A 55521-nucleotide genomic window follows, 5' to 3' on the forward strand; every position below is an offset into this window, starting at 1 on the left:
TCAACAAATTCAAAAAAATTAAGAAAGCTTATGTTAATATTCATTTTTTTATTATTTTCATTTTTAGTGATTATAATAAAAAATGAAAATTTTTTAAATAAAAAGTTAAAGTAAAATGTGCTAGACTTGCCCTCTTAAGACTTAAAAAGGGAGGATAAATGCAAACTGATTTGACGGATTGCATAGGATTTTTAGCAACAGATTTGCGTGATGAGCTATCAGCAACTTTTGATGAGAAGATAAAGGAGATTTCCTTAACTCATAAGCAAGCTGGGCTTTTGTGGAGATGTTATAAGCAAAAACACTCTCAAACAAGCATTTATAGCTTCATTCATTTGGATAAAAATTATATTCGTTTTTTAATCGATGATTTAGAAGCTAAAGAGCTTGTGTTTAGGCAAAAAAACCCTGAAAACAGAAGGGAAAATATCATCTATCTCACGCAAAAAGGCGAAGAACTTGCCCTAAAAACATTTAAGATTATGCTTGAGGTTCAAGATGAGCTTATGCTTTCTTGTATGTCAAAAGAGGAGCAAAAAACCTTGCACGAGCTTTTACTAAGACTTTTTAAACAAAGGCACCAAACAAAGGAGTAAAAATGCGTGCAAAGTTTCAATTTTTAGTATTTAGTCTCAGTTTAGCATTGCTAAGTCTTTCAAGCCTTGAGGCAAAAGAATACAGCGTAGATAAAAGCTCAAAAATCGCCTTTATCGCAAGCAAATTTCTTGTAGCAAGTGTTGAGGGGCAGTTTTTGGAATTTAGTGGAAATTTAAGCCTTGATGAAAACAATCTTATCACAGCTTTAAATGGAGAGATCATCATCAGTTCAGTTGATAGCAAAGATAAAGATAGAGATAAGCACTTGCTTGAGGCTGATTTTTTAGATGAGCCAAATTTCCCAAAGGGTAATTTTATCATGCAAAGTTACACCCCAAAAGAAGGGCTTAAAGGCGAAGTAAAAGGCGAGCTTAGCTTACATGGAGTAAGTAAGATAGCAACTTTTCAAAGCGAACTTGATCCTAGTCAAGATAAAGTCAAACTCATACTTACAAGCGAGATTAATATAAAAGACTTTAATATACAAGGTTCTTTTATGAATGGCGATAAAATCAAGCTTGATTTGCAAACTTTTTGGAATGAAAAATAAAAAATCCTAAATTAAAGTCAAAATTTTACAAATTTTTAGTAAAATCTTGCAATTTTAAAACAAAAAGGCAAGTCAAATGAAAAACCTCATCATCGTAGAATCCCCAGCAAAAGCCAGAACTATAGGTAATTTCTTAGGTAAAGATTATGAGGTTATCGCTTCAAAAGGGCATATTAGGGACTTGCCAAAAAGTAGTTTTGGTATTAAAATCGATGATGATAGCTTCACTCCAGAATACCGCATCTCAAAGGATCACAGCGAGCTCGTAAAAGAGCTTAAAACAAAGGCAAAAAAAGCTAAGCAAGTCTATCTTGCAACTGATGAGGATAGAGAGGGCGAGGCTATAGCTTATCATATTGCTAAAGCCATTGATAAAGATGAAAACTCCTTGCCTCGCATAGTTTTTCATGAGATCACTCAAAGTGCGATTGAGCATGCCTTAAACAATCCAAGAAAACTTGATATGAACTCGGTTAATGCCCAGCAAGCAAGGCGTTTGCTTGACCGTATAGTAGGCTATAAACTCAGCCCCTTGCTTGGACAAAAAATTCAAAAAGGGCTTTCAGCTGGCAGGGTTCAAAGTGCCGCGCTTAAGATCATCGTTGATAGAGAAAGGGAGATTAGAGCCTTTGTTCCGCTTGAGTATTTTAGTATAGATATGGTTTTTGCTAAAGACTTAGAAGCTGAACTTGTTGAATTTGATAAAAAAAAGATAGAAAGACTCACACTTACGAACAAAGACAGAGCCAAACTCATCTTAGAAGCATGTAAAAAGGCTGAATTTAAGGTTACAAATATAGAAAGCAAAGAAAGAAAACTTCCAGCCCCACCGCCTTTTATGACTTCAACCCTACAACAAAGCGCAAGCAATACGCTTGGTTTTAATCCTAAAAAAACTATGATGATCGCTCAAAAGCTTTATGAGGGCGTAAAAACGCACGAAGGCGTGATGGGCGTGATCACTTATATGAGAACAGATAGCTTAAATTTAGCTAAAGAAGCCGTGCAAAGTGCAAGGGACTTTATAGAAAAAAACTATTCAAAAGCCTATTTACCAGCCAAGCCTTTGGTGTATGCGACAAAGTCAAAAGGCGCTCAAGAAGCCCATGAAGCTATACGTCCTACGAATTTAAACTTTACTCCGCAAATTGCAGCACAATTTCTTGAAAAAGATGAACTTAGGCTTTATACTTTGATCTACAACCGCTTTTTAGCATGTCAAATGAATCCTGCCATATCATCAAATCAAAGCGTTTTTGTAAGTGGTGATAAGGCTGTGTTTAAGATCAGCGGACGCAAAATCCTTTTTGATGGGTATTATAAAGTATATGGGGATATGGATAAGGATAAAATTTTACCAGAATTAAAAATAGACCAAGTGCTAAAAACTCAAAAAATTGATATGAGTTCTCATCTTACTGAGGCTCCACCTCGTTATTCTGAAGCTGGGCTTGTAAAAAAGCTTGAAAGCCTAGGCATAGGACGCCCTTCAACTTATGCACCGACTATTTCTATACTCACAAGTCGTGATTATGTAAAGATAGATAAAAAACAGCTTGTGCCAAGTGAGGTTGCTTTTAGTGTGGTTGAGGTTTTAGAAAAGCATTTTGGCGATATAGTTGATGCTGAGTTTACCTCAAAACTTGAAAATACCCTTGATGAAATAGCTGAAAAAAAGGCAGACTGGCAAGAAACCTTAAAAGAATTTTACTATCCTTTTATGCGAAAAGTAGAAGAGGGCAAGACAAAAATCGCTAGTCAAAAAACCCTTATCAAGCTTGATGAAAGCTGCCCGCAGTGTGGGGGCGAGCTTGCTATCCGCAAGGGTAGATATGGCGAGTTTGTAGCCTGCTTAAATTTCCCTAAATGCAAATACTCAAGAAATTTAGAAAGCAAAGAACAAGCTAAAAGCCCACAAAAAAAGGCTAATGGCACAGGTATTATTTGTCCTGAATGTCAAAAAGGAGAGGTTGTTGAACGTTTTAGCAAGAGGGGTAAATTTTATGGTTGTAGTGAATACCCAAAATGTAAATTTGTCAGCAATTATAAGCCAAGCGATGAAAAATGCGAGGAATGTGGCTCTTATATGATCATCAAAGAGCTTAAAAAAGGCACTTTTTTAGAATGCCCTAAATGTAAAATCAAAAAGCAAATTTAAGCCTTTTAATTTGCTTTTTTAGCTCTACCTTAAAAAACTACAAATTTTTAACTTCATAAAATATAAAAACACTTCATTTTATTTGCTTTTTGTCGATTTTAGTGCAAAATAAGAGTAATTAAGGAGATAAAAATGAGCTTAGTGAATTTAAAAGGTTCTGTTCTTGATTATTCAGGGAAAAACAATACAACTAAGCTCAATTTTACACATACAACTTTTGATGTTTCAAAGGGTTTAGGTTCTACTATTTACAACTCTTTAAAATCAAATTTTAGCTCAGGAAGCTTAAGCGAAGAAGAGGTAAAAAAGCTTGAAAATACTTCACATACCAATTCTCAAGTAAGCAATGCTCAAAGCCATCTTCAAACCATTTATTTTAAGGATCCTCTTACAGGAGCAGCTGTTAAATCAGCTCTAAGCGAAGAAAGTTTAAATACCTTAAGAGAAAATTTTGGAAATGAAAATGTATCTAAAATAGGACAAGCTTATATCTTGAGTGGTGAGGCTGAAAGTTTTGTTTCTGGTTGGTATGGAGATATTGCTTATACAAGAGGATATTTAAGTGCTGATGCGGATAAAAATGGCTTTTTGGAGCAAAGCGAGCTTGATGAAACAAGGAGCGGATTTAGAGAAACAGGATGGTATATATATTCTGGAACAGAAGTTTTATCTTCTTGGACAGAAGGTATTTACACATACCAAAAGCTCGGTGATTTAAAAGAAAGGCGTCCTACTTTTTATGAAAATGGCAAATTTGCTGCTTCTACCATAGCTCTTGAACTTGATAAAACTATAAAAAATGATAAAAATTTAGATGGAAAAATAGTTTATGAAGAAATTTTAAGCAAAGATGAAATGATTTTAGAGCAAAAAGAAGGGACTCAATACGCCTACGATAATAGAGAAAAAGTAGAAGCACAGCTTAACTTTGACTATCTTAATTATGTGCTTGAAAGTGCTAAGGCTGTTATTGATGATAAATTAGAAAATATAAAGGACAAGCTAAGAAACAACGAGGATTTTAACACTCTTAGCAAAGAAGAACAAAAACTTCTAAAAGAATTTCTTCCTCAAGCTTTTGATGAAAAGGCTCAATTTGATAAAACAAGTTTTGATAAACTTATGCAAAAAGAAGAGCAAGAATTTATAGAAAAAAGTCTAAAATATCTTGGTCTAGATGAAAACTCAGATCAAACACAACTTGATTATGCCAAGCTTAAAGCAGTGATGAAAGAGCTAAGAACAACTTTTTTACAAGCTTATTCTGCTGATGAAGCAGGCAAGATCAATGGTATTTTAAATACTTGGGCTTAAATCTTTTTGCTTATATACATTCATTTTTTATGAATGAAGCAAGGTTGATATAAATTTGTAGCGAGTTTTTAAGCATATTCTATCTTATCTTTTTGCCCAGCCTCGCTAAAGCCTTTTAAACGCAACAAACAGCTATCACAAGCCCCACAAGCCTTATCTTGCCTTTCATAACAGCTCCAAGTTAGCTCTAAAGGCACTTTTTCTTTTAAGGCAAGCTTGACTATATCAGCTTTTTTAAGATGAATGAGAGGAGTTTTTATCTGCGTTTTTAGCTTTGTAGCCCTGCCTTCATTGATAAAAGCTTCAGCTTTTTTGATAAAAGCTTCAGTGCAATCAGCATAACCGCTACTATCTTCTTCAACCACGCCTATAAAAATCGCCTCGCATTCATGCTTTTCAGCTAAGGCTGCAGCTATGCTTAAAAAAATGCCATTCCTAAAAGGCACATAAGTATTTGGCGTTTCATTTGCACCAAATTCATTTTTAGGTATCTCAAGACTAGTATCAGTAAGCGAATTTGCTCCTATAGCTTTGATAAAATCAGTATTTAAAATATAGCGATTGTTTAAACTTATACCCAAATCCTCGCAAATTGCTTCAAAACAAGCTCTTTCTTTTTCCTGCGTTCTTTGAGCATAGTCAAAATGCAAAGCCACAAGCTCAAAACCTTCTTTTTTTGCCAGATACGCACAAGTTGTGCTATCCATGCCCCCACTGATGATACACAAAGCTTTTTTCATAATTTTCCTTGAGATTTTTTGATATAATAAAGGCTATTTTATCAAAAGGAATTCAATGATACTTTGCCAAGAGGATATGGATTGTGATTTTTTGCAAATTTTAGCTGATGAGCTAAGCACTAAGGACATAGAACTTCTTTTAGTAGATAATGAAACGATGAAAAAGATCAATTTCGAGCAAAGAGGGATTGAAAAAAGCACTGATGTATTATCTTTTCCGCTTTTAGATGAGTTTGGTTTCAATTTACCACTTGGAAGTATAGTTATTAACACAGAGCTAGCCGAGCAAACAGCTAGCAAACTAGGACACAGCAAGCAAGAAGAGCTTTCCTTACTTTTTTTACACGGACTTTTGCACTTGCTTGGCTACGATCATGAAGCAGATCAAGGACAAATGAGAGCAAAAGAAGAAGAGCTTATCTTAAAATTTAAACTCCCAAAAAGCCTTATTGTAAGAACTGAGGGCTAAATTTTATTTTAAGATATTTATACCGCTTCTTGTAAATTCTTATCTTGCTTCAAGCTTCCTTTTTTAAACGCCCAAAAGATCACAGCTAAAGCTACGAAAAAAGAGCAAAGCTCGGCTAAAGGATAGCTTAAAAATATGCCTTTTATACCAAAAAAATTTGGCAGTATAAGAAAGAAAATACACACAAAAACTAAGGTATAAGATATGGTAACGATAAATGAACTTAAAGGCTTTTGCACACTTTGAAAAAAGCTTGCTACGCTCATATTAAAACCGATCAAAATAAAGCCTAGAAAATAAATTCGTATCGCCTCTATACACCCAGCTAAAAAATCCTCATCAATGCCGCCAAATTCATCTTTTTGTAAAAACAAGATGACTAAATGCTCGCTAAAAAGATAAGATAAAACATACATCAAGGTTCCAAGCACAAGGCTAAACACGCAGCCAAAGCGAAGTATCTTAACAAGCCTTGCATAGGCATTTGCGCCGTAATTAAAGCTCGCTATTGGCTGCACGGCTTGTGAAGCTGAAAGCAAGGCTGTAAATAGCACTATACCAGAATACATTACAACGCTATATGTAGCGATTGCTCTATCTCCTCCTAAAAAGCCTAAGATATGGTTAGCTATAAGCATAACAATGCTTGCGCTGAGTTCTGCACTAGCTTGAGCTATGCCATTTTGTGCGGATTTAAAAAGCGTAAAAAATTGAAAGGCTTTGATAAAATAAATTTGTCCCTTTTTTGAGATAAAATGCCAAAATAAGATCAAAAAGCCTATAAAATGCCCTAAAATCGTTGCCAAAGCCGAGCCAAAAAGCCCCCATTCAAAAACAAAAATGAAAAAATAATTCATCACAACATTGCTTAAAGCCCCACTAATCATCGCCACCATAGCCAAAACAGGACGCTTATCATTCATCACAAAAATATCAAGCAAGGGGTGCAAAACGATGACAAAAGAGCCAAGAAAAATGACTTCAAGATATTCAGCAGCCAAAGGAGCTATGGTTTGACTTGCACCAAGTAAAAGCACAATCTCATCGCAAAAAAGAAAGAACACAAAGCCTAAAACTAAGCCACTAAGCAAAGCAAAATAAAACACCGAAGAAAAGATAAGCCTTGCTTTTTCAGGCTCATTTTTACCAAGATAATAAGAGCTTAAACTTGCTGCACCTATGCTAAATAAAAGCTCATAAGCAATTAAAACAGGAAAAACAGGCCAAGCAATGCCAACAGCAGCAAGAGCGTCATTGCCAAGTTTTTGTCCCACAAAAATGCCATCTATGGTAGAATAAGTTGAAAGCGCAAGCATAGCACAAAGTGAGGGGATAAAATACCTAAAGAAAAGCTTAGCTATGCTGTGTTTTTCAAGATCGATTGCTTGCATGGTTATCCCTTTTTTGAAAGCGAAATTATAGCTAAAAAGGGTAAGCAAGACAAATTATCATTGACTTATCGCTTAAAAAAAGAGTAAAGCAAAACGCTTAAACGACTCATTTTATCATCATTAAGGTAGGGTTGGCAAAGTGGCTTAAAAGATAAAAATACAAAAAAAGAAAGAGGGCGATTTTGTTTAATCTTTGAGATTATACACGATAGGGATTTGAATTCGCACGCTTTTTTCGTATTGTGGGAAGTTTTTAGCAGCCCTAGCGATTACTTTAAGCACATTTGAGTCTAAAATTTCATGTCCTGAGCTTTTGACTATCCTTACTTTATCAAGGGTTTGATTATGTAGCCAAACAAACTCAAGCAAAACTTCACCGCTTAAACGCATTTTGCGTGCTTGTCTTGGATAAGTCTTTCTTGCGGCTTCATCAATGGCTTTTTTGATCTCTCTTAAAAAAGGATTGTCATCTTTACCAAAAGCAAGTGTGCCAATTTGGGTTGGCGCATTATTATCAATCTGGGCTCCACCTGCTGGAGCTGAAGCTTTAGTAAGCTCTTCTTGAGGTTTTTCTTTTATACTTTTTCTAGCGTGTTTGTGAATTTCTCTCTTTTTTTGCTCTTTTTTATGTTCTTTCTTGCGTTCTTTTGGTTTGTCTTCTTCTGGTGCGGGTGGGGTATTGGCTTCGCCGACTTGATTGGTTTGTCCTTGTGCGATGAATTGACTCATCACTAAAGTAACACGATCATCGCCTTTGATCTCGCTTTTAAAAGGATCACCTAGCACAGCGAAAAGAAAAAGTGGCGAAAATATAAGACAGGTTAAAACAAAGGCTTGTTTTTGCGTGTTTTTCATCTTGTTTGCCTTTCTGTGATGATTTGGAAATTCTCGTGTTCTTTGCCCTTAAGCAGATCAATGATTTGTATAAAGCTTTCAAATTTGGCGTCTTTATCAGCTTTAAGCTCGACAAGGGTTTTTTTATCAAGCTTGTTAAGCTCTTGTTCTAAGCTTTCTAGGCTGATGAGCTTGTCATCAAGATAAAATGAATTTTCTTCATCGATAGCGATGAGAAATTTTTCCTTATCATCATTTGCAGAAGTGGCAAATTCAGACTTTGGAAGCTCAACTTTGATCTGTCCGTGAGCAATAAAAGTTGAAATACTTAAAACAATAGCAAGCAAAACAAGCATAATGTCTATAAAAGGCACTATGTTTAAACCCTCGTTTTTAGGCACTTTAATCATTTTTTGCGTCTTTGTTTTGATAATGTGAGCTTAAAATTGAAATTTTACGAAGCAGGGCATTATACGCCATCAAAGAAGGGATAGCCACCAAAAGCCCTAAAGCCGTAGCTTTTAAGGCTAAAGAAAGCCCTACGACTATGGATTTTACATCGATATTGCCTGAAAGCCCCATATCATAAAATACCACCATAATCCCAATAACCGTTCCTAAAAGTCCTATATAAGGTGCATTTGAATAAATGATATATAAGGTTGTTAAATTTTCGCTCAAAGCATTATCAAATTCCTGCTGATTTTGATATTCGCTCATATTAATCTTTCTAAAAAAAAGCAGTCGTTCGATCACGCACCAAAGTGCTAAAAAAGCCATTATCCCAAGAATTCCTAAGATAATCCAATCAATATGAGCCTTTAAAAATTCCATAAAATATACCTTTTTAATTTTCAGTATTTTAAAAAATATTATTAAAATTATATAGCAAGAAAACTAAATTTTGATTTAAACAATCAAAAATAAATTTCATCGCTTTTTAACGATACATTTTGTTGTATCTTAGGTTATAATTATGTTTTTATTTTTTAAAAAAAAGGCGATGTTTTGCAGATTGTAGAGTATTTTTTAAGCATACAAGGTGAGGGTAAATTTGCTGGGAGCTTAGCTTTGTTTGTGCGTTTTGCGGGCTGTAATTTTAACTGCTTTGGTTTTGGAGTAAAAAAACAAATGCAAGATAAAATCCTTGTGGGCTGTGATACCTTACGCGCTGTTTGGACAAAAGAATTTAAAAACTCTTATCAAGACTTAAGCGCTAAAGAGCTTTTAGCTGAAGTTTTAAAACTTATTCAAGATAAAAAACCTATCATCGTTATCACAGGAGGCGAGCCTTTGCTTCATCATCAAAGTGCTGAATTTATCAGCTTTATCAAGGCTTTGCTTGAGAGTGGTTTTGAGGTGCATTTTGAGACAAATGCGAGTATTTTTATTGATTTTGATAAATTTCCACTTTATAAAAGCTGCATTTTTGCTATGGGCGTAAAGCTAAGTAATAGCGGTTTAAGCCAAAAAGAACGACTTCATTTTGAGGCTATACAAGCAATCATTTCAAATGCTAAGATGAGTTTTTATAAATTTGTTTTAGATGAAAAGATGATCGTTTCAAATAAGGCTTATGAGGAGATAGAATACATACTTGAAAAAGCCAAAGCTGAGGTTTTTTGTATGCCTATGGGATATAATGAGCTTGAGCTTAAAACTAATGCTTTAAAAATTGCTGAATTTTGCATAAAAAATGGTTATAATTACTCAGATAGAATTCACATCAGGCTTTGGGGAGAAAAAGAAGGCGTATGATTATACGAAAATTATTTGAGTTTGAAAACGCACACATAGTTAGATTTTGCACTTCAAAGCGGTGTAAAACGAGCATTCACGGGCATTCTTATAAGGTAGAAGTTTTGCTTGAAAGTAAGTTTTTAGATAATGCTGGTATGGTGTATGATTTTGGGCTTTTAAAACAAGAAATTCGTCAGATCATCGATAGCTTTGATCATGCTATCACGCTTTTTAAAGATGATGATGAGGCGTATTTAAAAGATATGAAAAAGCATTCTAAACGTTGGGTGAGCTTGGGTGTAAATGCAAGTGCGGAGAATTTTTGTCGTGTATTTTTTGTGCTGATTGATACCTTGCTTTCAAAAACAAAAATGCAAAATGGCGAAAAAGGCGTAAATTTACAAAGCATTATCGTGCATGAAACGCGAAGCGGTTACGCACAAGGTTTTAAAGAAGATGCTTACAGCGAGCATTTACCGCCTATAAAGCTTGATGAGATCGAGTTTTCAAAAGAAATTCAAAGCGATTGGGACGATGAGCTTTTTTTTGAAAAACTCAAAGGCGAGTATGAATTTATCAACAAAAAGGAGCTTTGATGAAAAGTTATAAACAGCTTTGGATTTTATTGTTACTTTGTTTTTTTATCGCTTGTGGCGAAGATAAAAGTGAAAAAATCACGCCAAAGTTCAATGATACAAACATACTTATCGAGCAAGATGATGAAAAAAGCGAAGTCAATGATACTAATGTGCCTTTGCCAGTGCAAGATGATCTAAGCTTTGAGCTTAAATTTAAGGAATTTAAAAGCGGAGCAGTGTATGCAAATCTATGATCTCGTGCTTGCTTTTCATATATATAGCCTTTATGCGAGTGGATTTTTGATGGTTTTTTATTTGTTTTTAACGCAAAGTAGCTTTAGGACAGAGTTTTATTTTATAAGACGCATTCGGCTTTTTTTGCCGGTGTATTATCTTTTTTTAAGTATAGTTTTTTTTACCGGCTCTTTGCTTTTGGCTTTAAAAAGCTTTGAATTTAGTTTTTTTCACGGCTTAATGCTTGCTAGCTGGTGTCTTATCGTCGCTTTGAATATCTTTCAATTTAACCGCTTCAAAAAAGCAAGACAAAAAAGACGTTATCAAGGTTTTAGGGCGTGGAGTTTTTTTATCTTACTTATCACGCTTTTTTTACTCACTGTGCCATATTTATATCAACGATATTATGCAGTTTTTATATCATGAAAAAGCCGGCGAAGCTCGTATTTGCCTAGAAAATGAAGCTTTTTTGCACCTTAGGGCAAGAAGAGCAAAACTAAATGAAAGCCTAAAACTTAGGAATTTAAACGATATTTTTTTGTATGAATATACAATTTGTGAATTTGATAAAAAACACGCTGTGCTTGAGCTGAAAAAAAGCGAAGAAAAGCCGGAATTTTCAAGTGGTATAAGGCTTGCTTTAGCTATGATTGATACAGGCGTGCTTGAAAAAACTCTACCCATTTTAAACGAACTTGGCTTAGAAGAACTTTTACTTGTGTATGCTGACTTTTCTCAACGCAATTTTAAACTTGATTTAGGACGTTTGAGGCGAATTTTGATTGCTTCTTGCGAGCAGTGCGGGCGGGCAAATTTAATGAAAATTTCAGTTTTTAAGAGTAGTGATGAGTTTAAAAAGGCTTATGCTGGGGCTATTTTGCTTGATTTTGAAGGAGAGGAGTTAAAAAGCTTTAGCGATTATAAAAAAGAAATTTTTTTCATTGGTGCAGAAGGGGGATTTTCTCAGCGAGAAAGAGAACTTTTTGCAAAAAAAGTAAAGCTCACACACCCTTATATCCTCAAAAGTCAAAGTGCGGCTATAAGCGTGCTTGCGAATTTAAGTTTGGGCTAAATTTCATAGATTAAAGATATTTTATCTTAAAGCTTTTTAAAAATAAGTTTAAATTTTTATAAAATTAAAGGCTTTTTAAGATTTTAGTTTAAATTTATTTTATTTTGGGTATAATCTGCGTTTATTTTCAAAATAATTTTTCAAAGGCATTAATGATGAAAAAAGACATACACCCAGAATTTGTAGAATGCAAAGTAACTTGTGCGTGCGGAAACAGCTTTACAACAAAGTCAAACAAGGCTGAGATTCGTGTTGATATTTGCTCAAACTGCCATCCTTTTTTTACCGGTAGTGAAAAAATCGTCGATGCGGCAGGTCGTGTAGAGAAATTTAAGAAAAAATACGCTATGCAATAAGCCTTTTTATGCTCTATCTTATCCCCACGCCCATAGGCAACTTAGCTGATATTTCTTATCGGGCGATAGAGCTTTTAAAGACTTGTAAAATCGTGCTTTGTGAAGATACAAGGGTTTGCAAATCCTTGCTTCATTTGCTAAGCCAAAAATTCGAGCTTTGTTTTGAAAACAAAGAATTTATCTCCTTTCATAGCCACAACGAAAAAGAAGTGCTTGCTTCTTTAAATGCTGATTTTTTTAAACAAGATATTATTTTTATGAGCGATGCAGGTATGCCTTGCGTGAGTGATCCGGGGAGCGCTTTGGTTGATTTTGCTTTAAAAAATGATATAGCTTATGAGGTTTTACCCGGAGCAAATGCTGCTATTACTGCATTTGCAGCAAGTGGTTTTGGGGTGAAAGAATTTATCTTTATGGGTTTTTTAAGCAACAAAGGTAAGCAACGACAAAATGAGCTTGAAAATTTGCTTTTAAATCCTTTTGTGAGTATAGTTTATGAAGCTCCAACTCGCATTTTAGCTTTGCTTGAAAGCTTAGCCTTGCTTGATCCACAAAGAATAATCTTTATCATTAAAGAAATCAGCAAAAAATTTGAAAAAAAATTCAAAGCTTCAGCACAAGAGCTTTTAAACATACTTCAAAACGAAAATTTAAATGGCGAATGGGTGCTAGTTATCGATGCCAACAAAGAAACAAATTTTGCCAGAAGCACTTTAAATGAGAGTGATATCTTAGCTCTTGATATTTCCTTAAAAGAAAAAAGCAAACTTTTAGCAAAAATCACTCAAAAAAATGCAAAAGAGCTTTATAACAAACTGCTTTTAAGTCAAAATAAGGTAGAATGAGCGATGATAATTTACGGAAAACAAATCTTTTTTTATGTTCTTGCAAGGCATAAAGAGCAGATTGAAGAGCTTTTTTTAGCCAAAGAATGCGATAAAGCAAGCTTTACAAAAATCGCTCAAAGTGGCGTGAAGATTAAAAAGCTTGATTTTAAAGCCGCTCAAGCTTTGGCAAAAGGTGGCAATCATCAAGGTTTTTTGATGAGAGTAAAAGACTTTACTTTTACGCCTTTTCACGAGCTTAAAAAAGATGACTTTATCGTTATGCTTTATGGTATTAGTGATGTTGGAAATATAGGCTCTATCGCAAGAACAGCTTATGTTTTTGGAGTAAAAAGTTTGCTTATAGTTGGTTCAAGTGTAGGCATTGAAGGCATTATCCGCACAAGTGCAGGTGCAGCGATGGATATGAAAATAACACTAGTGCAAGATGGTTTAAGCGCCTTAAATGAGCTTAAACAGCTTGGTTTTTATCTGTATGCAAGCCATAAAGATGGCAAGGACATTTGTTCGCTTAAAACAAAAGATAAAAAGGTTTTGATTATGGGAAGTGAGGGTTTTGGTTTGACTCAAAAAGTCATAAAAAAATGCGATGAAAGTGTAGGTATAAAAATGAAAAGTGAATTTGACAGCCTCAATGTGAGCGCTGCTTTTGCAATACTTTGTGATAGGATGGTAAATGAATAACTTAGAAAATTTAAACCTCAAAGAGGTCTCTCAAAGAACACAGATAGAAATGGCTTTTTTAGAAGCTTTGCTTGAAAAAGACTTCAAAAAGCTAAGTCGCTTTAATGTCAAAGGCTTTCTAAAAATCCTAAGTCGTGAATATGATCTTGATTTCACCCTTTTTCTTGAAGAATACAATGCCTTTTTAAATGAAAGCGAGACGAATGAAGATAAGGTGCTTTCTCAGCAAAGTGGCGTTCCACCAAAACTTGATGCTTATTCACACAAATCATCAAGCTTTTGGATATGGTTTTTAGCTCTTATCATCATCATCGCACTTGGCTGGTTTATCTATCAATACGGCTGGTTTAAATTTGGCACAAGTAGCGAGCAAATTACGCAAAACTCAAGCTCTTCTGTGGTGCAAATCATCGATGAAGCACAAAATAATGTCAAAAACACAGATAGCAAAGAAGTAAGTTTAAACGAAAGCGAAAGCGAGCAAAACACAAGCGAAAATGACACTGAGGCAAAAAATAAAGAAAACGAGCAAGAAAAAAGCGAACAAAACACAAGCTCAAATAATGAAATTTCAAGTATCAACTTACAAAATACCGCCCAAACTCAGCCCATTGTCAATGAAAATGTAAGTCAAAAAGAAGCGATTTTTAGCACTTCTGGTAAGGTTTGGGTTGGCTTTATCGATCTTGACTCAAATTCAAAAAGTGCTGTAGTCACAGAAAATAATTTCTCAGTTGATCTTAATAAAAATCAACTCCTTTTAATCGGAGCAACCGCACTAACGCTTATTGATGATGAAGGCAAGGAGCAAAAATTTCCAGCCGGCACTTCAAAACGTTTTTTGGTACAAAATGGTAAGATTAAAAGCATTTCTTTGGCTGAATTTATGAGCCATAACAGGGGTAAAGAATGGTAAGGTTGTTTGCAAAAGTTTTGATTTTAGGTATGCTTCTTAGCACAAAGGTATTTGCTATAAGTAGCTTAGAGCTTGCTCAAAATATCATAGCAAATCCAAATTTAGAGGCAAAATTAAAGCTTTTGTTTGAAGGTAGGGATTATACTGATGAAAATGGTTATGCAAATTTAAGCGAAATTTCAAGGATACTCAAAACAAATTCCTTGCTTAGTCTTACTTTAGCCAGCTCACAAAGCCTTGAGTTAAGTTTTAAGAGCAAGGCTTCAAACATCTTGTTTTTAAAGATTGTTAATGATGCTTTAAATCAAGCAGGTTTTGTGTATTTTACTCCTATACAGCTTGATTTAAGCACTGATATTAGCACTTATAAACTTCGCGTTGAGTCAAGATATATCCTTGATCCGGGCAGTTTTTATATGATTTTAAAACAAAATTTCGTTTTTATAGAAAATGTCCGCAAAACAGGAGCATATAGCTATGAATATAGCCTTGATTTTTCAAGAGCAAAACTCAGCACAAATACAAATGTTATGCTTAATCAAAGCACAAAATTAGGACGCCCTTTGAAAGATTATATAATCGATCTTAAGGGAGCAAACACGATAAGTCTTAAAGCAAGTCCTGCTGATACTTGGTTTCCTAAGATCATCTTTGTAGATAAAGATTTAAAGCTCATCGAAAATTTAGAAAGTCAAGAAAAAAATAATAATTTTTCAAGCTCCATACCTTCAAATGCTGTTTATGCGATCGTTGGAGATTCTTATAATTTAGACAATATACGTAGAGGACTTGAAATTTATCTTTCAAAATAAAGGAGAAGACTATGTTTGAAGAAATTCGCTTTAATACCATAGAAAGGCTGCCAAATTATGTTTTTGCAGAAGTCAATGCCATTAAAATGGCAGCGCGTAGAGCCGGAGAGGACATCATAGACTTTTCCATGGGTAATCCAGACGGTAAAACCCCACAGCATATCATCGATAAACTCTGTGAAAGTGCAAATAAAGACAAAACTTCTGGCTACTCAGTTTCAGCTGGAATTTACAAACTTCGCCTTGCCATTTGTAATTGGTATAAAAGAAAATACGGCGTTGAACTTGATCCAGAAACAGAAGCAGTAGCGACTATGGGTAGTAAAGAAGGCTTTGTAAATTTAGCAAGAGCTATCATCAATCCCGGCGATGTAGCCATAGTGCCTGATCCAGCTTATCCTATACACACTCAAGCCTTTATCATAGCAGGGGGTAATGTAGCTAAAATGCCTCTTCATTATAATGAACAATTTGAACTTGATGAAAATAAATTCTTTGCTAGCCTTGAAACAGCTTTAAAAGAAAGCATACCACGTGCAAAATACCTTGTGGTAAATTTCCCACACAATCCTACCACTATAACAGCTGAAAAAAGCTTTTATGAAAGACTTGTGGCTATGGCAAAAAAAGAACGTTTTTATATCATCTCAGATATTGCTTATGCTGAGCTTGCTTTTGGGGATTATAAAACGCCTTCTATTCTTGAGGTTGAGGGTGCTAAAGACGTAGCAGTTGAAGCTTATACACTTTCAAAAACTTACAATATGGCTGGCTGGCGTGTGGGCTTTGTCGTGGGTAACAAACGTCTTATAGCCGCACTTAAAAAGATCAAATCTTGGTTTGATTATGGTATGTATACACCTATTCAAGTAGCAGCAACTATAGCACTTGATGGGGATCAAACTTGTATAGAAGAGATTAAAAACACCTATACAAAAAGACTTGATGTTTTAATAGACGCTTTTGAAAATGCAGGCTGGAGTTTAAAAAAATCTCGTGCAAGTATGTTTGTGTGGGCAAAACTTCCGCAAAGTAAAGCTCATCTTAAAAGCCTAGAGTTTTCAAAGCAACTCTTACAAAATGCTGGCGTGGCGGTAAGTCCGGGCATTGGTTTTGGAGAAGCAGGCGATGAATATGTGCGTATAGCCTTGATAGAAAATGAAAACAGAATTCGCCAAGCTGCAAGAAATATCAAAAAATACCTCAAAAGTGAATAAAATATGAATATAGCGATCTTAGGCTATGGCACGGTTGGCTCAGCAGTTTGTGAAGCTTTGATACAAAATAAAGAGCTTATCAAAGCAAGATGTGGCAAAGAGTTAAAACCTGTCATAGCTCTAGCTAGAAGTGCTAAAGCAAACGCTTTAGTGCCTGTAGTGCAAGATATAGAAGAGATCACAAAACGAGAAGATATAGATATCTTTGTCGAGCTTATGGGTGGGGTTGATGAGCCTTTTGCTATCATCTCAAAGCTTTTAAAGCAAGGAAAAGCTGTTGTGAGCGCAAACAAAGCCATGCTTGCTTATCATCGCTATGAGCTTGAAGAGCTTGCTAAAAATGCCTTTTTTGGTTATGAAGCTAGCGTTGCAGGAGGAATTCCTATCATTAAAATTCTCAAAGAAGGCTTAAGTGCAAACCAAATTTTAGGCATAGAAGGCATTTTAAATGGCACAAGCAATTTCATCTTAAGTTCTATGAATGAAAAAAACTGCAGCTTTGATGAAGCCCTAAAACAAGCCCAAAATTTAGGCTATGCTGAGGCTGATCCTAGCTTTGATATAAAAGGCATTGATGCAGCGCATAAGCTTTTAATCCTAGCCAGCCTTGCTTATGGGCTTAAACATAAGCCAGAAGATATTTTAATACAAGGCATTCATGAAATTTCAAGCGAGGATATGTATTTTGCGAGGGAATTTGACTTTACGATCAAACTTCTTGGCATAGCTAGGGCACAAAATGATAAGGTTGAGCTTAGAGTACATCCTGCTATGCTTGATAAAAATAGGCTCTTAGCTAAGGTAAATGGCGTGATGAATGCTATTAATATCAAAGGCGATATGCTCGAAGATAGCCTTTATTATGGTGCTGGAGCTGGTGGAAAGGCAACGGCTAGTGCGGTGATTTCTGATTTGATTGATTGTGCAAGAACTCGATCAAAAACTTCAATGCTAGGCTTTGAACGTCAAATTCCTTATACTCTCGTGCCTCAAGATGAAATTTATACCAAATACTACCTCCGCCTTAAGGTTGAAGATAAAATCGGCGTTTTATCAAAAATCACTCAACTTATGAGTGAAAATCAAATTTCAATTGACAGCTTTTTGCAAAAGCCAAAGTCAAAAGTAGATCACAGCACACTTTTTTTTACCACACATCATACTTATGAAAAAAGCATTCAAACCCTTTTAAGCACACTTGAAAAACAAGATTTTATCAAAGCTAAGCCTTTTATGATGAGAATTCAAAGCTAAATGGGGCTTAAAGAGTATTTAAGCGGAATTATAGGCGAGGATAAGGCTTGCGCTTATCTTAAAAAACAAGGCTTTGTTATATTACAGCGCAATTTTCACTCCAAATTTGGCGAACTTGACATCATCGCAAAAAAAGATGAAATTTTACACTTTATCGAGGTAAAAAGCACGCAAGGAGATTATGAGGTTGCATACAGACTTCATCAAAAAAAGTATGAAAAGTTACTAAAGGCTATTGATTTTTATTTCTTGCAGCAAGGCTTTATCAGTGATTTTCAAATCGATTTGCTTTGCGTCAAATCAAACGCCATAGATTTTAGAGAAAATATAAGTTTTTAAGGAAAAATTTTACTTTTTTAGCTTACAATAACACAAAAATTTTTAGGAGAAAACAAATGGGAAAATACATTGAACTTAATTCAAGCAATTTTGCGGAAGCTAAAAGCGGTGTAGCTTTAGTTGATTTTTGGGCGCCTTGGTGCGGACCTTGTAAAATGCTTTCACCAGTCATTGATCAGCTTGCTGAAGATTTTGAAGGCAAAGCTAAAATTTGCAAAGTCAATACAGACGAAGAACGCGAGCTTTCAGAACAATTTGATGTCCGCTCTATACCAACACTTATCTTTTTAAAAGACGGACAAGTCGTTGATCAGCTTATCGGCGCTCAATCAAAACAAGCCATCGCTGATAAACTCAACTCTTTACTTTAAGTTAAAAGCCACTTTTTTGTGGCTTTGCTTTCTTAAGCCTTTTTATTTTTTTCTTATCTTTACATTTTTTCCAAATAATAATTTTTATTAACAAATATTAAGAAAAAATTTACTATTATATTGTCAAAAAAACAAGGAGAAAATAATGTTAGATTTAGCGATTATCGGTGGAGGACCAGCTGGACTCAGTGCTGGACTTTATGCGACAAGAGGCGGACTTAAAAATGTGGTTATGTTTGAAAAGGGTATGCCCGGCGGACAAATTACCTCAAGTTCTGAGATAGAAAACTATCCCGGCGTTGCTCAAGTAATGGATGGAATGTCATTTATGGAGCCTTGGAATGAACAATGTATGCGTTTTGGCTTAAAGCATGAAATGATAGCTGTAGAACAAATCAGCAAAAACGCTGATAACACCTTTACGATTAAGCTTGAGGGCGGAAAAAGCGAGCAGGCAAAAGCAGTCATCGTTTGCACTGGTTCAGCTCCTAAAAAAGCTGGTTTTAAGGGCGAGAATGAGTTTTTTGGCAAAGGTGTAAGCACTTGCGCAACTTGTGATGGTTTTTTTTATAAAGGTAAAGAAGTGGCTGTTTTAGGCGGTGGAGATACCGCACTTGAAGAGGCATTATACCTTGCAAATATTTGTTCTAAGGTATATCTAATCCACAGAAGAGCCGAATTTAGAGCCGCTCCAAGCACCACTGAAAAAGTTAAACAAAATGCAAAAATCGAGCTTATCACTGAGGCAAGCATAGATGAAGTATATGGAGATCAAAAAGGCGTTTGTGGCGTAAAAGTCAAGCTTAAAGATGGTTCTATAAGGGATTTGAATGTGCCGGGGATCTTTACCTTTGTAGGCTTAGATGTGAGAAATGAAATTTTAAAACAAGACAATGGAAGCTTTTTATGCGATATGTGCGAGGGCGGACAAGTCAAAGTCAATCTCAAAATGCAAACAAATATAGCCGGGCTTTTTGCAGCTGGAGATTTAAGACAAGACGCACCAAAACAAGTTATTTGTGCTGCAGGCGATGGAGCTATAGCTGCACTTTCAGCTTTAGCTTATATAGAAAGCTTACACTAAATTTTAAGCCCTAAATCAAGGGCTTAAAATACTTTTTTTACACGACAAAATACTTTTTTAAAACCTAAATTCCTTACAAATTTTATCACTTTTTAATCAAAAAAAGACTAGAATTTAAGCTTTAAAAGGATAAATGATGACAAATATAGGCATTTATGGGGCAAAAGGACGCATGGGTAAGCAAATTCTTTTTTGCTTAGAAGATGAAAAGGACTTTAAAGCTAGTGAATTTGACAAAGGCGATGAGCTTAAGACTTTTTTTGATAAAACTCAAGTCATTATTGATTTTTCAACACCACAAGCCTGTTTTACTCTCCTTTCATATGCTAAAAACAATCCCAAACCCCTAGTAATAGGCACAACCGGACTTGATGAAACAAGCTTTACTTTGATGAAAGAGCTTAGCCTTACAATGCCTGTATTTTATGCAAGCAATATGAGCCTTGGCGTAGCCGTGCTTAACCACCTTGCTCAAAAAGCTGCTCGTATGCTAAAAGGCTTTGATATAGAGCTTGTGGAAATGCACCACCGCCACAAAAAAGACGCTCCAAGTGGCACAGCTATGACTTTAGCTCAAGGGCTTGCAAATGCTAGAAATTTAGACTTAAACAAGGTGCGAGTAAGTGGCAGAGATGGACTTATAGGCGAGCGAAAAGCTGATGAGATCGGCGTGATGAGCTTAAGAGGCGGGGATATAGTTGGCAAGCATACCATAGGTTTTTATGAAGAGGGCGAGTTTTTAGAGCTTAGTCATGTGGCTACTTCAAGAGCAACCTTTGCAAAAGGAGCCATTAAAATCGCAAAATGGCTTGTGGTTCAAAAAAATGGCTTTTATTCGATCAATGATTTTTTAGGAATTTAAAATGTGTGCTATAGTCGGTGTGATTAATTCAAAACAAGCAAGTTTATATGCGTATTATGCTCTTTTTGCTATGCAGCATCGCGGACAAGAAGCAAGTGGTATTAGCGTGAGCGATGGTAAAAATTTACAAACCTTAAAAGGAAAAGGCGAAGTTAATACTATCTTTAATGAAGCCAATCTCGCCTCACTTCAAGGTGAGCTAGCAATAGGACACAACCGCTATTCTACAGCTGGAAGTGCATCTTTAGCTGATGCTCAACCCATAGCAGCAAGCTGTATGCTAGGACAAATCGCTCTTGCACATAATGGCAACCTTGTAAATAAAGATGAAGTAAGGACAAGACTTATCAATGAAGGCGCGATTTTTCGCTCAAATATGGATACTGAAAATGTGATCCATCTTATCGCAAGAAGCAAAAAGCCAAATTTAAAAGAGAGGTTTATAGAAAGCTTAAAAGACTGCGTGGGAGCGTATTGCTTTGTGCTAGCAAGTAAAGATAAGCTTTTTGTGGTAAGGGATCGTTTTGGCGTGCGTCCTTTAAGCCTTGCAAAACTTAAAGATGGAGGCTATATAGTAGCTAGTGAAAGCTGTGCTTTTGACTTGATAGAAGCTGAGTTTATAAGAGATGTAAAACCGGGCGAAATGCTTATCTTTACGCTTGGAAAAGATGAGTTTGAAAGCATAGAACTTTTTAAGCCTGAGCCTAGAATTTGTGCTTTTGAGTATATTTATTTTGCGCGTCCTGATAGCATAGTTGAGGGAAAAAGTGTATATGAAATGCGTAAAAAGATGGGTGAAATTCTAGCAGATAAATTTAAGCACAGAGCTGATTTTGTCGTACCTGTGCCAGATAGTGGAGTCAGTGCAGCTTTAGGTTTTGCAAGTCGCTTAAAAATCCCTCTTGAAATGGCTATAGTAAGAAATCACTATGTAGGACGCACCTTTATAGAACCAACTCAAGAGCTAAGAAATCTCAAAGTCAAACTCAAACTCAATCCTATGCATAAAGTCCTTGAAGGCAAAGAAATCGTCGTCGTTGATGATAGTATAGTGCGTGGAACGACTTCTAAAAAGATCATTTCTTTGCTAAGAAATGCTGGGGCAAAAACCATTCATTTTGCAGTAGCTTGTCCTGAGATTAAATTCCCTGATCTTTACGGCATAGATACACCAACCTTTGAAGAGCTTATCAGCGCAAACAAAAATGCCCAAGAAGTGCGTGAATATATAGGTGCTGATACTTTAAGCTTTTTAAGCATAGATGAGCTAAAGCAAAGTTTGGGCGAGGAAAGGCAATACTCTCTTATCAGCTTTGATGGGGATTATTTTATTAAAGATTAATTAAGTTTGTTCTTGCTACAATGGCAGAGCTAGCTTTTATCAAAAAGGAAAAATTATGAAAAATAGTATTATCGCAAAGCTTTCATTGATCGTTGTTTTGATCTTTGCTGTTATTATGATCGCAAATGCGATTTATAGCTATAAAAAGACTTCCGAAGAAGTTACTTCTTTGTATTCAAGTATCCAAAATTTAGCCCTTAGTGCATCTTATACTACGATTAATATTACAATGAATATAGAAGCAATCCAGCACCTAAAAGTTGCAAGTGACGCGATTTTAAAAACTAGTGATATAAATGAACAAAGAAAAGTTTTAAGAATAGCTGCGGATTTGGTTAAATACCCAAGCTTCATTGTGGTGTATGAAGATAGCGGAAATATTTTGCTTGAAGAATACGGAGTTGAAAACCCCGATCCGCATAATTACGATCAGCTCGGCATAGATATAAGACAACGTCCTTGGTATCAAGAAACCAAAGAGAAAAAACAAAGTATAGTAACACCTGTTTATACCTCTGCAGCTGGCACAAATAAAGGCAAACAACTTGCAACAGTAACTTATCCTTTGATAAAAGATGGTGTTTTTATAGGTGTTATCGCAGCTGATGTATATGTAAGTGATTTTCAAGAAAGATTTAAAAATTTTGAAAGACCAGAATTTCCAAGCCTTGATATCTATATCACAGACAATACCGGACGCATTTTTTCACACAAAAACCCTGAAATCGTCGCTCATCAAGAGCTATACCCACAAGAAATCGCTCTTCAAGAACATTTAAAAAGTGCAAAAGAAGGCTTTTTCTCATATATAGATACAGAAGGTAAAGATAGAGTAGGCTTTTATAGGCAGTTTCCTTTTGGTTGGACTATAGTAGCAAGTGCCTTGCATAGTGATTATACCGATGCTGTAAATAAAAACGCTCTTACTAGTCTTGCTATCAATTTAATCATGCTTATACTTGGTATAGTTATTTTGGTGTATATCATCAAGAAATTCATTTCCCCAGTGCAAGAGATACAAAAACTACTCTTACACTTTTTCCAATACCTCAACCATGAAAACAAACAAGCTCCAAAACCTCTTGTGTTTAAGAGTAAAGATGAATTTGGACAAATGGCTACAACCATCAACGAAAACATCAAACGAACAGGCAACAACATAGAAAAAGACGCTAAACTCGTTGAAGAAGCCCTAGTCGTTATCAATCACGCTAAAGATGGACGAGCTACAAAAAGAATCACACTTGAAGGTAGCAATCCTCAGCTTAACACACTGAAAAACTCAGTCAATGAACTTTTAAATTTACTCTCTACAGCTATAGGTAATGATTTAAAAGAACTCAATAGAGTTTTTGATTCATTTACCAAGCTTGATTTTAGCACTAAGGTAGCTAATGCTTCAGGTAGGGTTGAGGTTGTAACAAATACACTAGGCGATGAAATCGTAAAAATGCTTAAAACCTCATCTGACTTTGCCAACTCTTTAAGTGAAGAAAGTGGCAAACTCCAAGAAGCCGTAAATGCTCTTACTCAAAGTTCAAACTCACAAGCTCACTCTTTAGAAGAAACAGCAGCAGCTTTAGAACAAATCACTTCTTCTATGCAAAATGTCTCAACAAAAACAAGTGATGTTATCACTCAAAGTGAAGAGATTAAAAATGTTACAGGTATCATAGGAGATATAGCTGATCAAATCAATCTTTTAGCTTTAAATGCAGCTATAGAAGCAGCAAGGGCTGGAGAACACGGAAGAGGTTTTGCTGTTGTGGCTGATGAAGTAAGAAAGTTAGCTGAGCGAACACAAAAGTCTTTAAGTGAGATAGAAGCAAATACTAACTTACTTGTGCAATCCATCAATGATATGGCTGAATCTATAAAAGAACAAACTGCAGGCATTACTCAAATCAATGAAAGTGTAGCTCATATAGAAAGTGTAACTCAAGATAATGTGAAGATTGCTAATGATAGTTCTGTGATTTCTGATACTGTTAATAGTATTGCAAAAAATATACTTGAAGATGCTCGGAAGAAGAAGTTTTAATGAGTTTAGGTATATTGTGTCTCCTTTAAGACAAGCAGTTTGCGGAGCAAATCCGCAAAATTTGCTTGGTTACCTTTTAAATTTATTTTTAGTTCATTTCAACCTCAAAAAGACTTTTTATCTATAGCTTTACAAAACTACCCACGCACTTTTAAAAATAAACATTAATCCTTAGTTTAATAAGTATTAAATCAAACTTCAGTTACAATGAAAAACGAATAAATCCAAACGACAAAAGGAGAACAAATGAAAAAAAACATCGTGTTTTTTGAAGCAAAAGGCGGAAGCGACAAGGGTCCTGATGGATACAGAAAAGATACCATGCCTATGGTAAATGCTCTTAAAGCCAAGGGTTGGAATGCTGAAGTGGTATTTTTTACTGATGAAATATTACGCAATGAAAATGAGAGAAACAAAATTTTTGAGCATGTTAAAAACACCGCTGATGGTTATGTATCAAGGGTAAATCCGGGCAATTTAAAAGAAGAAAAATTGTATTTTGATGTTTTAAGAAAGCTTTGTGATGCTGGACTTATAGGCATGCCTCATCCTGATGCCATGATAGGATATGGAGCAAAAGATGCACTCACTAAGCTTGCTGATACAAAGTTAGTGCCAAGTGATACTTATGCGTATTATGACCCTGCCGAAGCAAAAAGAATAGGCGTAAACTTTAGCGATAAGCATGATTTTAAAAAAACCTTTCCTACAACTCTAGCAAAAGGAGAACGCGTTTTAAAACAAAACAGAGGCTCAACCGGAGAGGGAATTTGGCGTGTAAGGCTTGAAAACTCAAGCGATTATAACAAAGTAGCAAGCTTGCCACTTGATACAAAAATCATTTGTACAGAAGCCAAAGACAATCACACAGAAGAGCGTAAGCTTGGTGAATTTATGGACTTTTGCGAGCATTATTTGGTAGGGGATAATGGCATGCTTGTGGATATGACTTTTTTACCGCGTATCAAAGAAGGTGAAATTCGCATTTTAATGCTTTATAAAACCCCTGTTTATGTGGTGCATAAAAAGCCAGCTGAGGGAGGAGATGCTTTTTCTGCTACACTTTTTAGTGGGGCAAAATACCGCTATGATGAGCCAAAAGATTGGCAAGCTTTGATAGATTGGTTTTTGGCTCAACTTCCTGAAATTCGTTCTAAACTAGGAAATTATGATCTGCCACTTATCTGGACAGCTGATTTTATCCTTGATACTGATGAAAATGGTAAGGATAAATATGTGCTTGGCGAGATAAATTGTTCTTGTGTTGGCTTTACAAGTCCGGCTGAATTTATGGAAAAAATTGCCGTTATGGTAGGCGATACTATCATCGATATCGTAAGCGAACAAAAAGCGTGATTTTAACCAGCTTTAAAGCTGGTTAAGCTTAATGTCATTGCGTTGTATCCTAAGATCGACAAGGAAAAAAGACTTGTTGATCTTCTTTCAAATTTAAAACAAGATTAAAAAAATATATCGAGTTGCGTTTGTATCATAAAAATTAGCGATTTGATTTTATTCAACAAAAATTTAAGTAAATTTTGCTATGATTTTAATTGCCCTTTTTTAGACCTGTGCAATAGTATTTTAAAGCACCGCTTCAGGGTGGGAACACAGCAGAGCAACTTTGATTTATTATGTGCCGCAGCCATCTGGAGAAGGGTTTTTTTTGAAATTTCTTGATAATTTTTTTCGTATTCTTGACTTATTTTGTTTTCCATCAACTGCTTTTTGAGAATTTGTTTTTTATGTTTAAAAGCACTTTTTATAATCCTAATTTCACTTTCACTTCACTCAAAATCTTTACAATTTAGTGTTTGAAAGGAATTAAGATGATAAAATTTTTTCGTAATATCCATATTTATTTGAGCTTATTTTTTCTGCCTGTGGCTTTTGTGTATGCTTTTTCTGGTGTTTTGTTTGTTTTGGGCTTTGATGATGAAACTTTAGCACAAACTTCAAATTTTACTTTTAAAGCTAAGATCGGTGAGGGCAAAGAACAAGAAGTGCTTTTTTCTTTTTTGAAAGAGCAAAATTTAAGCGTGCCAAAGGTTCAGACTATTTACAGCAAAGATGAAAATCACATACTCTCACTTGGCACTTTGCGTTACAGCGTTGGGCTAAAAAAGCTTGATGAAAATGCGTATGAGGTTGATATCATCAAACGATCAGCATTTGGGCTTTTAATGAGCTTGCATGAGTCAAAAAATAATTCTTTATTTGACATTTTAGCCATCGGTTTTGGCTTAACTTTGTTTGTGTTGTATGTTTCTGGCGTGATGATTACGCTTTTTGTAAGCAAGAAAAACCGCAAAGCACAATACCTTGCTATAGTTTTGGGTTGTGCGATCTGTCTTGTTTTTGCACTTCAAGCAACTTTATTTTAAAACTTTAATAAATTCTTTAGAGTAAAAAATTTAATTTTAAAAGCAAGAATTTAAAAACTAGCCCAAAAATTTGGGCTAGGCTTACTTAGAAGTTAAGTAGTTTGTTGATTTGTTTGCCAGCTTCTTCTTTAGCTGCTTCTTTAGCTTCTTCTTTTTTAGCAGCAGCTACTTCTTTAGCGCTTTTGCCGCTCATTAATTGTCCAGCAACATCAGCACCTTGAGCTTTAGCAGCACCTTTTACAGCTTCATTTGCCAAAGCCACACTTGCACCAAGTAAAGCAGCAAATGCTACAACGAGTAATTTTTTCATTGTGTCTCCTTTAAGATAAATTGTGGTTGTGATTGTATCAAAAAAATAAAAACAAAAATTAAATTTGAGCTTAAAATAAAAAAATGTTATAATCGTGCTTTTAAACTTGGAGCAAAGCCTGATGAGTGCGTCTAAAGAAAAGATTTTCTTTGTTTTTATGCTGATAGCAATGATGTTTTGGGGTGGTTCTTGGGTAAGCTCTAAGGTTTTGACACTCTATGCAAGTGCTTATATTATCGCTTTTTGGCGTTTTTTGATCGTTTTTATCGGCGTTGTAATTTTGCTTTTTGTGTTTAAAATTTCAATCCGCTTTGAAAAACGCATTTTTAAATTCATACTTTTAGCCGGTTTGTGTAATGCTATTTATTCTTTTTTATTATTTGCTGGACTCAATCAAGCAGACGCTGGCAAAAGCGGAGTTTTAACCACTACAATGACGCCCATTTTTGCATATATACTCACGCATATGTATTTGTGCTTCAAAGGAAAAATTCACTTCCTAGAACTTCCTAAAAATGAGCTTTTTGGACTTATTTTAGCCCTTATTTCAGGGGCTTTTTTGCTTGAAATTCAAAGCTTTTCTACACTTTTAAATCCTTTCAATGTCTTTTTCTTGCTTGCAGCATTTGATTGGGCGGTGATGAGCCTTTTTACGCAAAAGATTAATTTGCACCCTTTAGCGATAAATTTCTATGTTACGCTTTTGGCGTTGCTGTGCTTTTCGCCGTGTTTTTTTCTACAAGAAACTTATAGTGTTTTTAATGCTGATTGGATTTTTTGGCTGAATTTGGGCTTTTTGGCGATTTTATCAACTATAGTTGGCACAGGGATTTACTATCTAGGAATTCAGTATCTTGGGGCTTTTAGAGCAAATTCTTTTTTGCTTTTGGTGCCACTTTTTGCTTTGCTGATAAGTTATGTTTTTCTTGATGAAATTCCGAGTTTAAAAACGATTTTTGGTTCTGTTTTGGCTATTTTTGCGATTTATTTGATTAATATTTATGGTAAAAACTTAAGAAAAATTTAACATTTTTAGTTATAATCAGCTCAAAATTTTATTCAATAACAAGGATAATTTATGCTTCAAACTTGTATTTTTCCAGCCGCAGGATATGGCACTCGCTTTTTACCAGCCACTAAGGCTTTGCCTAAGGAAATGCTTCCTATACTGACAAAACCACTTATTCATTATGGGGTTGATGAGGCTTTAGAAGCTGGTATGGATACTATGGGCTTTGTTACAGGACGTGGAAAAAGGGCTTTGGAGGATTATTTTGATACTTCTTATGAGCTAGAGCATCAAATTTCAGGCACAAAAAAAGAATATCTGCTTGCTGAAATTCGCTCACTCATCACTCGTTGCACCTTTACTTTTACAAGGCAAAATGAAATGAGAGGCTTAGGAGATGCTGTTTTAAAGGGCAGGGCTTTGGCTGGTGATGAAGCTTTTGGGGTGATATTGGCTGATGATTTGTGTGTAAATGAGGACGGGCTTGGGGTTATGGCTCAAATGGTAAAAATTTATGAAAAATACCGCTGCACCGTAGTTGCTGTTATGGAAGTGCCAAAAGAGCAGGTTTCAAGTTATGGAGTCATCGCTGGAAACGCAGTAGAAGATAATCTCATCATGGTTAGCTCCATGATAGAAAAGCCAAGCATTGAAGAAGCCCCAAGCAATCTTGCTATCATAGGCAGATATATACTCACTCCAGATATTTTTGGTATTTTAGAAAATACAAAGGCTGGTAAAAACGGCGAAATTCAGCTTACTGACGCGCTTTTAGCTCAGGCTACAAATGGTATGGTTTTGGCTTATAAATTTGAGGGCAAAAGATTTGATTGTGGTTCTGTAGAAGGCTTTGTTGAGGCGACGAATTATTTTTATGGCAAGAGCAAATGCTAAACAATCACTTTTTTTTTAAAACTGCTCAGCTTGGTACCATAAAAGCTTATGCACAACGCATTAATGATGAGTTTGAGAGCAAAGAGATAGGGTATTATCATTTAGCTGATAATACTGGCTTAATTTCTGAGTGCGAGCAGTATTTTCAAAACAAAACTTATAAAAATGTAATCTTGCTTGGTATGGGTGGTTCAAGCTGCGGAGTAAAGGCTTTAAGAGACTTTTTAGTCCAGCAAGATAAAGGCAAATGCAAGCTTTTTATACTTGATAATAGTTCAAATCTTAGCCTTACAAAAGTGCTTGATGAGGTGAATTTAGAAGATAGTCTTTTTATAGTGGCGAGTAAAACCGGCACGACTATAGAAGTTGTGAGTCTTTTTAAGCTTATTATGGCTCATTTTAAGCTTGAAATGAAGGATTTATCTAAGAATTTTATCTTTATCACTGATGAAAACTCAAAGCTCCATAAACTTGGCGAGCAGCTTAGTGTAAAATGCTTTTTAATCCCAGCTAATGTTGGCGGTCGTTTTAGCGTGCTTTCAGCTGTGGGCGTGGTGCCACTTTTTGTGTGCGGATATGATGTTAAAGCCTTGCTTGATGGAGCTTTGGCGTGCAAGAAAGATTTTTTTGAGAAAAAACAAGAAAGCATTTTGCAAAAAGCCTATCATTACTGTACGCATAAATATGCAAATATCAGCGTTTTGTTTAGTTATGGCGATGCTTTTAAGGGTTTTAATGAATGGTTTGTCCAGCTTATCGCTGAGAGTTTGGGTAAAAAGCAAGGCTATAAAAGGCTTGGTATTACGCCTATAGCCTTAATTGGAGCTAGGGATCAGCACAGCTTCTTGCAACTCATCATGCAGGGTCCAAAGGATAAAATGGTGACTTTTTTAAGGGTAAAAGAGCTTGAAAAATCCATGTGTATCCCTAAGCTTTCTTTGCCTTACTTAGAGGATTGTGATTTTAGCAATGGAGTTGATTTGCAAAAACTTCTTAATGCGCAGTGCGAAGCGACTTTGCAAGCTTTAGTAGCTGAAAATTTAAGCGTTGATTTAATCGAGCTTGATAGGCTTGATGAGTGGCATGGTGGGTATTTGATGTATCATTATGAGCTTTTAACTTCAGCGTGTGGAGTAATGCTTGGTATTAATACCTACGATCAGCCCGGTGTTGAGGTTGGTAAGCTTATCTTAAAAAAAATCTTATCTTAAAAAAGGAAAAACTATGCGTTATGGTGAAAAAGAGATTAAAGAATTTGATGTAGAAAAGGACTTAGAACTTTGGGAAAACAAAGCTGAAAATGACTATATCATCAAAATTTCTTTGCCTGAGTTTATGTGCTTGTGTCCAAGAAGTGGCTATCCAGACTTTGCGACTTTAAATTTAGAATATATCCCTGATCAATTTGTCGTCGAGCTTAAAGCTATTAAAATTTATATCAATTCTTTTATGTATAAAAATATCAGCCACGAAGCTGTGGTAAATGAAATTTACAGCACTTTAAAAGCGAAGTTAAAACCAAAATGGATTAAACTTGAGGCAGATTTTAACCCTCGTGGAAATGTGCATACTATCATTGAGTGTCGCTCTGATCTTGTTGTGCCAAAGCAAAATTAAATTTTTCTACACTCACAAAAGCTTTATAGAGAAAGAGTTTTAAAAGAGTAAAAGCTTCAAAAACTCTTTCAAATACCTTAAATTTAAGGTATTTTCTAAAAATATTTTTTTATTTTATCTTTCACGCTCACTTCACACAAAAAGTATAAACTTGCACTTACTAAAACATTTTTAAGGAGAAAGAAATGAAAACAAAACTTATCCCTGCTATTTTAGCATGCTCTGCAATCCTTGCAAGCGCAAACCCAGCCGCTACTGCGCCAGCTCCAGCTCAAGCCCCTGCAGTTGCACCAGCTCCGGTTGCTCCATATCCTGTGTATCCACAACAAGCTGTGCCACCACAAGATTATTTTAATGGTTTGCCAAAAAACATTAACGCTCAAATTCAAAAGCTCTATCCGGGCGCATTTATTGTTGATATGGATTGGGAAGCGTATGGCTATGAGATCAAGCTTAACAATTTTATGGAGCTTTATTTTGATCGCAATGGCAACTTTTTAGGGCAAAAATTTGACGATTAATCAGCTTTAAATAAAGCTTTTTTGCAAAGAGTAGGCTTGCTCTTTGCATTTTTTTACTTTCTTTTTCAAACTTCCCTTAGATAAATACAAATTTATATTATAATTACACAATTTTAAACCAAACAAGGAAAAAACAATGGCAAAAGACGCAAACGGCACGACGCTTGAGGCTGGCGATAGTGTAAGTGTGATTAAGGATTTAAAGATCAAAGGAGCAAGCCACACCTTAAAAAGGGGCAGTGTGATTAAAAATATCAAACTCACAAGCAAAGAAGGCGAGATTGAAGCGCGTGTGGATAAGCTTGGTGTTATCGTGCTGAAAACTGAGTTTTTAAAGAAAATTTAAGGGTTTGTTTTGAGGCTTTTGTTTGTCTTAAGGGGCAATTATTTTAACGCTCAAAAAGAATGGCTCGCAAAAAACGAGCTGTTAAATTATACCTTAGATTTAGAAGAACTTCGCTTTTTAGCAGGTGGATATAAAATGTTAAGCAATGGCTACAAAAGCCTTGATTACCGCAATGCAAGCGAAATTTTAGAGCATTTGTTTAAGCTTTTAGAGCTAAGAATGAACAAAGGCGAGCTTTGTATAGTCAATGCTCCAAATGCAAACAATTCCATACTTAAAGAGTATAAAGACTTAGCCTTAAAATACCGCTATGAGCTATTTATCATCGAGTTTAATACCTTAAATTTAGAAGAAGTAAAGCTTAAAAACTTTATCATCGCTCAGCAAAAGGGCGTTTTTATCCCAGAACATATACTTGAGGCTATTGATTATGCTTTGCAAAAAGAAAAAATTGCTAAGAAATTTAAAGTTATTAAACCTTATGAATTTAAAGAGCATTTATATCAAATTCGCGATCTTAGCGCATACAAAAAAATCCACCACATAGGCGATATACAAGGTTGTTTTAGCGTGCTTAAAAAAGCGATTAATAAGATTAAAAAAGATGAATTTTATGTATTTTTGGGCGATTACATAGACAGAGGCATAGAAAATGCTAAGGTAATCAAATGGCTTTTAAAGCTCAAAGGGCTTGAAAATGTGATCTTGCTTGAAGGAAACCACGAAAGACATCTTATCAAGTGGGCGTTAAATCAAACTGCAAGTTCAAAAGAATTTAATGAAAATACACTCAAAGACTTTAAAAAAGAAAAGCTGACAAAAGAGGACGCAAGGGCTTTGTATCCACATTTTAAAGAATGCTTTTGTTATAAATTTGAAGAAAAGATCATCTTTTGTTCGCATGGAGGCTTAAATTTTTTGCCAGAAAATTTGGCTCACTTAAGCTTTATATCAAGTGAAGAGTTTATCTACGGCGTAGGCTCGTATGATGAAAGTCAGTATATAGCCCAGCAATTTTGCGAAAACACCCCAAGCAACACTTACGAGCTTTTTGGACACCGCAACCGCCAAAAGCTTCCCATTCAGCTTGCAAGCAGAGCTTTTTTGCTTGAAGGCAAAGTCGATGCTGGGGGCTTTTTGCGTGTGGTAACCTTGAGTAAAAAAGGCTTTGAGTGCAAAGAGATCAAAAATGATGTATTTAGAAAATAGTTTAAAATGGCTTTTAAAGGTTGAAAAAGATAAAATTTTTTAGTTTTTCTAAGCTTTTGTTTGAAATTTAAGATTTAAGTTTGAAATTTCAAACTTACTTTGCATTGTGTATGAGCTAAGATGTTTTCGCCCTGAATAAATTTATCTTATTGCACTTCATAAAGACTTAAAATTTAGCCTTGCTTTAGTTACTCTACAAAGTTTTAAAAAGGCTTTCGTTGATTATGCTTTGTTTTTTGGTGTTTTGCTCTAAGGCTATTTTGTCTGTAAAGCTTAAGCTTGTTTGTATAATTGCTTTTTGTAAATTTTCTTTAAGCTGAGCGATAAAATCAGCAAAAAGCTCATCAAACAAGGAATTATAACTTGTATCGTTTTGAGTGAGTGGATTAAGACTTTCATTAAGTTTTTCTTGCGAACTTATATCAAGTTTTTTTGTTTGTTCTTGAGAAACAAAGTGAAGCTCCGTTTTAGCAAGTACTATTTCTTGTTCTTCTTGGGTAAGGCTTTCAAGTTCATTGATGATTTTATCTCTTTGATGATAAAAGGCTATGAGTTCGTTTTGTTCTTCTTCATTTAAGGTATTAAAGCTAAGCTCATCGCTTGAATTTGGCTTATGAAGTGGTGTATTTTTGTGTTGCCATTCGCCATTTTTATCAGTGAAGGAATCATAAAGCGTATCTTTGTTTTCATACTTTAAAGCCGAGATTTCATATTCGTAACTTTCCATGATAGAGTCTATTTTGTATTCTTTTTTTAGCTTTATTTCATTAAAATGCAAACTTTGGGCAAAATTTTGTTCATCTTTATATAAACTTTCTAAATTTTGTATGAGATTTCTTTGCTCTCTAAGGCTCAAGGAGTTAAAATCCACGCTTGCCCCAGTATCAGCATCAACAAGTTTTTTTGTCGCTTGCATAATATCATTTAGTCTTTTAAAGCCTATATTTTCAAGCTCTTCTTCGCTAAAATTTGCACCTAAGTCTTGAGTTTTGCCTTGTTTTCTTTGTATCATGGTGGCTAAAGAATCCTCAACTTGAAATTCATAAGAGCTACTTTGAGGATAGTATTTTAGCCATAAAGCATTTTTTAAACTCATACTCTTTAAAATACTCTCATCAAACTCAAAAGTATCAGCATAAGCTTCTATTTTTTCTTTTTCTTTTCTATATGCACTAAGTATTTTAGAATCCTGAGTGAGTGATTTAAAATCCACTCCTTCAAGCTTTTTATCCAAACTCAAATCTTGCACTTGGCTTAAAATTTCATTAAAACTTACACCCTCGTGAAGTTCTTTGTTCTTGATATAATGCCTATCCGCAGCACTTAAAAAATTCTCATAATTAAATTTAAGCATTTGCTTTCCTTAATTTGGTTTGAAAAAGCCTATCAAAATAGACTTTTTCAAAAAAAGCAAATATTGTTCCAAAAAGGGATTAAAAATATCTATTATATGTATAGTCTGCAGTATATTTTATTATAAAAAATTCAAAGTATTTTTGTATAATAAAACAAAAAAAGGAAATTCTTGTGTCAAAGATAGTCTTAACCTTAGCTCTTTTTTGTGCTTTTTCTTGGGCTGAGTTTAGGGTAAGTTCTTTGTATGAGCTTAAAAATACAGACTTTGTAAGACAAGCTTATGAAGAATCTTGTGGGGCAGCTTCTTTGGCAAATATCTTGAATTTCTTTGCTTTTAAACGCTATAACGAAAAGGATATTTTACAAGTTTTAGATCAAAAAACAGATATGCTTTCTTTTTTAGAGCTTAAAGAAGCTGTTTTGAAGCTGGGGTATGAAGCTCAGGCTTTTAAGCTCACAAAACAAAGCCTTGAGGAACTTTTTGTGCCTTTGCTTGTTAAGATTGAAGATGATCCAAGATTTCCTCATTTTGTAGTGGTGCTGAATTTTAAAGGAGATTTTATCAAGGTTTTAGATCCAAATTTTGGCACTTATATCGCTTCTAAAAAGGAGTTTTTCTCTGTTTGGGATAAAGAAGGTTTAGGAGGCTTTGCCTTGCTTGTTTTACCTAAGGATTTTAAGGAATTTAAAGCATTAAAACTTGATTTGCCAAGCGATTTTTACAGGGATAAAATCACTTTTTAAATCCTTAAAATCTTGAATTTATGTTACAATTAAGCTAAAAATTCATAATCAAGGAAAAAATAAATGAGTCATCTTTTAATCATAGGAGCAGGCGGAGTAGCTAGAGTAGCAGCAGTAAAAGCAGCTATGAATTCAGACACTTTTAGTAAAATCACCCTAGCAAGTAGAACCTTAAGTAAATGCGAGGCTATAGCAAGTTTTATCAAAGAGCGTTTAGGCGTGAGTATAGATATAGCTAAGATTGACGCTGATGATACTGAAGCGGTTGTAAAGCTCATTAAAGAGATAAAGGCTGATTTGCTTTTAAATTTAGCCTTGCCTTATCAAGATTTAAGCTTGATGGACGCGTGTGTAAAAGCAAAAATTCCTTATATAGATACAGCAAATTATGAACATCCAGATTTGGCTAAATTTGAGTATAAAGAACAATGGGCTAGGAATGAAGCCTTTAAAGAAGCTGGAATTTTAGCCCTTCTTGGCTCTGGCTTTGATCCGGGCGTTACGAATGTCTTTTGTGCCTACGCCAAGCAAAAGCTTTTTGATGAAATTCATTATATAGATATTTTAGATTGTAATGCAGGCGATCATGGCTATAAATTTGCGACGAATTTTAATCCAGAGATCAATCTTAGAGAAGTTTCAGCTAAAGGTAGATACTGGGAAAATGGCAAGTGGATAGAAACTGAGCCTATGGCTATAAAAATGGCTTGGGATTATCCAGAAGTTGGGGTTAAAGATAGCTATTTGCTCTATCATGAAGAGCTTGAAAGCTTGGTAAAAAATATACCAAGTTTAAAGCGAATTCGCTTTTTTATGACTTTTTCTCAAAATTATCTCACTCATATGAACTGCCTTGAAAATGTAGGCATGCTAGGCATTAAGCCTGTGCTTCACAAAGGAGTTGAGATCGTGCCTATAGAGTTTTTAAAGACTCTCTTACCTGATCCAGCAAGTCTTGGAGCAAGGACTAAAGGCTTTACAAATATAGGTTGTGTGATAAGAGGCTTAAAAGATGGCAAGGAAAAGCAAGTGTATATCTATAATGTCTGCAATCATGAAGAATGTTACAAAGAAACCGGTGCACAAGCTGTGAGCTACACCACAGGAGTGCCAGCCATGATAGGAGCAAAACTTATCGCAAAAGGCATTTGGCAGGGAAAAGGTGTATTTAACATGGAAGAATTTGACGCCCAACCTTTTATGGACGAGCTTATGACTCAGGGCTTGCCTTATAAAATCATAGAACTTCCTTTGTCTTAATCTAGCTTATCACAAGCTAAGATGATATAGAGCAAGCCTAAGGCTTGTGCTTGCTCTATATTTTTTTAAACTTTATGGTTAGTTTTAAGCTAATAAAACGTATATAATTTTCTAATTTTAACAGCTTTAATTTGGAACAAAATTTGCTTGAACTTCTTATAAATATAAGACTTTTTAAGTTGTTTATGCTTTTTAAGGAGTTAAAATGACAATTTTTGCCGATAAGATAAATAACGCTCAACATTTAAATACCAATGTTAAAAACACAAAATCAAGCGATGATTTTAAAGACTTGCTTCATTTGCAAACTCATTCAAATAAAAGCTTAGAACTTTTAAATCAAGATGATTATAAAAAGGCTATTCAAAGCGTGCTTGAAGCTATGGATACAAGTTTAAAAAATTTAGAAAATTCGCCAATCAAAACAGATTTAAAAGTTTTAAAAAACTCCATTGAATCCCGCTTAGAATTGATGAGTGAAAACAAAAATTCTATGCAAAATAGCATTCAGTCTTTTTTAGAAAATTCACAAAGTCAAAGCACTTTAAAAACCAAGCTTATGCAAAATTATTCTGATTATATGCTTTTTGCTCCAGCTATAGCACAGGATATAAATAAATTCTTTGAGCTTGCACAAAATGAGGATAAGTCCTTAAATTTGAGTGAAATTCAAGGATTGATTAAGAGTATAGAAAATTATCATGCAAGCGAGCAAAGTCAAGGCATAAATGTAAATGATAACACAAAAGTGCTTTTAAATACTTCAGGACTAAGCATACTCACAAAAGAAAAGCAAGAGCTAGCCTTATCAAAAATTTAAGCCTACAAGAAAACAAAAGCTTTCATATACTTTTAAATATGTTTGAAAACACAAATTCAAAAACCCAACCCGAGCAATCAGCACTTCAAAAAGCTTTAAAAGAATTTGGGTGAAAATAATGTTAAAAAGTTTTTTTAAGAATAAAGATTTTTTATATAACTTTATTAAATTAACAAATCAAAGCCTATGTTTATACGCTTTTCAAGCTAAAAGGAGCAAGAATGAAAATTTCATCTACTAATTCTTATACTTTTACCCAAAATTATCAAAATACAGCTCATTCATCTCAAGGCTCAGAGTCTCTTTTTATGAAATCTTTTAATTTTGCCATGCAGCAAAAGCCATCACAAGAGGCAATTAAAGCAATTGATGCTGCTAGACTTGAGTTTTATGCAAGCAACACACAAGGCGAGCTTACTCAAAATTCATATAATCAAAGCCTACAAAAATTAACCCATTCTATGAAAAATATCTTAGAAAAATATAAAAATGATGAGCAAAAATTTGACTACCTTTCGCAAGCTTTTGCACTTTTTACACATAGTTTAAATCCTGAAAACAATGTTTTACCAGATATAAAATCAAGCTCAAATTTTTTTAATCCTAAGCTTGATTTTAACAACACTCAAAGCCTGCCTAGCCTTGTGGAGCAAAAGGCAAAAGCATATATCAAAAGTCTTAAAAATGAAGATAAAGATAGCGAAGCTAGGCTTTTAGAGCTTAGAGCAAGTTTGCAAGAGCTTGAAAATCACGGCGAGTATATAAAAATGAATGCCGAGCTTTTTTATTCAGCAATTTGGAGTGATTTAAGTGCTTCAGAACAAAATTCTTTTTTACAAAATGTTTCTACCATAAGTGCGTATTATTACGAACAAGCTCATAATTTTACATTAAGCGATGGCACAATGCTTAATTGGAGTGAGGAAAATGGGACTTTTAAGATAACAATACAAGGTTTTGATAATGAAAAGCTTGATTTGATACAGCTAGCTAATGATAAAAAGAAATTTCAAACTCTATTTGAAATCTTTGAGCCAAAAAATCGCTCTGAAAATAATGAAATCAAAACTCATAAAAATGAAAAAAAATTAACCTCAAAATCATCAAACTCATCTTTGCTTCAAAGAGCTTTGCAGGAGCTAGAATAAAAGCTGAGTATAGTTTTGATCTAAAAATAAAGGAAAAAACATGTTTATTAATACAGCACAAAGCTCACAAACTCAACTTTCTTATAAACAGCACATTAAAGCACTCGAACAATCATTTTTAGATGAATGGTTTGCAAATTCTAGTGCAGTTTTACCTAAGGAATTAGCAAGCTATTATGAGCAAGAGCATATCAAAGATATGAACGCTTTAAACAAACAGCTTGATTTTTACGAAGATAACAAAGACTATACAATCAAAGTACCTAAAGAAGAACTTGAAAAAAGCAATAAAGCGGTGCTAATCTTTGCAAAAAGAACGCAAACACCTTTTTCAAGTGTTCTTAGCCAAAAGCAAGAAAGAGCAAGTGAGGCTCAGCACAACGAGGCTGCTTTGTCTTTGCTTGCTACAGCTAAAAAGCTTACAGCCTTAGTCACTGAGCAGCAGGGCTTAGATAGCAAGCTTGGATCCGAGCTTACTACTATGCAAGCTGAGCTTATGAATAGGCAAAATAACATTATGAAAGCACAAAATGAGCTTAATTTTGCACTCAACTCTAGCTATAAAGATTTAGAAGGTATAGCTCAAACCCTTAGAGGATATTTTACGATGAATAAAGCATTTGCTGAACAAATGATACATTTTTTTGACTATGCAAGTGATAAATTTCAAGGACTTGATACACAAAAGATCATGCAAGATTTAGCCACTATAAAAGGTTATTGGGACAATAACACGGCAAGTGATTTAACTTTAGGAAATGGCACAAAAATAGGACTAAGTTATGAGTATAACGCTCAAGAGCAAAAGACTCAAACTTTTTTAAAGATAAATAATCAAAGTTTTGCGCTCAAAGAAAATTCTTCTCTTTTAGAAAATACAAGCTTTAATATACTTTTAAATATGTTTGAAAACACAAATTCAAAAACCCAGCCCGAGCAATCAGCACTTCAAAGAGCTTTAAAAGAACTTGGGTAAAACTAATGTTAAAAAGTTTTTTAAGAATAAAGATTTTTTATATAAGTTTGAATTTAAAAATAAATTATTTCTTGGAATAGAATTTGCTTATTTTAGAAATAATAAAAGACTTTTTAAGTTTTTTTAAATATAAAATAAATTTAGGAGTTAAAAAGTGAATGTTTATCTTCATTCTTACAAGAGTTTAAATTTTCATGATACAAAAACAAAGGAGCAAGGTTCAAATTTTAAGGATTTTATAAAGCAAGAAATTGATCATTCAAGCTCTTTAAAAATTATAAGTCCTAAAGAAACTAAACAATTTGACATAATCAATGGACATAAAGCAAATATCACTTGGAAAAAGTCAAGTAATCCCATCTTTTCAAATGCTCTTAGTGCCCCACAGGCAAAGGTTAGCAATCTTGAATATCAGCAAGCCTTAAATGATATTAAAAAGCTTATGCAAGAGCTTAGTTCTTTAGCTATTGAGGAGCAAGGTCTAGATAGCGAACTTGGCTTTAATCTTGAGGCTATGTTTGATTCTTTTGATAGCATTACACAATTTTTAGCCAAAGAGCCCAAAAGCAATACACCAAAAGAGTATAAAATAGAAAATGTTTTTAGTGATGAAATAGCTGCAATGAAAGGTTCATTAGATCTAAGCAGCTCTATACCTTTTTATGCTTTAAGTTTCTTTGACTATGCAAGTGATAAATTTCAAGGACTTGATACACAAAAGATCATGCAAGATTTAGCCACGATAAAAGGCTATTGGGACAATAACACGGCAAGTGATTTAAGCTTAGGAAATGATATTCAAGAAGAAGCAAGTCAAGCCTCTACAAATATAAGCAATCAAAGCTTTGCACTCAAAGAAAACTTTTCTCTTTTAGAAAACAAAAGCTTTAACATACTTTTAAATATGTTTGAAAATAATATAAATTCAAAAATCCAGCCCGAGCAATCAGCACTTCAAAGAGCTTTAAAAGAACTTGGGTAAAAATAATGTTAAAAAGTTTTTTAAGAATAAGGATGTAAGGTGAGTTTATCAAATTTGTCTCATTTAGACATAACTTCAAGGGCTGTAGAGATTTTAAAGCCTGGATCCATAAAGTCTAATAATGTCATTCAAATAAATGCTGATAGAATCAAGCATGAGTATTCACAAGCAAAGTCTTATTCTAATATAAGTGATAGTGCTTATACGATGACTATAAGATCAGTCTTAAATTTCACGCAAGATATACTTTCTCGCTATCAAAACGATGAGGCAAAATACGAAAGACTTTCAGAGAAATTAGAGCTTTTCAAAGAAAGTCTTGATGAAAAATCACATACTTTTCAAAGTTCTACTATAGTTTCAACCCATCGTGCAAGCCTTGATAAATCTTATCTTAACAAGCCCATCAAAGAACTTGTTCAAGCTGATTTAAAGGCTCTTTTACAAGCTATCAATGAAAAAAATCCAAATACCATACTTGAAAAAGAAATGAATTTAAAATCAAGTCTTATACAGCTTAGCGGACAAGGGCAATTTATAGCCACCTTTGCAGAAGGCTTTTTTACTGAAATATGGCATGAACTAAGCCAAAGTGAAAAACAGCAGTATTTTGAATATATGGATATCATAAAATCATATCATTACAATAAAGCTAAAAATCTCACCACAGAGCAAGGCGATACCTTTTCATGGGATATAGTAGGGGGTAAATTTCAGTTTGAACTCATCAGCAAAGACAATGAAAACTTAAGCGATCAAATCAGACTTGCAAGTGATAAAAAAGTATTTTCAAGTCTTTATGCTATATTTGAGCTTAGAGAAAAAGCATATATAAGTGATAAAAATAGTGTTGATTCATCAAACGATGATAAAAATGAAAAAAAATTAACTTCAAATTCATCAAATTCATCAAATTCGTCTTTGCTTCAAAGAGTCTTGCAGGAATTTGCGTGAGTTTTCTTTTGCTCTTTTGAGGCATTTTGACTTTACTTTGGGTGTGTAAGGCATGAGTGTTTATAAAATTTTATTTAAGGCATTTTGTTTTATAGGCATTTTGCCTAGTTTTTTGCTCGCTTCTGATCCTATTAGCTTTGATAGTCTTTTTAAAAAACAAATTGGACTAAGAAACATAACGGCTCTATCATCTTAAGCCCTAAGGTTTCGCTTGACATAGGCTTTTCTCAAAGCTATCAGCAAGGAAGCAAATTTAACGGCAGGCAATACACAAGCTCTTATTCTATCCCTACTTTAAAGCCTGTTGTGAAAATGTTGTTGTGGGTAAATCAAGCCTTTATTTTTCTATTTTATCTTTTTTGCCCTTATTTTGATAAAAATATGCTAGAATAAATCATCAAAATTCAAAGGAGAAGCAATGTTTAAACTCAGAACCCTACCCTATGACACCAGCGCTTTTGGTCAATTTTTAAGCGAAGAAGCTTTTAGCTATCACCACGGCAAACACCACAAAGCCTATGTTGATAATCTTAACAAGCTTATCAAAGATACAGAATTTGAAAATAAAGATTTGTTTTTCATCATCAAAAACTCAAGTGCAGGGCTTTTTAACAATGCTGCTCAAATTTATAATCATGACTTTTATTTTGACTGCTTAAGTCCTAAAAGTGATGAAGATAAAATAAATCCTGCGTTTAACACAGCACTTGAAAAAGAATTTAATTCACTTGCTGAATTTAAGGCTGAGTTTATCAAAGGAGCGAGCGGAGTTTTTGGCTCGGGCTGGTTTTGGTTGGTGTATGATCTTAAAGATAAAAAGCTCAAACTTTTAAGCACACCAAACGCCGCTACGCCTATTACAGAAGCAAGGGTGCCTTTGCTTGTGGCTGATGTGTGGGAACATGCGTATTATATCAACCACCGCAACGCTAGAGCGGCTTATTTGGAAGCTTTTTTTGAGTATGTGAATTGGGAATTTGTAGCTAAAGCGTATGAATGGGCTTTGAAAGAGGGCGAAGGCTCGGTGCAATTTTATATCAATGAGCTTCATTCTTGATATATTTAAATTTTTAAAAAGATTTGCTTGAAAGTGCTTTAAAGAGCAAGTCTTTTCTATCTTAAGTTTAATCCTTAAAGATTATACTCTTAAGGGATTAAGCACCATTCTTACACCAGCTCCTGTAAGGCTTTTTGAAGCAAAGATGAGTTTAAGTCTTTCTCATAAGTTTTATTATTTAAAGAGTATGTTTGATCTAGAGTATTATTTAAATTTGGTTTTGGGTGATTTGTGTTTGAGTTTAAATTAGATACATTAAAACTTTTAAAATTTTCATGATTTTCAAAGAGTTTAAACAAGTTTTCAAATTTTTCATTTTCATACGAATGTAAGTTAAAATTTTGAGATAAGTCTTGTTCTAATTCAAGAAAATCGCAAGCATAAAGACTACGAACTCCATTTTCATATCTTAAACATAGACTTTGAAAAAAAAGACTAGACTCAGCTCCTAAAATCCTGACTGAGTAGTGTGATTCATCTTGTGTTTCTTCGATTTTAAATTCTACCCTTGTCCCATCATTAAGCATAACATTTGCTTGAGAGGCTGATTTATCATCCCAATACGCTTTCATAATGGCTAGATTTTCTTTGATCCTTTCATCATCTAAGCCACTAAATTTATCATCAACAAAGTCAAAAAAATTAGCCATATTTTGCGTGAGAATGCTAGATTCAAAAAAATAATCTTTTATAAGAGAATTAATTAAAAATATGTTTTCTTCGTATCCTTCTTGTGACTTTGAGTTTGAATTTAGTTTTTGCAAGTTTTCTTTTATGGCACAAGGAAGGCTTTCAATACATGAAACATCAAATTTAAGAGATGCAGGCAAAATACTCATATAATAACCTAGCTCACTATCCTTACCATGCTCACTTAATGCCAGCTCTCTAAGCTCATCCATTAAAGATGAGAGCTCCTCAGTTGCTTTTAGATATTGAGCTTTACTCACTGGAGTTTGACTTGAGGTGTTGTTTAAAAAGTCCGTAAATTTGGTGCTTGTTTTATTATCAATTTGATGGGTGCCATTTTGATTTACAGTTACCCAAGCCTTAAAAGGCTTATATTTTTTCTCAGTTGTAATACTATAAGAACTTTGAGTATTTGTATCATTAACTTGTAAATTTTCCTTTGCAAGTTGCAAAGTGTCTTTAAAGTTGAGTGTATCGCTAGGGGATTTTTTTGCACTTGTTTGTAAAGAGCTATTTGAGCTGGTAGGGTTTAAATCAAGCGTATTGTTTTGAACTAGCATTTGCTTAGTTTTTTTAATCACTTAAAAAAACTAAGCAAATTTCATGCCAAAAAAATTTTCATTTTTGCTCCTTTTTTAAGATATGATAAGTTTTATCATTTATTTTCTTTTAAAAAACTTAAATAAAAAAGTATTTATTAAATCAAATAAATAGTCTTTTAAGTTGATTTTGACTTTATCTTTTTTTGAAAATACCAAATTTTAGCTATAATTACAATTTAAAAACTCAAAAAGGCTATATATGCAAAGTCTCATCAAGGGTGCAGTGAAGTTTATGCAAGAAGATTTTAAGGAGCATAAAAAGCTTTTTAAAAGTCTTAAAGATAGGCAAGAACCACATACGCTTTTTATCGGCTGTTCTGATTCTAGGGTGATCCCAAATCTCATCACCAATACTGGTCCAGGCGAGCTTTTTGTCGTGCGAAATATAGCCAATATTATCCCACCTTATAGAGTGGCAAATGACTATCTAGCCACAACTTCAGCCATAGAATACGCCGTAAATGCCCTTAAAGTAAGAAATATCATCGTATGCGGACATAGCAACTGCGGTGGCTGTTCGGCACTTTATAGCAGTGAAAAAGAGCTTGAAAAGGTGCCAAATGTAAAGCATTGGCTTTCTATGCTTGAGGATATTAAAAATGAAGTGTTAAGCTTTAGTGTTGCTCAAAATGATGAGGCTATGCGTTCTTGGCTAACTGAAAAGCTAAATTTACTTCATTCTTTGCAAAATCTTTTAACCTATCCAGGTATCAAAGAGGCTTTACTAGAAGGAAAAATGGAGCTTCATGCTTGGTATTATATCATCGAAACAGGTGAAATTTATGAATATAATATGGATTTAAAAAATTTCACACTCATTACGCATAAAGATTGATTATAAAAAGGAAAAAAATGAAAAAAGTTATCATAATTTTAAGTATTTTTATAGCCTTTGCTTTTGCTGCTGAGGATAACAACGAAAGTAATGCAGAACTCTTTCATCTTGTACAAAAATTTATCGTTTTAAACAATGAACTTAAGGATTTAAATGATAGAAGCGACAACAACACAAGCATTTTTAGCGAGCAAAAAACAAGTATAAAAAAACAAAAGCAAGAGCTTTTAAATACCTTGCCAAAGGTTATTTCAGCTCAAAGTATCGATGAGGCGTCTATCAAGCGTTTTTTAGAGCGTAAAAACAAACTTGAGCAAGAATTTCAAAAACTTACAACGCAAAATTTTAAATTCGCCCAAAGTAAGATCGAGCTGAGTTCTTTAGAGCTTGATGAAAGCTTTTATAAGTCTTTGTTTGAGCTTGAGTCATTGTTTAAAAAAACAGCAAGCGCAAAAGAGCTGAGTGCCTTGCTTCAAAATGCTCAAAGCAAATTGCAAGCTCTAGTTGAATTTGACTTAAGCGAACTTAAAACTAGGCTTGATTTTAAAGAGCTTAGTATTATTAACGAGGCAGAAAATAAGCTCTTGCTTAAGGCGGATTCGTATGATGAAATTTTAAACTATCTTAAAGATAATGCAAACTTGCTTGAGAGTAATTTTATCTTTGCGCGACTTGAGCTTCAAGTTTTGATTGATAAGATCAATGAATTTGCTGGCTTTGATTTTCTTAATACTGGCAAAATCATCATTTCATTTTTCATTCTGGCTCTTTTTTATGTTTTAAATCTCTTTTTGCCAAGATTGAGTTATTTTATGCTTGTAAATTCTTTCTTTAAGCATGATACAGATGCGATGAGTCAAGAAGAAATTCGAGCTGTTTTTATCGAAAAAAACAAAAAGCCTTTCAAGCTCTTACTCTTTTTTTATGCCTTAAGTGTGTGCTTTAGTATAGCGTATTATCCAGCTCCTGTATTGATAAGTATCACGAATGTTTTTTATATTATCTATGCGGTGTTGTTTGCTTGGCTTGTAATTCAAATTTTAGATAGTTATGGGGTGGTGTTGCTTTCGACTTTAGCAAAAAAAAGCGAAAAGAAAGAAGTAGTTAATCTCATCGTTAAAATTTTATATTTTGTGGTGGTGGTTATCGCTATACTTTTTGTGCTGGCTCATCTTGGTTTTAATGTCTCAGCTATCATTGCTTCGCTTGGTATAGGTGGGCTTGCAGTGGCTTTGGCGGCAAAAGATGTGATTGCAAATTTCTTTGCTTCTTTGATGGTTTCTTTTGATGATGGTTTAAATCAAGGCGATTGGGTGGAGGTTGCAGGCGTTGAAGGAACGGTTGTTGAAATAGGACTTAGAAAAACAGCCATACGCACTTTTGATAATGCTTTGGTATATGTGCCAAACTCAACGATTATGAATGCAAACATTACAAATTGGAGCAAAAGACGTATAGGTAGGCATATAAAGATGATTTTAGGCGTAGCTTATGATGCAAAGGCTGAACAACTAGAACAATGCGTCAAGGACTTAAAAGCTTATCTTGATAAAAGCGAGCTTGTCGCACACAGCGAAGATAGCGCTTTAAACAAAAACTCTTATAAAGCAAGATATAGACAAAATTTAGTTTCTATCAATGATCTTGAGGGATATAAAAATGCGTGTTATGTTTCTTTGTGCGAGTTTGCAGATAGCTCGATTAATATAGAGCTTTATTTTTACACTAAGGCTATCAATGCAAAGGATTTTAGAGAAGCAAGACAGGTTTTAATGCTTGATTTTATGCGGATTTTAGAAAAAAATGGGCTGGGTTTTGCTTTCCCAAGCTTGAGTATTTATGTTGAAAATTTAAAAGATTTGAAGAATTTAGACTTAAAAAATGCCAAAGCATAAAAGCTTGGCATTTTAAGCTTAATACGCAGCTTTGCGGCAATGCACTTCAACTTTAGTTGCTACAGGCACAGCATTTGCATTTGGTGCAGTTGGGTTTGCATTAGGCACATTGCTTACGCCCGGATAGTTTGGATAATACGCATCAATTTCTAAGTATCTACCCACTTTTAAATCCCTAAAAGTGCCATCTTCAAAGATATTGTCTGTGCCAAACCAACCGCAGTCATCAAGCTCTATCCTTGTGCTTGGCAAAATTTTCACAAGCATAGGACCAGAATAGATCGTTTCGATCACCACGCTTTTTTCAGCGTCTCTAACTTCTAAAACGGTTCCTTGAAGCCAGCTATCAGCAAAAAGTGAGCTTGAGAGCAACAAAGAAGCAAGAATTGTTTTGGTTTTCATGTAAAACTCCTTAAAGTATAATTTCGTAAAATTGTAAGATATTTAAGTGAAGCCAAAGTGAATTTAAAATATTTTCTAAATTTCAAAAAATTTGCTATACTTTATAGATAAACAAAAAGGCAAAATGATGATTTATCTTGCGCAAACAGACACTACAGCGGGCTTTTTAAGCAAGGATTATAAAGAGCTTAATGCTGTTAAAAATCGCTCGTTATCAACGCCTTGCTTGATTTGTATGGCTGAGTTTTCAGTGCTTTTAGGCTTTACTCGTGTGCCAAATAAACACAAAAATTTTGTTCGAAAAGCGAAAAAAACGAGTTTTATTTATCCAAATTTAAAAAGTTTTCGCGTGATTAAAGATCATCCTCATGAAAATTTTTTAAAATCCCACACTTGGTTTTTTTCAAGTTCAGCAAACAAGCACAAAAAAGCCTTTGATGAGCAATGGGCAAGACATAAGGCTGATGTTATCATCGATGAAGAGTTATTTGAGGATACGCCTTCAAGAATTTTAAGGCTTGGCAGAAGCAAGATAAGAAAAATTCGCTCCTGTGTATAAGGCATAAAAGAGGTGGGTTTTGACTTGTTTTGTGGAATTTAAGATGAGTGTGATTTTTGCAAAGATAATAAGCATTATTAAAAGATAAAAGTAGTTTTTATGAGTTTGCTTTCTAGCTTTTTTTCAAATTTTTTCAGTATGCAAAGCAAGAGCGTGCGAGATAATCAGCTTCGCCAAGATTCAAGAGAAAATGCTTTTTCTTTGCAATACAGCAACAAAAAAGAGCAATTTGTGCTTAAAGTATCTATGTTTGCAGCTTTGTTTTTAGCTATCTTTGGTATCAGTTTTGGTATGAGCATACAATCAATGGCAGTGATATTTGATGGCTTTGTCGCACTTTTAAGTGTTGGGCTTGGGTTTTTAAGCGTGCTTAGCTCTCGTTATATCTACAAAGAAGATGATGATGTATTTCAATACGGCTATGTGCGTTTTGAGCCTATGGTTAATCTTTTTAAATCCTTAGTGCTTGTTTTTGTGTGTATTTATGCGTTTATCAATGCGCTTCATAGTATCATAAATGGTGGCTATGAGGTAGAGTTTGAAGCTGGTGCAGTGTATAGCTTTTTTGCATTTTTGTTTTCTAGTGTGCTTTTTGCTTATACTTTGGTTTTTGCTAGACGCTTGCGTTCTGATTTGATTAAGGTAGATAATACTGAATGGAAAATCGATAGCGTGCTGTATTTTGCGGCTTTACTTGCTTTTACTTTAAGTTATATAGCAAATTTTTTCGAGTATGATATGAGTTTTATCACTCCTTATATCGATCCTGTGCTTTTGGCTTTGCTTTCTTTGTTTTTGTGCGTTTCGCCACTTCGTATTGCGTGTGAAAATTTGAAAGATTTGATGATGATCGCACCACCTGAGCTTGATGAAAGGATCACTAAGATCATGCAAAATTTAAGCACTGAGTTTGGTTTTAGTGACTATGATACGCATTTGGCAAAATCCGGACGCTTTTATATGCTTGAAGTAAATATACTTACGCAAAAAAATTTTAAGCCCAAAAGCGTGCAAGAGTTTGATCATATAAGAGAACGTATAGAAAAAGCTTTAGAAATTCCAAGTTATAATATCTGGCTTCGAGTAAGCTTTACAGCCGATCCTAAGTGGCTTTGAAGTTTTTTTGCGTTGTGCTTTTTTGAAAAATATATAAATTCTAATCAATAAATTTTATTATTTAGAAAAATTATGATATAATCAAAACGAATAATTTCAAAAGGAGAAAAAATGAAAAATGTAGCTAAACAACTGCTTCAAATTCAAGCTGATGCACATAGTTTGTGGATTAAGTTTCACAATTATCATTGGAATGTAAAAGGTTTGCAGTTCTTTGCAATCCACGAATACACCGAAGAAGCGTATGAAGAGATGGCAAAGCTTTTTGATGATGTTGCTGAAAGACTTTTGCAAATCAAAGAAAAAGCCCTTGTTTGCCCTAAAGAGCTTGGCGAGCTTGCTAAAGCGCCAAAGGTGCAAAAAGACTGCTTTACAACTTTAGAAGTTTTAGAGCTTGTTAAGGAAGATTATAACTATCTTTTAAAAGAATTTAAAAAGCTTGATGAAGTCGCTTCAAAAGCAGGAGATACAACAACTTCAATGCTTGCTCAAGATAAAATCGCTCATCTTGAAAAAGCACTTTGGATGCTTGATTCTACTTTAGAAAATTCTTGCAAAACAAAATAAACTCAAGCAAGGCATTGACGCCTTGCTTTTTCTTTTATGAAATTCTTATCTATCTTTAAGATTTTTAAATTTATTATACTTTTTTAAATATGTAATCGTGAAGCATTAAAGAAAGTTTTAAGAAGTTTTGGTATCAAGGGGGAGACTTGAACTCCCGACCTCCGGCTTATGAGACCAGCGCTCTAACCAGCTGAGCTACCCTGACTTGAGTAAAAAACTAAGTTAAAATTATACATTATTTTGCTAAAATTTTGCTGATTTTAAACAAGAATTTTATATAATCAATTTCTTTTAAAGATAGATAGGTGTCCGAGCGGTTGAAGGAGCACGCCTGGAACGCGTGTAAAGTGCAAGCTTTCGAGGGTTCAAATCCCTTCCTATCTGCCATTTGTTTTTATTAAGATTTTAAAACACGTATTGCTTCCATGATTTTTATAAAATTATCCTTTTTAATCCCAAAATACACCATGAAAAGATCAACAAACCACCAAATCAAGCTTGCCAAAAAGGCTAAACCTAAACAAACAAGCAAGGCAATAGCCTGTTCTTCATCCCTAAAACCAGATGTAGCTAAGATCACAATACCCGAGACAAACAACACAACACAAAGCACAAATAAGATGATTTTAGCCACACCTAAAATCATATCACCTTTATAAAAGCGATCAAAGCCAAAAATTCCCATGAAAAATCCAAACAACAAACCAACAACGGGATTTTTAAAACTTATACACATTAAAGACTGCATTTCTTCATCACTAAGCTCTTCAATGTTTTGCTTGAGTAAAGGCATATTTGCTCCATCGATTTTATCTACTATATCCATAAGAAAAAAATTTTTAGTATCCATTGTGTTAAATCCTTATCCTAAAACGGCGTAAATTTTTCGCAAATTGTCTTTTTTTATACCAAAAAACACGCAAAATATATCCACAACATACCAAATAAGAGCCACAATAAAAGCAAGCATAACAAAAATAGAAACAACAACTAAAACCGTATCTGCAACTCCTGGATTAACATAGTAAGAGCCACCCTTTGTGAAAATACCTAATGAAAAAATTCCTAAATACGCCCCAAAAATAACCGCAAGTTTTGCGATACCCAAACCTATATTGCCTTTATAAAAGCGATCAATGCCAAAAATTCCCATACATAAAGAAAGCAGCAAACCTATGATAGGATTTTTAAGATTTAAAAGAAGCAAGGCTTGGTATTTGTCATCATCTGCTTTTTCAAGACTTTCTTTAAAAGCAAAAATCGCATCGTTTGGAATTTTATCTTTCATATTTAAAAGTATAAGTTCTGCATTTTTCATCATTGTTTCCTTTGTAAAACTTCAAAAATTTTTCTTAGATTGTCTTTTTTTACGCCCTTATACACTAAAAAAATATCACTGACTACCCAGATAAAAGCGATGATTGCTAGCACACAAATTATGATAAAAACTCCTGTTTGAAGCTGATCTGCTTTATCAATGTAAAAGTTAAAAGTCGCGTATATGACGCAAACAAAGATAAGCTTAAACACACCTAAAGCCACATCGCCTTTATAAATTCGATCAACCCCAGGAACGATAACGCTAAAAATCAAAGCTAAAATAGGGTTTTTATAACTTATCAACAACAAAGCATCAAACTGAGAATCTTCCGCCTCATCAAGACTTTGCTTAAATGCTGCATATGAATCACTTGGAACCTTTTCTTTGAGTTGTAAAAACAAAGTATCGGCATTTTTCATCGCTTAAACCTTAAAGATAAAATAAAACTTGCATTATAGCAAAGAATACTTAAAAAAATAAAACAAATCATAGTAAAAAGCACTTAAATTTACAAAAGTTTGATAGAAAAAAAGGAGGGTGGCGACCCATACGAGACTCGAACTCGTGTTACCGCCGTGAAAGGGCGATGTCCTAACCGCTAGACGAATGGGCCAAATATAGCTTTAAATTTAAAAGTGAGATTATAGCAATTAAGGACTTAAAAATTGCTGAATTATCGTTTTTAACTTTTTAATTTTTAATTTAGTTTGCTTTTGTTATAGTTTTACAATTAAAGACTAAAATTGTAATAATTAATAATTAAGGAACTTTTATCAAAATGGATATTTTAAGCCTCGTTTTTCTCGCCTGTGCTTTGTCAATGGACGCCTTTGCTGTAGCTTTGTGTAAGGGCTTTAGTGTAAATGAGCTTAAAATAAAGCATTTTTTGATCGTGGGGCTTTATTTTGGTGGTTTTCAAGCTTTAATGCCTTTGATTGGGTATTTTTTAGGCTCTGCTTTAAGCTCATTCATTGATGATTATGATCATTGGATTGCTTTTATTTTGTTGAGTTTGATCGGCTTAAAGATGATTAAAGAGAGCAGACAAAAAGATAGCTGTGATGCAAACAGCGATCAATTTGGCTTTCAAACTATGTTTTTGCTTGCTATGGCGACAAGTATCGATGCTTTAGCTGTTGGGGTGAGTTTTGCTTTTTTGCATATTGAAATTTTTAGCTCGGTGCTAATCATCGGCGTGATTACTTTCATCTTTTCAGCGCTTGCTCTTAAAATCGGTAAAAAATTTGGTACGAAATTTAAAGAAAAAGCTGAATTTATCGGTGGCGTGGTGCTGATTTGCATAGGAGCTAAAATTCTTTTGCAACACCTTTTAGAAAGCTAAATTATCATCTTTAATCTTACTTTTTAAAGTCTTAAACAAAACAAATTACAGCAAAAAGCTACTTCAAACACCCAAAAGCAATCTTAAATATCAAGTTCTATACCAACAGGAGCGTGATCTGAGCCAAATATATCATCTCGTATAAAGGCATTTTTAAGCTTATTTTCAAGGCTTTTTGAGATGAAAAAATAATCAATCCTCCAGCCCACATTCCTATCTCTTGCCTTCATTCTATAACTCCACCACGAGTATTTTTCTTTAATATCGCCATTTACTGCCCTAAAAGTATCGATAAAGCCAAGCGCAAGCAAATCATCTATCCAAGCCCTTTCTATAGGCAAAAAGCCAGAAGTTTTTGCATTTGCTTTTGGGTGTGTTAGATCAATCTCTTTGTGCGCCGTATTGACATCACCACAAATGATAATGTCTTTTTTTTCAGCCAGCAAATCTTTAAGATACGCTAAAAAATCCGCATAAAATTTCATCTTAAAATCAAGCCTAATTTCATCTTTTTGTCCATTTGGAAAATAGATATTAAAAAGCACCACATTGCCAAAGCGGTGTTCTAGCACGCGTCCTTCTTCATCATCGCAAAATTGGCATTTACTTGTTTGTGCCTCAAAATTATACAAGCTCATCACCCCAGAATACCCAGCCCTTTTAGCTGAATTTGAGGCGATATGTTTAAAATCAAGCTCATAAATTTGCTTTGGGAATTTATCCTCATGGGCTTTTATCTCTTGAAAGCCTACAAAGTCAAAACTCTCTTTTTCTAACCAAGCTAAAGCGTTTTTATCGCAAATGGCGCGCAAGCCATTGACATTCCAAGAAAGCAGTTTCATCTTATACCTTTTCATTTTAAAAAGGCTAATCATAGCATATTTTAATAACAATTTTGTCAAGATTTTGGTGTTTGAAAACTTGCTTTTTTGATTAACACTGATTTCACACTTTTATCTTATAATACGCCTTTTATTTTTTAAAGGAAGCTTTGATGAAACGTTTTGAAATTTCTTGGTTAAACTTTGTTTTGCTGAATGCTCTTTTCATCACTTTGATGAATTTTCATCTTTTTGATTTTATTTATTCGAATTTAGATGAAGATGCGAGTTTGTGGCTTAAAATTTCTTTTGTGCTGATTTATTTTTCACTTTTGGTGATGATTTTTGGCTTGCTTTTTTTGCCTTTTTTAACGCAGTTTTTTGCGATTATTTTTGTGCTCGTAACTTGCGTGAGTGCTTATTTTATGCACTTTTATGGGGTTGTTATTGATAAAGATATGATACAAAATGCTCTTAATACTGATCAAAGAGAGCTTAAAGAGCTTTTTAATTTTACTTTTTTATTTTGGATCGTGTTTTTAGGGCTTGTGCCAAGTTTTTTGATCTTAAAGTGTAAAATTCGTTGGGGGGGGGGGGCTTAGACATATAGCGATTAAATTCACCAGCATTTTCATCGCTTTAATTATCGTGCTTGCTTGTTTTTTACCGCAAAGTAAAACTCTTATCCCATTTTTCCGCAACTACAATCAAACAAGAGTATATAATGCCCCTGTTTTTCAAATTTATTCTTTCGTGCGATATGTCAAACAAAAAGTCGTGAAAAAGCCTGAACTTAAGATCATCTCCCAAGATGCCAAACTCAGTGAAAATACAAAAAGAAAACTACTCGTTTTTGTCATCGGTGAAACAGCAAGAGCAGCAAATTTCCGCTTTAAAAACAAAGATCATATCAACGACACCACCGCTTATACTTCAAATTTGGGGGCAGTGTATTTTACTGAGGTAAGCTCTTGTGGCACTTCTACAGCTGTGAGTGTGCCTTGTATGCTTTCAGCTTCGACGCGAAAGGAGTATTCAAGCTCTGAATTTCAAGAAAATGCTTTTGATATTTTGCAAAAAGTAGGGGTAAAAGTAAGCATTTTAGGCAATAATTCAGGAGGTTGTCAAGGAGTTTGCAAAAGAATAGCTCATTCAAAATACCTTGACGCTGAATTTGATGGGGCTTTGCTTGAGGATTTTAAAAAAGAACTTTTCAGTGAAGATGAATACGAGATCATCGTGCTTCATTTGCAAGGCTCACATGGACCAACTTATTATAAACGTTATCCAAGCGAGTTTAGACGTTTTGAGCCAACTTGTGATACAAACGAGCTTCAAGAGTGCAGCAGTGAGGCTATTATCAACACTTATGATAATACCTTGCTTTACACAGACTTTTTGCTTTCTAAGATCATGACTTTACTTCAAAAAGAAGATCAAGAAAGCTCGTTGATTTATATTTCAGATCATGGAGAAAGCTTAGGTGAGAATGGAATTTATTTGCATGCTATGCCGTATGCTTTTGCGCCACTTGAGCAAACAGAAGTTCCGCTCATCTTTTACTCAAACGATACAACGCTTATGCAAACAGCAAAGGCACATAGCAACTACGAACTTTCGCATGATTATATTTTTAGCACTTTGCTTGGGTATTTTAAAGTGCAAAGCAAGTTTTATAATCCAAATTATGATATACTAAGTTTGCAAGTTAAGGAGGGATTATGAAACCAAAATACAGCTTTTTTTCAAACGCAAGCTACGCTCTAGCTGGACTTTTGGCGATGATAAAAAACGAAAGAGCCTTTCAAATCGAGCTTGTTATCATTATCCCAGCCCTTATCATCAGTCTTTTTTTGCCTGTAAGCTTTGAAATTCATCTTTTTTTAATCGCTGTTTTGTTTTTCATACTTATCGCAGAATGCGTAAATTCAAGCATAGAAGCTTGTGTTGATCTTATTACACAAGAATGGCATGAAAAAGCAAAAATCGCCAAAGATTGTGCTTCAGCGGCTGTTTTTTTAAGTGTGTGCCTTGCTGTTGGCGTTTGGGCTTTTGTGCTTTTTACCTTGCTTTTTTAGCTCTAAATTTAAGCAAGTTATGTTACAATCTTGCTTATGAACGAAAGAATGCAAAATTTGTGCGCTGTGTTACTTGGACGCAAACGTTTTGAAATTATAAAAATTTTGTGCCAAAGAGCTGATGAAAATGGCTTTGTTTTTTGTAAGATAGATGAGCTTTCAAAAGAGCTTAACATCTCAAAGCCTACTATCATCAGCACTTTTGGGTTTTTAGAAGAAAAAAAGCTTTTCAAACGCCTTAAAAACGGCTTTTATCAGCTTAGATTGGATAGATTATGAAACTTACAAATCCCCTTGATATGCACCTACATTTTAGAGATGAAGCTATGCTTGAGTTTGTCGCACCATTTTCTGCGAAGGAATTTAAGGCTGGGGTTATCATGCCAAATTTAGTGCCACCACTAACTGAACCAAGTGCTTTAAAAGCTTATAAACAAAGGGTTTTAAACGCGTGCAAGCAAGAAGACTTTACGCCTTTAATGACACTTTTTTATAAAGGATATGATAAGACGTTTTTAGAAAACCTAAGAGATGAAATTTTTGCTATCAAGCTATATCCAGCCGGCATTACGACAAATTCAGATGGTGGAGTGAGTGCGTTTGATATAGATGAGCTTAAACCTACGCTTGAGGCGATGAGTGAGCTTGAAATTCCTTTGCTTGTGCATGGCGAGACGAATGATTTTGTGATGGATAGAGAAGCTAGGTTTGCACCAATTTATGAAAAGCTTGCCCTTCATTTTCCAAAACTTAAGATTGTTATGGAGCATATCACGACAAAAGTGCTTTGCGAGCTTGTGCAAAGCTTTGATAATCTATACGCTACCATTACCCTGCACCACCTTTTGCTTACGCTTGATGATGTTATAGGGGGCAAAATGCAGCCTCATCTTTTTTGCAAGCCTATAGCCAAAAGAAAAGAAGATAAAGAAGCTTTATGTAAGCTTGCTTTTTCTGGTTTTGAAAAGGTAATGTTTGGAAGTGACTCAGCACCTCACCCTCAACATGAAAAAGAATGCTGTGGCTGTGCGGCTGGGGTTTTCTCAGCTCCTGTGATTATAAGTGTTTTAGCAGAGCTTTTCACAAAGCATTCAAATTTAAATAATTTGCAAAAATTTATCTCAGATAATGCCTGCAAAGCCCATAAACTAAGCTTTAAAAAAGATAAGATCATCACATTAGAACAAAAGCAGTGGCAAGTGCCAAGTGTGTATGCAAGCAAGGATAAAAGTCTTAAAGTAGTGCCTTTTATGGCAGGGCAGACTTTGCAGTATCAAGCCAAATTAGAAGATTAAAAGTTTGAATTTTGAACGTATAGTTTCATCTATGTTTTGTGTGCCTATGAGTTTTTCAAGCCCTGCTGGATCAATGCCACTCATCTTTAAATGCCAACTTGCATTTTCTAAGGCTTCTTGAGGGCTTCTTTTTACCCTTCTTGTTTCGCTAAAAACTTGCTTATAAACAGGAATTTGGTGTTGTTTTAAAAAGCTTTCTAAGTCCTTTTTTCTTGGCTTTTTATTGTCATGCTTAAAGGCTTTAAACACAAAGGCTAAAAAATCACTCTTTCTGTTTCCTATAAAGTTAAGATACACTCTTTTAGGAGCAAGTTTGAGAAATTTTTGCATCAAAGCTTCATTTTCAAGGGCGCTTGACATAGAAAGAAAAGCAAGATCATAGCTTTGTTTAGGCACAAAGTCTTTAAAACTTGAGTGGATATATGTGATATTGTGAAATTTAAGCTTTAACGCGTCATCTTGTAAAATTTCAAGCATATTTTTTGAGCTATCAAGCGCGTCAAGGTGCTTTGCTTTGCCTGCTAAATGCAAGCTCCAAACACCTGTGCCACAACCTATATCGATAATATGTTTATTGTTTAAGTCTATGTTAAGTTTGCTTAAAGCTTCAA

At 34.4% G+C, this 55521-nt stretch carries 63 protein-coding genes, 3 tRNA genes, 1 other RNA gene and 1 pseudogene (1 of these 68 cut by a window edge); 52 read left to right on the plus strand and 16 right to left on the minus strand.

The genetic code is table 11. The features are described from left to right. Window positions 1–158 precede the first annotated feature (158 nt). The 4 genes from CQA38_RS02805 to CQA38_RS02820 all read left to right on the plus strand — a co-directional run bounded on the left by CQA38_RS02805 (window position 159) and on the right by CQA38_RS02820 (window position 4619). Window positions 159–596 (plus strand): MarR family winged helix-turn-helix transcriptional regulator, encoded by a 438-nt coding sequence (locus tag CQA38_RS02805; protein WP_137632474.1) that lies wholly within the window; start codon window positions 159–161, stop codon window positions 594–596. 2 nt (window positions 597–598) lie between these two features. Beyond that, entirely contained in the window at window positions 599–1147 is a 549-nt protein-coding gene (locus CQA38_RS02810; RefSeq protein WP_137632475.1) for a YceI family protein, read from the plus strand. Window positions 1148–1223: 76 nt separating this feature from the next. Next, window positions 1224–3305 (plus strand): type I DNA topoisomerase, encoded by a 2082-nt coding sequence (gene topA, locus CQA38_RS02815; RefSeq protein WP_137632476.1) that lies wholly within the window; start codon window positions 1224–1226, stop codon window positions 3303–3305. Window positions 3306–3437: 132 nt separating this feature from the next. Then, window positions 3438–4619, plus strand: coding sequence for a hypothetical protein (locus CQA38_RS02820; RefSeq protein WP_137632477.1), 1182 nt, complete (start codon window positions 3438–3440; stop codon window positions 4617–4619). A 68-nt stretch (window positions 4620–4687) separates the two neighbouring features. Here CQA38_RS02820 and queC read toward each other — a convergent pair whose 3' ends face one another. Next, entirely contained in the window at window positions 4688–5362 is a 675-nt protein-coding gene (gene queC / locus CQA38_RS02825) for a 7-cyano-7-deazaguanine synthase QueC (protein ID WP_249355169.1), read from the minus strand. A gap of 52 nt (window positions 5363–5414) precedes the next feature. On the opposite strand from queC, the gene ybeY reads away from it, so the two are divergent. After that, window positions 5415–5828, plus strand: a complete 414-nt coding sequence (gene ybeY / locus CQA38_RS02830; RefSeq protein ID WP_137632479.1) for an rRNA maturation RNase YbeY — start codon at window positions 5415–5417, stop codon at window positions 5826–5828. A 17-nt stretch (window positions 5829–5845) separates the two neighbouring features. On the opposite strand, the gene CQA38_RS02835 is transcribed toward ybeY, so the two are convergent. From CQA38_RS02835 to exbB, 4 genes are all read right to left on the minus strand, one after another. Beyond that, window positions 5846–7219 (minus strand): MATE family efflux transporter, encoded by a 1374-nt coding sequence (locus tag CQA38_RS02835; protein WP_137632480.1) that lies wholly within the window; start codon window positions 7217–7219, stop codon window positions 5846–5848. Between the two features lie 186 nt (window positions 7220–7405). Beyond that, on the minus strand, window positions 7406–8074 hold the full coding sequence (locus CQA38_RS02840; RefSeq protein ID WP_137632481.1) for an energy transducer TonB: 669 nt from the start codon (window positions 8072–8074) through the stop codon (window positions 7406–7408). Beyond that, window positions 8071–8463 carry a TonB system transport protein ExbD gene (gene exbD / locus CQA38_RS02845; protein ID WP_137632482.1) on the minus strand — a complete coding sequence of 131 codons (393 nt, stop codon included), beginning with the start codon at window positions 8461–8463 and terminating at the stop codon, window positions 8071–8073. Before exbD ends, CQA38_RS02840 begins: the two co-directional genes overlap by 4 nt. After that, a complete protein-coding gene (gene exbB / locus CQA38_RS02850) occupies window positions 8456–8887 on the minus strand; it encodes a TonB-system energizer ExbB (RefSeq protein ID WP_137632483.1) in 432 nt (143 codons plus the stop codon). The genes exbD and exbB overlap by 8 nt, the downstream gene beginning before the upstream one ends. 174 nt (window positions 8888–9061) lie before the next feature. Here exbB and CQA38_RS02855 point away from each other — a divergent pair, with 174 nt between their 5' ends. The 21 genes from CQA38_RS02855 (at window position 9062) to CQA38_RS02955 (ending at window position 26184) form a co-directional block, all read left to right on the plus strand. Then, entirely contained in the window at window positions 9062–9811 is a 750-nt protein-coding gene (locus CQA38_RS02855; RefSeq protein WP_137632484.1) for a 7-carboxy-7-deazaguanine synthase QueE, read from the plus strand. Then, complete coding sequence (locus tag CQA38_RS02860) at window positions 9808–10389, plus strand: 6-carboxytetrahydropterin synthase (RefSeq protein WP_137632485.1); 582 nt, start codon at window positions 9808–9810, stop codon at window positions 10387–10389. Before CQA38_RS02855 ends, CQA38_RS02860 begins: the two co-directional genes overlap by 4 nt. Then, the gene (locus tag CQA38_RS02865) at window positions 10389–10625 is read left to right on the plus strand and encodes a hypothetical protein (protein WP_137632486.1); all 237 of its coding nucleotides are present in this window, start codon (window positions 10389–10391) and stop codon (window positions 10623–10625) included. Before CQA38_RS02860 ends, CQA38_RS02865 begins: the two co-directional genes overlap by 1 nt. Then, complete coding sequence (locus CQA38_RS02870; protein WP_137632487.1) at window positions 10612–11031, plus strand: hypothetical protein; 420 nt, start codon at window positions 10612–10614, stop codon at window positions 11029–11031. The genes CQA38_RS02865 and CQA38_RS02870 overlap by 14 nt, the downstream gene beginning before the upstream one ends. Continuing rightward, window positions 11012–11677 carry a 16S rRNA (uracil(1498)-N(3))-methyltransferase gene (locus tag CQA38_RS02875; RefSeq protein ID WP_137632488.1) on the plus strand — a complete coding sequence of 222 codons (666 nt, stop codon included), beginning with the start codon at window positions 11012–11014 and terminating at the stop codon, window positions 11675–11677. The genes CQA38_RS02870 and CQA38_RS02875 overlap by 20 nt, the downstream gene beginning before the upstream one ends. A gap of 155 nt (window positions 11678–11832) precedes the next feature. After that, window positions 11833–12033, plus strand: a complete 201-nt coding sequence (gene rpmE, locus CQA38_RS02880) for a 50S ribosomal protein L31 (RefSeq protein WP_137632489.1) — start codon at window positions 11833–11835, stop codon at window positions 12031–12033. Between the two features lie 8 nt (window positions 12034–12041). Continuing rightward, window positions 12042–12878 carry a 16S rRNA (cytidine(1402)-2'-O)-methyltransferase gene (gene rsmI, locus CQA38_RS02885; protein WP_137632490.1) on the plus strand — a complete coding sequence of 279 codons (837 nt, stop codon included), beginning with the start codon at window positions 12042–12044 and terminating at the stop codon, window positions 12876–12878. A 3-nt stretch (window positions 12879–12881) separates the two neighbouring features. Continuing rightward, window positions 12882–13562, plus strand: coding sequence for an RNA methyltransferase (locus tag CQA38_RS02890; protein ID WP_137632491.1), 681 nt, complete (start codon window positions 12882–12884; stop codon window positions 13560–13562). Further along, a complete protein-coding gene (locus CQA38_RS02895; RefSeq protein WP_137632492.1) occupies window positions 13555–14478 on the plus strand; it encodes a hypothetical protein in 924 nt (307 codons plus the stop codon). The genes CQA38_RS02890 and CQA38_RS02895 overlap by 8 nt, the downstream gene beginning before the upstream one ends. Before the next feature lie 2 nt (window positions 14479–14480). Continuing rightward, the gene (locus tag CQA38_RS02900) at window positions 14481–15290 is read left to right on the plus strand and encodes a hypothetical protein (protein ID WP_137632630.1); all 810 of its coding nucleotides are present in this window, start codon (window positions 14481–14483) and stop codon (window positions 15288–15290) included. 11 nt (window positions 15291–15301) lie between these two features. Further along, on the plus strand, window positions 15302–16507 hold the full coding sequence (locus CQA38_RS02905) for an LL-diaminopimelate aminotransferase (RefSeq protein ID WP_137632493.1): 1206 nt from the start codon (window positions 15302–15304) through the stop codon (window positions 16505–16507). 3 nt (window positions 16508–16510) lie between these two features. After that, window positions 16511–17761 carry a homoserine dehydrogenase gene (locus CQA38_RS02910; RefSeq protein ID WP_137632494.1) on the plus strand — a complete coding sequence of 417 codons (1251 nt, stop codon included), beginning with the start codon at window positions 16511–16513 and terminating at the stop codon, window positions 17759–17761. Further along, entirely contained in the window at window positions 17762–18100 is a 339-nt protein-coding gene (locus CQA38_RS02915; protein ID WP_137632495.1) for a YraN family protein, read from the plus strand. A gap of 56 nt (window positions 18101–18156) precedes the next feature. Next, window positions 18157–18471, plus strand: coding sequence for a thioredoxin (gene trxA / locus CQA38_RS02920; protein ID WP_137632496.1), 315 nt, complete (start codon window positions 18157–18159; stop codon window positions 18469–18471). Between the two features lie 145 nt (window positions 18472–18616). Then, complete coding sequence (locus CQA38_RS02925; protein ID WP_137632497.1) at window positions 18617–19555, plus strand: FAD-dependent oxidoreductase; 939 nt, start codon at window positions 18617–18619, stop codon at window positions 19553–19555. A gap of 136 nt (window positions 19556–19691) precedes the next feature. Then, window positions 19692–20417 (plus strand): 4-hydroxy-tetrahydrodipicolinate reductase, encoded by a 726-nt coding sequence (dapB, locus tag CQA38_RS02930; RefSeq protein ID WP_137632631.1) that lies wholly within the window; start codon window positions 19692–19694, stop codon window positions 20415–20417. 1 nt (window position 20418) lies between these two features. Then, complete coding sequence (gene purF / locus CQA38_RS02935; protein ID WP_137632498.1) at window positions 20419–21759, plus strand: amidophosphoribosyltransferase; 1341 nt, start codon at window positions 20419–20421, stop codon at window positions 21757–21759. 55 nt (window positions 21760–21814) lie between these two features. Continuing rightward, window positions 21815–23800, plus strand: a complete 1986-nt coding sequence (locus CQA38_RS02940; protein WP_137632499.1) for a methyl-accepting chemotaxis protein — start codon at window positions 21815–21817, stop codon at window positions 23798–23800. A 246-nt stretch (window positions 23801–24046) separates the two neighbouring features. Next, window positions 24047–25156 (plus strand): Cj0069 family protein, encoded by a 1110-nt coding sequence (locus CQA38_RS02945; protein ID WP_137632500.1) that lies wholly within the window; start codon window positions 24047–24049, stop codon window positions 25154–25156. A 204-nt stretch (window positions 25157–25360) separates the two neighbouring features. Then, window positions 25361–25459, plus strand: an RNA gene (gene ffs / locus CQA38_RS02950) — signal recognition particle sRNA small type. 170 nt (window positions 25460–25629) lie between these two features. Continuing rightward, window positions 25630–26184, plus strand: a complete 555-nt coding sequence (locus CQA38_RS02955; RefSeq protein WP_137632501.1) for a hypothetical protein — start codon at window positions 25630–25632, stop codon at window positions 26182–26184. An 85-nt stretch (window positions 26185–26269) separates the two neighbouring features. Here CQA38_RS02955 and CQA38_RS02960 read toward each other — a convergent pair whose 3' ends face one another. After that, the gene (locus CQA38_RS02960) at window positions 26270–26494 is read right to left on the minus strand and encodes a hypothetical protein (protein ID WP_137632502.1); all 225 of its coding nucleotides are present in this window, start codon (window positions 26492–26494) and stop codon (window positions 26270–26272) included. 94 nt (window positions 26495–26588) lie between these two features. Here CQA38_RS02960 and CQA38_RS02965 point away from each other — a divergent pair, with 94 nt between their 5' ends. The 7 genes from CQA38_RS02965 to CQA38_RS02995 all read left to right on the plus strand — a co-directional run bounded on the left by CQA38_RS02965 (window position 26589) and on the right by CQA38_RS02995 (window position 32090). Further along, window positions 26589–27521, plus strand: a complete 933-nt coding sequence (locus CQA38_RS02965) for a DMT family transporter (protein WP_249355161.1) — start codon at window positions 26589–26591, stop codon at window positions 27519–27521. 51 nt (window positions 27522–27572) lie between these two features. Next, a complete protein-coding gene (gene galU / locus CQA38_RS02970) occupies window positions 27573–28397 on the plus strand; it encodes a UTP--glucose-1-phosphate uridylyltransferase GalU (protein ID WP_137632503.1) in 825 nt (274 codons plus the stop codon). Beyond that, window positions 28391–29608: a glucose-6-phosphate isomerase gene (locus CQA38_RS02975; RefSeq protein WP_137632504.1), complete on the plus strand. Its 1218-nt coding sequence runs from the start codon at window positions 28391–28393 to the stop codon at window positions 29606–29608. Before galU ends, CQA38_RS02975 begins: the two co-directional genes overlap by 7 nt. Window positions 29609–29621: 13 nt before the next feature. After that, the gene (gene queF, locus CQA38_RS02980) at window positions 29622–30014 is read left to right on the plus strand and encodes a preQ(1) synthase (protein ID WP_137632505.1); all 393 of its coding nucleotides are present in this window, start codon (window positions 29622–29624) and stop codon (window positions 30012–30014) included. A gap of 185 nt (window positions 30015–30199) precedes the next feature. Continuing rightward, complete coding sequence (locus CQA38_RS02985; RefSeq protein ID WP_137632506.1) at window positions 30200–30535, plus strand: PepSY-like domain-containing protein; 336 nt, start codon at window positions 30200–30202, stop codon at window positions 30533–30535. 136 nt (window positions 30536–30671) lie between these two features. Further along, a complete protein-coding gene (locus CQA38_RS02990) occupies window positions 30672–30881 on the plus strand; it encodes an alkylphosphonate utilization protein (RefSeq protein WP_137632507.1) in 210 nt (69 codons plus the stop codon). Window positions 30882–30890: 9 nt separating this feature from the next. Beyond that, window positions 30891–32090: a serine/threonine protein phosphatase gene (locus tag CQA38_RS02995; RefSeq protein WP_137632508.1), complete on the plus strand. Its 1200-nt coding sequence runs from the start codon at window positions 30891–30893 to the stop codon at window positions 32088–32090. Between the two features lie 193 nt (window positions 32091–32283). On the opposite strand, the gene CQA38_RS03000 is transcribed toward CQA38_RS02995, so the two are convergent. After that, window positions 32284–33444 carry a hypothetical protein gene (locus CQA38_RS03000; protein ID WP_137632509.1) on the minus strand — a complete coding sequence of 387 codons (1161 nt, stop codon included), beginning with the start codon at window positions 33442–33444 and terminating at the stop codon, window positions 32284–32286. A gap of 173 nt (window positions 33445–33617) precedes the next feature. Here CQA38_RS03000 and CQA38_RS03005 point away from each other — a divergent pair, with 173 nt between their 5' ends. The 8 genes from CQA38_RS03005 to CQA38_RS03040 all read left to right on the plus strand — a co-directional run bounded on the left by CQA38_RS03005 (window position 33618) and on the right by CQA38_RS03040 (window position 41387). Continuing rightward, on the plus strand, window positions 33618–34190 hold the full coding sequence (locus CQA38_RS03005; protein WP_249355163.1) for a cysteine peptidase family C39 domain-containing protein: 573 nt from the start codon (window positions 33618–33620) through the stop codon (window positions 34188–34190). Between the two features lie 63 nt (window positions 34191–34253). Beyond that, on the plus strand, window positions 34254–35450 hold the full coding sequence (locus CQA38_RS03010) for a saccharopine dehydrogenase family protein (protein ID WP_137632511.1): 1197 nt from the start codon (window positions 34254–34256) through the stop codon (window positions 35448–35450). A gap of 205 nt (window positions 35451–35655) precedes the next feature. After that, window positions 35656–36270 carry a hypothetical protein gene (locus tag CQA38_RS03015; protein ID WP_137632512.1) on the plus strand — a complete coding sequence of 205 codons (615 nt, stop codon included), beginning with the start codon at window positions 35656–35658 and terminating at the stop codon, window positions 36268–36270. Window positions 36271–36491: 221 nt separating this feature from the next. Further along, window positions 36492–37418: a hypothetical protein gene (locus CQA38_RS03020; RefSeq protein ID WP_137632513.1), complete on the plus strand. Its 927-nt coding sequence runs from the start codon at window positions 36492–36494 to the stop codon at window positions 37416–37418. A 40-nt stretch (window positions 37419–37458) separates the two neighbouring features. Next, window positions 37459–38394 carry a hypothetical protein gene (locus tag CQA38_RS03025; protein ID WP_137632514.1) on the plus strand — a complete coding sequence of 312 codons (936 nt, stop codon included), beginning with the start codon at window positions 37459–37461 and terminating at the stop codon, window positions 38392–38394. Between the two features lie 154 nt (window positions 38395–38548). Then, window positions 38549–39376 carry a hypothetical protein gene (locus CQA38_RS03030; protein ID WP_137632515.1) on the plus strand — a complete coding sequence of 276 codons (828 nt, stop codon included), beginning with the start codon at window positions 38549–38551 and terminating at the stop codon, window positions 39374–39376. Window positions 39377–39415: 39 nt separating this feature from the next. Next, complete coding sequence (locus tag CQA38_RS03035; RefSeq protein ID WP_137632516.1) at window positions 39416–40330, plus strand: hypothetical protein; 915 nt, start codon at window positions 39416–39418, stop codon at window positions 40328–40330. A gap of 418 nt (window positions 40331–40748) precedes the next feature. After that, window positions 40749–41387 carry a superoxide dismutase gene (locus tag CQA38_RS03040; RefSeq protein WP_137632517.1) on the plus strand — a complete coding sequence of 213 codons (639 nt, stop codon included), beginning with the start codon at window positions 40749–40751 and terminating at the stop codon, window positions 41385–41387. Window positions 41388–41497: 110 nt separating this feature from the next. Here CQA38_RS03040 and CQA38_RS03045 read toward each other — a convergent pair whose 3' ends face one another. Beyond that, window positions 41498–42637 (minus strand): hypothetical protein, encoded by a 1140-nt coding sequence (locus CQA38_RS03045; protein ID WP_137632518.1) that lies wholly within the window; start codon window positions 42635–42637, stop codon window positions 41498–41500. 241 nt (window positions 42638–42878) lie between these two features. Between CQA38_RS03045 and CQA38_RS03050 the strand changes: the two genes are divergently transcribed. Together CQA38_RS03050 and CQA38_RS03055 are read left to right on the plus strand one after the other, a co-directional pair. Next, complete coding sequence (locus CQA38_RS03050) at window positions 42879–43514, plus strand: carbonic anhydrase (RefSeq protein ID WP_137632519.1); 636 nt, start codon at window positions 42879–42881, stop codon at window positions 43512–43514. A 17-nt stretch (window positions 43515–43531) separates the two neighbouring features. Further along, entirely contained in the window at window positions 43532–45409 is a 1878-nt protein-coding gene (locus tag CQA38_RS03055; RefSeq protein ID WP_137632520.1) for a mechanosensitive ion channel family protein, read from the plus strand. A gap of 18 nt (window positions 45410–45427) precedes the next feature. Here CQA38_RS03055 and CQA38_RS03060 read toward each other — a convergent pair whose 3' ends face one another. Next, entirely contained in the window at window positions 45428–45811 is a 384-nt protein-coding gene (locus CQA38_RS03060) for a hypothetical protein (protein ID WP_137632521.1), read from the minus strand. Window positions 45812–45938: 127 nt separating this feature from the next. On the opposite strand from CQA38_RS03060, the gene CQA38_RS03065 reads away from it, so the two are divergent. The 3 genes from CQA38_RS03065 (at window position 45939) to CQA38_RS03075 (ending at window position 48053) form a co-directional block, all read left to right on the plus strand. Beyond that, the gene (locus CQA38_RS03065) at window positions 45939–46370 is read left to right on the plus strand and encodes a Sua5 YciO YrdC YwlC family protein (RefSeq protein ID WP_137632522.1); all 432 of its coding nucleotides are present in this window, start codon (window positions 45939–45941) and stop codon (window positions 46368–46370) included. A gap of 99 nt (window positions 46371–46469) precedes the next feature. Further along, window positions 46470–47486, plus strand: coding sequence for a cation transporter (locus tag CQA38_RS03070; protein ID WP_137632523.1), 1017 nt, complete (start codon window positions 46470–46472; stop codon window positions 47484–47486). A 111-nt stretch (window positions 47487–47597) separates the two neighbouring features. Beyond that, the gene (locus CQA38_RS03075; protein WP_137632524.1) at window positions 47598–48053 is read left to right on the plus strand and encodes a Dps family protein; all 456 of its coding nucleotides are present in this window, start codon (window positions 47598–47600) and stop codon (window positions 48051–48053) included. 128 nt (window positions 48054–48181) lie between these two features. Here the strand turns inward: CQA38_RS03075 and CQA38_RS03080 are convergent. Beyond that, window positions 48182–48258: transfer RNA gene (locus CQA38_RS03080), tRNA-Met, on the minus strand. Window positions 48259–48352: 94 nt separating this feature from the next. On the opposite strand from CQA38_RS03080, the gene CQA38_RS03085 reads away from it, so the two are divergent. Continuing rightward, window positions 48353–48440: transfer RNA gene (locus CQA38_RS03085), tRNA-Ser, on the plus strand. 10 nt (window positions 48441–48450) lie between these two features. On the opposite strand, the gene CQA38_RS03090 is transcribed toward CQA38_RS03085, so the two are convergent. The 4 genes from CQA38_RS03090 to CQA38_RS03105 form a co-directional block, all read right to left on the minus strand. Then, window positions 48451–48903 (minus strand): NINE protein, encoded by a 453-nt coding sequence (locus tag CQA38_RS03090; RefSeq protein WP_137632525.1) that lies wholly within the window; start codon window positions 48901–48903, stop codon window positions 48451–48453. A gap of 12 nt (window positions 48904–48915) precedes the next feature. Continuing rightward, window positions 48916–49371 (minus strand): TM2 domain-containing protein, encoded by a 456-nt coding sequence (locus tag CQA38_RS03095; protein WP_238386970.1) that lies wholly within the window; start codon window positions 49369–49371, stop codon window positions 48916–48918. Beyond that, on the minus strand, window positions 49371–49793 hold the full coding sequence (locus tag CQA38_RS03100; RefSeq protein WP_137632527.1) for a hypothetical protein: 423 nt from the start codon (window positions 49791–49793) through the stop codon (window positions 49371–49373). The genes CQA38_RS03095 and CQA38_RS03100 overlap by 1 nt, the downstream gene beginning before the upstream one ends. 119 nt (window positions 49794–49912) lie before the next feature. After that, window positions 49913–49987 (minus strand) — tRNA-Glu (locus tag CQA38_RS03105). A 165-nt stretch (window positions 49988–50152) separates the two neighbouring features. Between CQA38_RS03105 and CQA38_RS03110 the strand changes: the two genes are divergently transcribed. Further along, window positions 50153–50716, plus strand: coding sequence for a manganese efflux pump MntP family protein (locus CQA38_RS03110; protein ID WP_137632528.1), 564 nt, complete (start codon window positions 50153–50155; stop codon window positions 50714–50716). Window positions 50717–50799: 83 nt separating this feature from the next. On the opposite strand, the gene CQA38_RS03115 is transcribed toward CQA38_RS03110, so the two are convergent. Then, the gene (locus CQA38_RS03115; RefSeq protein WP_137632633.1) at window positions 50800–51558 is read right to left on the minus strand and encodes an exodeoxyribonuclease III; all 759 of its coding nucleotides are present in this window, start codon (window positions 51556–51558) and stop codon (window positions 50800–50802) included. Window positions 51559–51710: 152 nt separating this feature from the next. Here CQA38_RS03115 and CQA38_RS03120 point away from each other — a divergent pair. The 4 genes and pseudogenes from CQA38_RS03120 to pyrC all read left to right on the plus strand — a co-directional run bounded on the left by CQA38_RS03120 (window position 51711) and on the right by pyrC (window position 54910). Then, a pseudogene (locus tag CQA38_RS03120) lies at window positions 51711–53262 on the plus strand (phosphoethanolamine--lipid A transferase). Beyond that, entirely contained in the window at window positions 53259–53615 is a 357-nt protein-coding gene (locus CQA38_RS03125; RefSeq protein WP_137632529.1) for a diacylglycerol kinase, read from the plus strand. Before CQA38_RS03120 ends, CQA38_RS03125 begins: the two are co-directional and overlap by 4 nt. A gap of 36 nt (window positions 53616–53651) precedes the next feature. Further along, window positions 53652–53894 (plus strand): replication/maintenance protein RepL, encoded by a 243-nt coding sequence (locus tag CQA38_RS03130; RefSeq protein ID WP_137632530.1) that lies wholly within the window; start codon window positions 53652–53654, stop codon window positions 53892–53894. After that, complete coding sequence (gene pyrC, locus CQA38_RS03135) at window positions 53891–54910, plus strand: dihydroorotase (protein WP_137632531.1); 1020 nt, start codon at window positions 53891–53893, stop codon at window positions 54908–54910. The genes CQA38_RS03130 and pyrC overlap by 4 nt, the downstream gene beginning before the upstream one ends. Here the strand turns inward: pyrC and CQA38_RS03140 are convergent. Then, a protein-coding gene (locus CQA38_RS03140) for a class I SAM-dependent methyltransferase (protein ID WP_137632532.1) crosses the window boundary here: on the minus strand, window positions 54899–55521 show its 3' portion. It continues 76 nt past the right edge of the window; 623 of the gene's 699 nt are visible here — the last part of the coding sequence; the start codon falls outside the window, past its right edge — the gene reads right to left on this strand; its stop codon occupies window positions 54899–54901. The genes pyrC and CQA38_RS03140 overlap by 12 nt on opposite strands.

Origin of the sequence: Campylobacter sp. MIT 12-5580 (genome assembly GCF_005406235.1) — a bacterium.
GTDB lineage: Bacteria > Campylobacterota > Campylobacteria > Campylobacterales > Campylobacteraceae > Campylobacter_D.

Coding starts and splice junctions, on each gene's coding strand:
- CQA38_RS02805 (WP_137632474.1), top strand. CDS start 159: ATGCAAACTGATTTGACGGATTGCATAGGATTTTTAGCAACAGATTTG.
- CQA38_RS02810 (WP_137632475.1), top strand. CDS start 599: ATGCGTGCAAAGTTTCAATTTTTAGTATTTAGTCTCAGTTTAGCATTG.
- topA (WP_137632476.1), top strand. CDS start 1,224: ATGAAAAACCTCATCATCGTAGAATCCCCAGCAAAAGCCAGAACTATA.
- CQA38_RS02820 (WP_137632477.1), top strand. CDS start 3,438: ATGAGCTTAGTGAATTTAAAAGGTTCTGTTCTTGATTATTCAGGGAAA.
- ybeY (WP_137632479.1), top strand. CDS start 5,415: ATGATACTTTGCCAAGAGGATATGGATTGTGATTTTTTGCAAATTTTA.
- CQA38_RS02835 (WP_137632480.1), bottom strand. CDS start 7,219: ATGCAAGCAATCGATCTTGAAAAACACAGCATAGCTAAGCTTTTCTTT.
- CQA38_RS02840 (WP_137632481.1), bottom strand. CDS start 8,074: ATGAAAAACACGCAAAAACAAGCCTTTGTTTTAACCTGTCTTATATTT.
- exbD (WP_137632482.1), bottom strand. CDS start 8,463: ATGATTAAAGTGCCTAAAAACGAGGGTTTAAACATAGTGCCTTTTATA.
- exbB (WP_137632483.1), bottom strand. CDS start 8,887: ATGGAATTTTTAAAGGCTCATATTGATTGGATTATCTTAGGAATTCTT.
- CQA38_RS02860 (WP_137632485.1), top strand. CDS start 9,808: ATGATTATACGAAAATTATTTGAGTTTGAAAACGCACACATAGTTAGA.
- CQA38_RS02865 (WP_137632486.1), top strand. CDS start 10,389: ATGAAAAGTTATAAACAGCTTTGGATTTTATTGTTACTTTGTTTTTTT.
- CQA38_RS02870 (WP_137632487.1), top strand. CDS start 10,612: ATGCAAATCTATGATCTCGTGCTTGCTTTTCATATATATAGCCTTTAT.
- CQA38_RS02875 (WP_137632488.1), top strand. CDS start 11,012: ATGCAGTTTTTATATCATGAAAAAGCCGGCGAAGCTCGTATTTGCCTA.
- rpmE (WP_137632489.1), top strand. CDS start 11,833: ATGAAAAAAGACATACACCCAGAATTTGTAGAATGCAAAGTAACTTGT.
- rsmI (WP_137632490.1), top strand. CDS start 12,042: ATGCTCTATCTTATCCCCACGCCCATAGGCAACTTAGCTGATATTTCT.
- CQA38_RS02890 (WP_137632491.1), top strand. CDS start 12,882: ATGATAATTTACGGAAAACAAATCTTTTTTTATGTTCTTGCAAGGCAT.
- CQA38_RS02895 (WP_137632492.1), top strand. CDS start 13,555: ATGAATAACTTAGAAAATTTAAACCTCAAAGAGGTCTCTCAAAGAACA.
- CQA38_RS02905 (WP_137632493.1), top strand. CDS start 15,302: ATGTTTGAAGAAATTCGCTTTAATACCATAGAAAGGCTGCCAAATTAT.
- CQA38_RS02910 (WP_137632494.1), top strand. CDS start 16,511: ATGAATATAGCGATCTTAGGCTATGGCACGGTTGGCTCAGCAGTTTGT.
- CQA38_RS02915 (WP_137632495.1), top strand. CDS start 17,762: ATGGGGCTTAAAGAGTATTTAAGCGGAATTATAGGCGAGGATAAGGCT.
- trxA (WP_137632496.1), top strand. CDS start 18,157: ATGGGAAAATACATTGAACTTAATTCAAGCAATTTTGCGGAAGCTAAA.
- CQA38_RS02925 (WP_137632497.1), top strand. CDS start 18,617: ATGTTAGATTTAGCGATTATCGGTGGAGGACCAGCTGGACTCAGTGCT.
- dapB (WP_137632631.1), top strand. CDS start 19,692: ATGACAAATATAGGCATTTATGGGGCAAAAGGACGCATGGGTAAGCAA.
- purF (WP_137632498.1), top strand. CDS start 20,419: ATGTGTGCTATAGTCGGTGTGATTAATTCAAAACAAGCAAGTTTATAT.
- CQA38_RS02940 (WP_137632499.1), top strand. CDS start 21,815: ATGAAAAATAGTATTATCGCAAAGCTTTCATTGATCGTTGTTTTGATC.
- CQA38_RS02945 (WP_137632500.1), top strand. CDS start 24,047: ATGAAAAAAAACATCGTGTTTTTTGAAGCAAAAGGCGGAAGCGACAAG.
- CQA38_RS02955 (WP_137632501.1), top strand. CDS start 25,630: ATGATAAAATTTTTTCGTAATATCCATATTTATTTGAGCTTATTTTTT.
- CQA38_RS02960 (WP_137632502.1), bottom strand. CDS start 26,494: ATGAAAAAATTACTCGTTGTAGCATTTGCTGCTTTACTTGGTGCAAGT.
- galU (WP_137632503.1), top strand. CDS start 27,573: ATGCTTCAAACTTGTATTTTTCCAGCCGCAGGATATGGCACTCGCTTT.
- CQA38_RS02975 (WP_137632504.1), top strand. CDS start 28,391: ATGCTAAACAATCACTTTTTTTTTAAAACTGCTCAGCTTGGTACCATA.
- queF (WP_137632505.1), top strand. CDS start 29,622: ATGCGTTATGGTGAAAAAGAGATTAAAGAATTTGATGTAGAAAAGGAC.
- CQA38_RS02985 (WP_137632506.1), top strand. CDS start 30,200: ATGAAAACAAAACTTATCCCTGCTATTTTAGCATGCTCTGCAATCCTT.
- CQA38_RS02990 (WP_137632507.1), top strand. CDS start 30,672: ATGGCAAAAGACGCAAACGGCACGACGCTTGAGGCTGGCGATAGTGTA.
- CQA38_RS03000 (WP_137632509.1), bottom strand. CDS start 33,444: ATGCTTAAATTTAATTATGAGAATTTTTTAAGTGCTGCGGATAGGCAT.
- CQA38_RS03010 (WP_137632511.1), top strand. CDS start 34,254: ATGAGTCATCTTTTAATCATAGGAGCAGGCGGAGTAGCTAGAGTAGCA.
- CQA38_RS03015 (WP_137632512.1), top strand. CDS start 35,656: ATGACAATTTTTGCCGATAAGATAAATAACGCTCAACATTTAAATACC.
- CQA38_RS03020 (WP_137632513.1), top strand. CDS start 36,492: ATGAAAATTTCATCTACTAATTCTTATACTTTTACCCAAAATTATCAA.
- CQA38_RS03025 (WP_137632514.1), top strand. CDS start 37,459: ATGTTTATTAATACAGCACAAAGCTCACAAACTCAACTTTCTTATAAA.
- CQA38_RS03040 (WP_137632517.1), top strand. CDS start 40,749: ATGTTTAAACTCAGAACCCTACCCTATGACACCAGCGCTTTTGGTCAA.
- CQA38_RS03045 (WP_137632518.1), bottom strand. CDS start 42,637: ATGCTAGTTCAAAACAATACGCTTGATTTAAACCCTACCAGCTCAAAT.
- CQA38_RS03050 (WP_137632519.1), top strand. CDS start 42,879: ATGCAAAGTCTCATCAAGGGTGCAGTGAAGTTTATGCAAGAAGATTTT.
- CQA38_RS03055 (WP_137632520.1), top strand. CDS start 43,532: ATGAAAAAAGTTATCATAATTTTAAGTATTTTTATAGCCTTTGCTTTT.
- CQA38_RS03060 (WP_137632521.1), bottom strand. CDS start 45,811: ATGAAAACCAAAACAATTCTTGCTTCTTTGTTGCTCTCAAGCTCACTT.
- CQA38_RS03065 (WP_137632522.1), top strand. CDS start 45,939: ATGATTTATCTTGCGCAAACAGACACTACAGCGGGCTTTTTAAGCAAG.
- CQA38_RS03070 (WP_137632523.1), top strand. CDS start 46,470: ATGAGTTTGCTTTCTAGCTTTTTTTCAAATTTTTTCAGTATGCAAAGC.
- CQA38_RS03075 (WP_137632524.1), top strand. CDS start 47,598: ATGAAAAATGTAGCTAAACAACTGCTTCAAATTCAAGCTGATGCACAT.
- CQA38_RS03090 (WP_137632525.1), bottom strand. CDS start 48,903: ATGGATACTAAAAATTTTTTTCTTATGGATATAGTAGATAAAATCGAT.
- CQA38_RS03095 (WP_238386970.1), bottom strand. CDS start 49,371: ATGAAAAATGCAGAACTTATACTTTTAAATATGAAAGATAAAATTCCA.
- CQA38_RS03100 (WP_137632527.1), bottom strand. CDS start 49,793: ATGAAAAATGCCGATACTTTGTTTTTACAACTCAAAGAAAAGGTTCCA.
- CQA38_RS03110 (WP_137632528.1), top strand. CDS start 50,153: ATGGATATTTTAAGCCTCGTTTTTCTCGCCTGTGCTTTGTCAATGGAC.
- CQA38_RS03115 (WP_137632633.1), bottom strand. CDS start 51,558: ATGAAACTGCTTTCTTGGAATGTCAATGGCTTGCGCGCCATTTGCGAT.
- CQA38_RS03125 (WP_137632529.1), top strand. CDS start 53,259: ATGAAACCAAAATACAGCTTTTTTTCAAACGCAAGCTACGCTCTAGCT.
- CQA38_RS03130 (WP_137632530.1), top strand. CDS start 53,652: ATGAACGAAAGAATGCAAAATTTGTGCGCTGTGTTACTTGGACGCAAA.
- pyrC (WP_137632531.1), top strand. CDS start 53,891: ATGAAACTTACAAATCCCCTTGATATGCACCTACATTTTAGAGATGAA.